Here is a 50634-nt window from a genome sequence, read left to right on the forward strand (position 1 = left end):
ATCTTTGATCACTAATCGTTGCTGCGCATCCACTTCAAATTGAAAACGGCAAAGATGAGTGTTTTTATTCACAAAACCATACATATCACACTGGCCAGATTTAATTTTCTTTTCAAATTCGTCACCGTCCACATACACCCAACGACTGTCCCCTTTTTCTTGTTCTGAGACTGACGGGTTATGTTGCAGCATCACCAATTTGATCATGCGGGGATTATGATTAACGTTGTAACGTGTTGCGGTTGAGAAATCGTATTTAAACCACTCCTTACGCATCATGGTTTCGCGTGTAAATGTAACGCAGAGATCCGTCTGAATTTCATCTTGAATGTCATTAATAATAACTTGGGCTTCATTGGCACTGACTTGCGCCGCTTCCTGATTGAACGCTTTTTGTGTGGAAAATTCCTGAATAATGGTTTGTATCACCTGTCGTGATTCAGGACTGTTCCACATACAATCGCGTAATAGTAATAAATCCAGCGGATTAATGGCATCACGGCCGTTATAAAAAGCACTGGCTTTCAGCAAACGTACCGATTTTTTCCAGCGTCGGTCGGAGATGTAGAGCTCACTGTCTTGTGCATCGATGTCATCCGCTTGCTCTGCGCGTGATTCAATCATGCTTTTGAGTTGATAAATCTTTTCGAAAATGCCATCAGAGAGCGTGACATTTTCAATGTGCAATTGCCAATTGGTGTACTCTTCATCCGTAATCGCCAAGCCTGGTTCAAGCTGTGCAATAGACGGTCCCTCTCCCATGAGCATCGCTTTGAAATTCTGTTTTTCCTGAATGCGATTAATAAACACGCGCACCAACATACGGTCATACAGCGCTTCTAATCCGCTGTCTTCATCTGGTAGCTCATTGGATGCAGTGATCAACAAACGCATGGGTACAGGCAATACCTCTTGCCCATTTTTAAACGTTTTTTCGTTAACCACGGTCAATAGTGTGTTCAAAATGGCAGGGCCGGCTTTCCAGATTTCATCCAAAAAAACCACTTGTGCAGTTGGCAGATAACCGTCAACCAAACGGACGTATTTACCGTTATCTTTGAGCTCTTGAATAGAAAGTGGGCCAAACACTTCTTCTGGCGTGGAAAAGCGGGTCATGAGGTAATCAAAGAATTGGCTGTTATCAAAAGCTTGAATGAGACGCTTTGCGATGAGACTTTTTGCGATACCGGGTGGCCCAAGCAAAAACACACTTTCCCCTGCCAGTGCGGCGAGCAAACACAGCTTAATGGTTTCTTCTCGCTCATAAACACCATTTGAAAGCGCTTTGATAAGCTTCTGAATCCTCTCGGAAACAAGCGCTTTATTGGGTTGAGCACTGCTTGCCATTTTTAGCATATTTCCGACCCCTTATGGTTGCGCATCCCTGTGTGCCACACTCTGTTTTAGAATAGACACAAACACCAGGATGTTACAATTCCGTTAACTGAAATAAATTGTTACAGTCTTTATATATCAAAGAGATCGCTATACCTCTAGGGCACAATCTTTGTTTTCACAAATGAGATCTAATTAACAGATTTTTCAATCGCCCTCTGATTATTGCGGACAGGCTGCCTATCGTCCTTAACAACTTCAGCTAAATGATCACGATCACTGACCCGTCAATCATGTAAAAAACGTGATAAACACTGCATGTTTTTTATGAAATACAATGCATTGCATTTATCAGATGAAGGAATATATCAAAATGCAACCACTGCTATTTACCAAGGAGTCACTATCAACTCAAACTTGGGCATTGCTAACATAGATAACCGACTAACGCGTTATTTTTTAACAAAAAATTGTAAACACATTGTGTGCTATTTAGGGGTTTGCCATCATAGCGCCAATTTAGAATATGAGTACTCCTCCGACCATGAATTCCCTGTCTCAACTGCCGACCCGTTTGATTATCGTCATCTGCCTAGGCGTGCTGCTGTCCGCCTTGGTGCCATCAAATGGGCAGTTAGCTATCGTGGTTTCCATTCTGACACTGGTGCTGATCATCATGCTATTGCGTGAAGATTTCGGTAGCGATATGCGCTGTTGGATGATGCTGGCTTTGGGCACCTACTCCATTGGTGTGCTCGCCGATATTTTGGATGAAGTACCTGAATTGGATGAGCATTGGCTGATCCATTCAACCGACAATATTTTTATGCATATTGGTGTCTTTTTGATCTGTTTTTGTTTTATCAAAATGATGACGTCGCGCCGTGAAATCATCAGTAAACTGAATCACCAAATCCAAGTCGCCCACCAGCTAGAGGAAGTCCTCAGTCGATTGGCCCTTGAAGATGATCTCACTGGGCTGCAAAACCGCCGTGCTTTGTTTCGCTGTTTTGACCAAATGGCGTTTGACCATGAACGCGGGGTACTAGCATATCTCGACATTGATAATTTCAAGCAGGTCAATGACACGTTCAGCCACACCTGTGGGGATAAATTGCTGATCACTATCGCGAAAGTCTTATCGGACACGGCACCGGCAGGAAGCCATATTTATCGTATTGGCGGTGATGAATTTATCGTGTTACTTCCCTCGAAAGACACGGAAAACAGTCAATCGTGGCTGAACACGTTATATGATGCGACACAGGCAACACGTGATTACTACAATATCGACTTCAGCGTAGGCTTATCCCCTTACTATCCCGGGAATCTGAGCGATCCCGATGCCATTTTAGCCAAAGCCGATAAAGCCATGTATAAAGAAAAAATGGCCAAAAAGGCGCCTGTCACTCAATAAACCATTCAGTGCAGACTTTTCTGTACACGCTCTATTACGCCATACGCGCTCTGTTACATGGCTTTCTCCGCGACCCGTTTACATAACTGGTTCACGTTGCTTTTCGCATAACCTTTTCACATTATTGTCATAGTCCCGTAATAGCATTGGCGCCATCGTTATTCTGGTGTTTATTTGGAGAATGTCATGTTTACCAGAACCACTCTGTGCGTATTATTATCGGGCATGTCTTTCACGGTTGCTGCTGAAGAGACGGTGACCATCACCGGCTCAACCTCTGCCAGTCACATCGTCGAAGTCTTAGCGGAAACCTATCACGCACAAACGCCAAACACTGACATTAAAGTGCAAGGCATCGGCTCTTCGGCCGGTATTCAGGCGCTGAAGCAAGGTGTGGCAGATTTAGGAATGAGTTCCCGTTATCTCAATACCGATGAAATCAAACCCGATGTCGACACTGTGGTGATTGCCCACGATGGTATTGCTTTGGTGGTGCATAACAATAACCCCGTGGGCAACCTGACTAAACAGCAGGTTGAGCAAATTTATCACGGCAAGATCAGTAACTGGAAACAAGTCGGCGGGCCTGATTTAACCATGGCCGTTGTGAGCCGCGAAAATGCCTCCGGATCTCGCTTCTCGTTTGAAGATTATATGAACTTAACCCAGCAGATTGATGGCCAAACCGTCTCCGGTATTAATCCGCGCGTGTTGGTGGTGAACACCAATGGCACGGTGAAAAGCTTGGTGTCTCGCAATGAACACGCCATCGGCTACATTTCTTTGGGTTCAATTGACGACTCAGTCAAAGCCCTTTCTTTTGACGGCATCCACCCGACGTTGACTAACCTTGAATCCGGTGAGTACAAAATTTCACGCCCCTTTTTGATGCTGTATAAAGACAAAAAAGTGCCTAAATCAGCCAAGGCCTTTGTCGATTACGTGGTATCACCCTCGGGTCAGGCARTTGTCGAGCAATATAACTACATGCCTGCCCGTCAGTAATTGCCCTTTATGCTGAGCTAAACAAGCCGATACACGTCCAACGCAAATAGGTGGATGTATATCGGCTTTTTGTGCCTTCTGCCCAGCGAAAACACCTGTCGTCCTGATCACTTAAAATCAGATCGCGTTATTCCACAGGGTATCGATACTCGCTGCCCCATTCCGTCCATGAGCCGTCATACACGGTCAAGTGCTTGCGTCCAGCAATATCGGCTGCCAGCGCCAAAATACACGCCGTTACCCCCGACCCACAGCTAAAGATCAATTGCTGTTCAGGGTCGCTCAATGCATCAAAACGTTGCTGTAACTGTTCGACAGGTAACAAATGCCCTTTCTCAAGCAGCTGGCTAAAAGGCAAGCTATTGGCATACGGCATATGACCGCTGCGCACACCTTCACGAGGTTCAGGCGCCAAACCATAAAAACGCTCCGCTGGTCTGGCATCAAAAATCTGGTTTTGCGGATCGCTCAATGCCTGATGCAGCGTATCACTGTCAATCACCCATGTTGGATCATAATGCGGAACAAAATCGGTTTCTGTCACCGTCTCTGGCGTCTTTGTTTCCAATGCATAACCCGCTTGTCGCCATGCTGGCAAACCGCCATCAAGCACCGCAACCTGTGAATGCCCCATTGCCCTAAACATCCACCAAACACGGGGCGATGAAAAAATCCCTTGGCTGTCGTACACCACCACCACACTGTCATTGCTGATACCCAATACACCCACTTCACGCGCAAACACGTCGGGTGATGGCAGCATATGCGGCAATGCAGCATTCGTATCCGCGATTTTCTTATCAAAGTCGAAATATTGCGCATGAGGAATACGCTGTTGTTGCCATTCAGCATACCCATCACGTGCCGCCCCAGGCATAAACCAACTGGCATCCAGCACAACGAGCTGCGGATGATCGATATTTTCAGCTAGCCACTTGGCTGACACCCTCGACGAGGGAAGAATTAACGCTGACATTGCTTATTCCTTAGCACAAAGAGAACCATCATCACAAAGCTGCCCCACATAAGGCGAATAAGTAGCGATGAAACAGTAGAATTAGATATGATAAACCCAATCAAGGTGGCGCCAGCAATATACCGTATAGAAATACAATATTTCGATGCACTCTGCTTCGAGGCATGAAGCTTCGAGGCGCGAGGCGTCGATGTATTCAACTTTACGGCATTTACTTTTACCACCCCATCGTGAAGACGCCTTCATGTTGTATCAAAGGATTGTCAATGACACAATTTTCTCGCGCAATGTTTGCTTGCTGTGTACTCATCGCTCCCCCAGTATCAGCGTTTAGTGCTAGCAGCGTCTCATTTTCGATGGATAACGACGGAATCGTCGGTACAGACCAAAACTATACCAACGGCGTGTTTTTAGAATTCAATGCCTCGCCTACGTCTTCGTTATCCGCACATGCACCTACGCCAATTCGTCAAGTCGCTACACTATTCCCCCTTAATGATGATGCACAGCAAGGCTGGAGCGTGCGCCTTGGGCAACAAATGTGGACACCTGAAGACATTGAAACCACAGAGCCCGTCGCCAATGATCGTCCTTACGCCGGCATCCTATTCTTGGAAAGTGGCATTTATCAGTATGCTTCCACCTACGCAGATAAGTTTGATGTCATGCTGGGTGTCATTGGTCCCAATGCGTTTGCTGAACAAAGTCAGAAGTTTATTCATGAGATCATCGGCTCTGACGATCCCATGGGGTGGGATCACCAAATTGAACACGACATACTGCTCAATCTCGGTTACCAAGGTCATCGCCTGCTAACCCGTCAACCCGCTTGGGGGATGGAGAGCTATGAGCTCAGTGCAGTGGGTCGCGTAAATGCGGGTAATTATCAAAGTGAAGCCGCGATTGGCGGTGTGCTTCGCTGGGGCAATCACTTAACCGATAATTTTGGTACGACGGGGTTCAATCCGGGTAAATGGGTCGATGTCGGTATGTTATCTTCCAGCGCATCGGGCTATTTTTTCTTTGCTGGCATAGAAGGCCGTTACCGTTTCAATGACATCACCATTGAAGGTGACAGGCCAGATAATGTGCCTGATACCCATATCGAACACTGGCAAGCAACGGCGGTTTTGGGCGGCGTGTATTACCAACCGAGATGGGGCGCGAGTTTGAGCTTTGCGACAAATTCACCCGAGTTCAAAGAAGATGAAAGAAGTTCGACCTCAATGGGGTCTTTAGAAGTGTTTTGGCGATTTTAAGCCGTCAGTAGGTTCCACTGAAAATACACCCTGTGAAGCACAGGGTGTGATTCAAGGCTTATTTACGCCACTGACTGTACAAGAGCAGAGATCCCGGCTGCCTCCAACGTTCCCGTTGCAGCACGTTCAGCAACCTCTTCAGGGGTAAACTGTGCACCATCGTACACAACCACAATGCTGGTATCACCAGACTTCAAAAACGTGGTTTCGCCGTATTCTGTATAACGGGTGGCACCAATACTGATAATCGCTTGTGTCGGGTAACCCGCATTGGCCAAATGCATCGCGATATGTTCGGTTGGCCCCACGTCTTGCTGGTTGTTCATTCTATCGATGATCCAATCCAGCAGCTTTTCGTGGAAGTAGCTGTAGCCCAATACCGGACTGTCTTCGCCGTAACGGTGAATATCGCCATTACGCAGGTGGAAACTGGCGATACGGTACGCATCCAATTCGCCCCCTTCAGACAAGGATGATACCGGGATCAACTGCTTTGATAATCCTTTGGTATTCGCTCCCCAATTTTTCTTTTCACTGATTTTTTTCGCATCGGGCTTTCGAATGGAACAGTCGTTATACGCCGCGAAGTGCGTAGGCGTCAGAGCGACAACACGCTCCCCGTCGTAAACAATGTCACACAATAGCGCCACTTCTGGCTCAATTTGCAGATTATCCGCATCGTTCGGCGGCACGATGGTGCAATGTGACAACGGATATGTAGATAAGAAACCAGCTTTTTCCGATGGCACATAAAACGGAAAGATTGCTTTCGGCTGAATCGCCTCTTTCACTTTGACTGCAAGGAAGTCTTTGGCTTCACCCGCTTGCTCTAAATGACCCGCAAAATTACCCGCTACCCCAAAACCAATCACATGTTGATATGACATCCATTTATTCTCATGTTCAGCAAAATAGACGCCATTTTAGCGGCCTACTGCGTAGTAGCACGAGAAATAGCTCACAACACTGACGATTGCTTACCCTGCATTGTCATGCGAACACAAAGTTGTAAGCAATAATTAACCGTTATTTAACACGCGGTTGTTTTTCTGTATGCTTTTCATACAAAGAAACAGGATGTTTCTACAAAGAAAAGACAAGGAGTCTCAACGTTATGGAAAACCGCAATACAACGTTTCGTCCTCATTTACTGGCACTGTTAATTGCACTCCCCGCTATCGCACTGCCTGCACTTGCTTCGGCTGATTCCGTTACCGCAAACGCAACAGTCAGCCCTGAGCCGTTTAGCTCTGCTCTGCTCAATTCAGCACTGCAAACAAAAGTCATGAATGGTGAGGTGGCCAAAGATATCGCTAATGACCTGCTGCCTTGGCAAGCGGCCATTCAGACCAATGCATGGCATGCCAGTTATTACACCGGCTGTGGCGCGGTCATCATCAGTGACTACTGGGCAGTCACCGCTGCACATTGTCTTGAGGGGAGAGCTGATTTAAGTAATACACTGATTGCAGGGACGACCTATATTCCCAATTCACGGGGTGAAGCGAATAAGGTTGAAGCCCAATACCAATTCAACATCGTAGAAAGCATCCTCCACCCCAATTACAACGGTGTCTATGACATCAACAACGATATCGGTTTGATCAAAGTTGACCGTCCACTCACCAGCGTGGCAAAACCCATCAAGGTCGCCTCACCTCAAGAACAGCTTGAAGCCAATCAAGCTTTCAGTAATAGCTGGAATCCCACGGCCTATTCAACCGGTAATTTGATCGCCTCTGGTTGGGGCAATACAGAGCCTGCATTTTGGCAACCTGATGAATTAATGGTCGTAAAGCTGGCTGGGATCCCGATGGAACAATGTGATGCGGGACTCCCCCTAACGGCATCCTCTCACTTTGTTTGTGCTGACAGTAATACCCCTGAGATCAAAAAAGACGTGTGTGCGGGTGATTCCGGCGGCCCGTTGGTTTGGCAAAACCCAAACCATGCCAGTGATGCAGACTTCGGCTTGCGCGTGGTCGGCGTGACCAGCTTTGGTCCTTACTGTGAAGAAAAATACAATGGCAATCCATTTGCCCAAACAAACGGTTTGTACACGGAATTAGCGGCATACTATGACTGGATCATGAGCGAGACAGGCCTTGATTTGAATGGTCAGTCTCCATCCACATTCAGTCTTAACCCGTTTGAACATGTCCGTGACGATGCGCCAACCACTGATGGCGGCGATACTGGTGGCGGAGAAACGGGTGGAGAAAGCGGTGGTGGCGAAACAGGCGGCACGGATGAAGGTAAAGAAACAGAAACCAGCACCTCAACATCATCCGGTGGCGGTAGCATGCCTGCCACTTTCCTCGCCACGCTGTTGGCGCTGGCATACTGGCGTCGTAAAAACTGATTGAGTACCCATGTTGTGGCACCTCCCCCCTTGCCGTAATATGAGTCACTCAAGCTAACAAAAAAGCGCCCGAAGGCGCTTTTTTTATGTCTATCAAAACGTATAGCTCTACACATATGGATTTACATATACACCTGTCTACATACGCTTCTGATAGGTACTACTCATCATCCAGCTCAACCAGTTTGGTTGAACCACCGTGGAACTTCTCGCGCTGACGCTGTACCAAGGCAAAGAAGCCAGGGATCAGGAAGGTACCGGCCAGCAATACGCACAGCAAGCCCCCCGTCAGGGAAATACCCAAGGAGTTCTGGCTGATGTGACCCGCGCCGGAAGCGAAAACCAAGGGCAGAATACCCAAGATGAACGACCAAGACGTCATGTTCACCGCGCGGAAACGTAAGCGACCACCCCGTACAGCGGCTTGTTCGATATCCAACTCTTTCTCTTCACGTTCAATTTTGGCAAATTCAACAATCAAGATGGCATTCTTCGCCGCCATGGCAATCAGCAGGACTAAACCAATCTGTGCGTACAGGTTCAGTGGTGTACCCGTGAGGTTCAACGCAAGGAACGAGCCCAATGTCGCGACAGGTACCACCAAAATGATCGCCAGTGGAATACTCCAGCTTTCATACTGCGCCACCATGAACAAGTAGATAAAGATCAGTGCCAACGCAAAGGCGTAAATCGCTTGGTTACCTGCTTGTACTTCTTGGTAAGCCATGCCCGTCCACTCGTACTGATAACCCTGCGGCAACACTTCTGCAGCCACACGCTCCATCGCCGCAATAGCATCACCACTGGAGTAACCCGGTGCTGGCGAACCTTGGATCACCACAGAACGGTACATGTTGTAACGCCATGCCACATCCGGCTCAAACACTTGCTCCACTTTCGTCAGCGTGCTCAATGGGATCATGGTGCCATTAGCAGAACGCACATGGAAGCGCTCAAGGGCATCTAGGTTGTCACGGAAATCACTGTCGGCTTGTAGCGTCACACGGTAGTTTTTACCGTACATGGTGAAATCGTTCACATACATGGAACCTAGGTTACCCTGTAGCGTCTGGAAGATGTCGGTCAGTGGAATGCCCAACTGCTTGGCTTTCACACGGTCAATATCCACATAGTAATGCGGAACATTGGCACGGAAGGTACTGAAGGTATATTGGATCTCAGGTTGCGCGTTCGCCTTCTTGATCACCTCACCCATCACATTCGCCAAGTCAGTACGACTACGGCCTAGCGTATCTTCCAATACAAATTCAAAGCCAGATGCTGGTCCCATACCCGGTACCGCAGGGGCGCCCATCGCGAACACCACCGCTTCAGGTAAGTTCATCGCAGCACGAGCGTTAATACGGCCAGCGATAGCAAACGAAGAGTGATCCCCTTCCATCGCATTTCGCTCATCCCACTCTTTGAGTTTGATGAACAACGACGCACCGTTAGAAGCCGCGGCACCGGTCAAGAACGCAAAGCCATTCGCGACCGTGATCCCTTCAATTCCCGGCTCTGTCGCTAGCATATCTTGCAACTTCAACGTGGTCGCTTCCGTACGTGACAGAGAGGCGGAATCCGGCAACTGTACATTTACCAGCAAGATCCCTTTATCTTCCGTCGGTACAAATGCTGTCGAGGTCGTTTTCGATAAGTACGTTACCGCACCCACCGCAAGAGCAAAAAACGCCACCAACAACACAACCTTACGCACCAAGAAACCGGCGATTTCACCGTATTTCACGGTCACTTTATCAAGGCCACGGTTGAAGATTTCAAACCAGCGAGACGTATTGCCGCCGCCTTGTTTCAGCACCAAGGCACACAAAGCCGGTGACAAGGTCAATGCATTAATCGACGAAATCAATACAGAGATACAGATCGTCAATGCGAACTGGCGGTACATGATGCCGGTGATCCCAGGCAACATAGCCACAGGCAAGAACACCGCCAACAATACCAAGGTCGACGTGATGATCGGCCCTGTTACCTCTTTCATCGCCAACAGGGTCGCTTTACGCGGCGTCAGGCTTGGGTCACGTGCCATGTTGGTATCAACGTTTTCGATAACAAGAATGGCATCATCCACCACGATACCGATAGCCAGAATCAAACCAAACAGGGTCACGGTGTTAATGGTAAAGCCGGCTGCAAGCATCACGGCAAATGTACCGATCAACGACACAGGAATCGCCACGACCGGGATCAACGTTGAACGCATACTGCCCAAGAACAGATATGTCACGGCAATAACCAGCAAAATCGCTTCAATCAGGGTTTTAACGACCCCTTTGATTGACTCAGACACAAACAATGTCGTGTCATAGCTGGTTTCATACGCCAAGCCATCAGGGAAGTTTTTGCTCAAACGATCCAACATCGTCATCACGGCTTCACCACTTTCCAACGCATTGGCGTCAGATTGCAGGTTCAATGTCACAATCGATGCCGGCTTATTACGGAACTGACCGTTACCGTCATAGAACTTCTTACCCAGTTCAACACGTGCAACATCTTTCAGGTACACCATCGAACCATCGTTATTGGCTCGCAGTACCACGTTCTCAAACTCGTCAACGTTCTCAAGACGACCTTTGGTCACGAGGTTAAATTGCACGTCCTGTGCCGCACTGTAAGGGGCTGCACCCACTTTACCGGCCGCAACCTGTATGTTCTGCTCAGACAGCGATTTATGGACATCCGACGTGGTCAGGCCCAAGTTCGCCATTTTCTCTGGATCTAACCAGACACGCATGGCGTACTCGCCGCCGCCGATCACGTTCACTTCACTGATCCCTTTCACGCGCGCCAATTGGTCTTTCACGTTCAGGTTAATGTAGTTGACCAGGAATTTATCGTCGTACAGATCATCTGGCGAGTAAAAGTTCAACACCATCAACAAGTCAGGGGAACGCTTTTTCACCGTGACACCGACCATACGCACTTCTGCCGGTAGCTTCGATTCAATCTGCGCAACACGGTTTTGCACGTTCACCTGCGCCATGTCAGGATCGGTACCGATATCAAACGTCACGTTCAGGCTGTAAGAACCGTCATTGGCGCTTTTTGAAGACATGTAAATCATGTTTTCAACACCATTGATCGATGCCTCGATCGGATCGGCAATCGCCTCTTCAACGACCTCCGCACTGGCACCTGAATAGTACGCTTTCACGCCCACTGATGGCGGGCTGATTTTAGGGTATTCCGCCACAGGCAGATTCAGTGCAGCGATGGCACCCGCCAAGGTCAGAATGATTGAGATCACCAGCGCAAACTTAGGGCGCTGGATAAAAAAGCGACTTAACATGATTACCCTTTCGCCTCTTCATTTTCGAGTCGCACTGTCACACCGTTACGCACACGCTGCAGCCCTTTGGTGAGCACTTTGTCGTCTGCATTCATGCCCGATGCAATGATGATCCCATGTTCTGTTTGTGGACCTAACGTTACATTGCGGCGTTCTGCCACGTTGCCATCGGCCAATACCATGACAAAATCACCTTCCAGATCGCTTTGCACCGCACGACGTGGGATCACAATACGCTCAACCGGCGTTTTCTCACGCAGGAAAACTTGAACATGCTGACCCGGCAACAGTGCCTGATCGGCGTTATTGAAGCTGGCGCGCATCGCAATCGTACCGGTATTCAAATCAATACGGTTGCCGATGTAGTCCACCGTACCGAATTGATCATATTGCTCACCGTTTGAAAGCGTCAATACGACTTCCACATCGTTCGAGCCTTTGCCTGCACCGTCTAACGAGTCAATGCCTAAATCCAGACGCTGACGCTCACTGACGTTGAAAGAGGCCTGAATCGGGTCAAGGCTCACTAGCGTGGTTAACACGCCTGCGCTCGGCGACACCAAATCACCAATACTCACTTTACTGTCGCTAATGCGACCAGTGAACGGCGCCATAATGCGGGTATAAGAAAGGTCAACTTCTGCCGATTTTACTTGGGCTTTTGCGGCTTTTAACTGTGCTTCGGCATTCAGTCTTTCGGCCGTAAGGCGGTCATACTCAGACTGGCTGATGCTACCTTTCGGTAGCAGGTTTTCACCACGCTGCCAATCTAAGTTGGCACGCTTGAGCATGGCTTCTGCCTGAGACACAGACGCTTGTGCGCTGGCAAGACGCGCTTCATACGCGGCAGGTTCAATAACATACAGCAGCTGGCCTTTTTCGACCTGCTCACCTTCTTTAAACAAACGCGATTTCAGATAACCAGACACCTGTGCGGTAATGGCCACATCTTCCATCGCTTCCGTGCGTCCTACGAACTGTTTACCTTGTTGGTATTCAATCACGGAGACAGGTTGTGCTGCCACCAGCGGCATCATCGCGGCAGGTTGCCCTGTCGCCTTCTCTCCACACCCCACAAGCAGACTGGTACTTATGAGTGTTGCGAGCATCAGTTTTTTATTCATATTGCCGACCATCTAAATTTTTGTAATAAAAGCGCAAAAGGTTTGTTAACCTGTCATCATTTGCATTATTAAGAAACATGCCCCGTTACGCGTAAATGTGTAACATGTTGATCTATTTTGCTGAAAAATAGCATTAAGGCTTTAATAGAAGCTGAACAACGGCGGGGATAAGAGAAGATTTTCGCTTTAAATGTTTCAAAGTGTTTCACATTGCGTGTTTTTATGAATTTGAACAGTATGCGGATCATTTACTGCTTATAACTCATAATCTTATAACCGCAGCAATATATACCTAGGGCGCATATAAAATGGATTACCTACCGATATTTTTGTCATTAAAGGATCGAAAAGTCATCGTTATTGGCGGTGGGGAAGTCGCATGCCGAAAAATCGACTTATTAAGAAAGGCAGAAGCGGATATTACGGTCGTTTCCCCTGCTCTTCACCCCTATCTTGCGGGGTTGACAGACAAAGCAGAAATCACATGGATTAACAAATCCTATACACCTGATGATCTCGACGGCGCGCATCAGGTCTGGGCAACGACCAACCAGCGAGCACTGAATCATCAAGTTTACAATGATGCGCAAGCGCGCGGATTATGGACCAATGTGGTCGATGATAAAGATTACTGTGATTTCATTACCCCCTCGCTGATCGACCGCTCACCGATTCAAGTAGCGATATCCAGTGGTGGCGCCTCTCCGGTTTTGGTTCGCTTCTTGCGTGAAAAACTCGAAACGCAACTGCCGCATAACCTGAGTCTGTTGGCGGACTACGCAGGCCAGCAACGTGACCGTATTAAACAACACTTCAACACCGTGGATGAACGCCGTAAATTTTGGGAATTATTTTTCCGTCACCCCGGCGTGGAACAGGCTGACAGCATGGCGGCCTTAGAGCAGCATTTTCAGCAACTGCTCAACGACAATGCCGAGTCACTGGCAGGGCTGTATTTGATTGAAACAGGGAGCGATCCTGAAATGCTGAGTTTGAAAGCCTTGCGCCTCATGCAGCAGTCGGAGTTTGTGTTGTTTCCTGAAGGGGACAGCGATGGAATTTTTGTTGATTTATGTCGTCGGGATGCAGACCGTGCTCCCTACACGGTAAACACGCTGCCGGATCAGGTGCAGCAATACCTCAACGAAGGACTACGGGTTTGTGTGTTAGCAGACAAGGGATTAGCATCAACATTGTTTACCCCTTTGCTGCGTTATCGCCACGCGCAACACGTTCCCACAGTGTAACCCTGCGTACCACTTACTTAAACGGGTGTGTATCACTGACACTGAGCATACCCCTCTCTTCATGTATACCGACAGGCACCCAGCAATCCATACCCTCTGTATTCATACTCATACAGCGCGTTGCCGACTGTTCATTAAAATGAACACAACAAAATTCAAGTTAGCACACAAAATAAGTCACAAAATGCTAAAGTTGCTTAAAAGGTATTTCTTCTTTTATTAAAACAGGCAACATCGAAATGCATGATATCACAACACTTATTGTCACCGTGTTCATGGGCTTTTTTGCCATGATGAACCCCATTGCCAATACCGCCGTTTTTGTCGGGATGACAGGCAATCAAACACCACAACAACGCAGAAATACCGCCATTAAAGCTTTAGCGACCGCTTTTTTTATCATTGCAGCATTCTGCTTACTCGGGAAAGGGATATTTAATGTCTTCGGCATTACCCTGCCCGCTCTCCGACTGGCTGGCGGTATTCTGGTCTTTCTCGTGGGCTACCACATGTTACAAGGCAGCCCCTCGAAAATGCATTCCAGTCATACAGAAACATCAAACAAAGGGGAAAACAGTGATGCACAAGACGACGGCAAAGATATCGCCATATCGCCGCTCGCACTCCCTATTCTGGCCGGCCCAGGGACCATTGCGACAGCAATGAACTACTCGGCATCCGGTGATATTCTGCATATCGTGATCACCATCGCCGCATTTGCAACATTGTGTTTGATCACCTTTGTCTGCTTCTTATTCGGACCTAAGTTGGTGGATAAAATCGGCGAAAGCGGCATAAGCATTACAACCCGCTTGATGGGATTGATCTTAACCGTGATTGGCATGCAAATGCTTATTCAAGGCGTGCATGATGCGTATGCTTTATTCCAAACGGCGGGCTGACAATCATTAGCATGCTAATGATACATAAAGGAAAGCCTGCACTGTCAGGCTTCCTTCTCACCATAACGTCAAAAAACGATCACTTGTAATCGTTCACCGGCCCCGCATCCATGATCACATCCACCTCGCCTTGGGCGTTTCGCACAAGTTTCGGCCGATTTTCTGAACCGGAACGACTGTAATATTCGAGCGCTTTAATGATCACCCCTTCAGGGGTATTGATGATCATGCCCGGCACACACGTGAAAATCGAATCATCCCGATTGGCATTATCGGCAGGAATAACGATCTCTGTGCCTTGGTGGTTGTCAATCATCATAGACACTTTATAACGATGGAATGATCCCGACCCATTCGACTGTGCCGAATAAGCCACCGGTACGACGGCTTGAATGTCGTCATTAAGGCGAATCCGAATTTCTTCTTTGCTCGTGCTGGGTTTCGATTGAAAAAAGCCCCCTTTTGCCTGCTTCACATCACCACTGTGACAGACTGCGCCATTACCAAAATCTTTTAATGGCATGACACCTTGTGCGCCAAACATCGCCACATCGACTTGTGTGCCATTGGTTAAAAACACCAACGCATAGACGTCGTAATCTGTCCCACTATTCCATGAAATAGACGCGGTAATTTCGGGTGTTTTCTCAATCAAAACGGCCCTTCGCCCTTTCGACAGATCAACTTTTCCGCTGACTTTCTCCAAATTAATCGTTGGCGACGGCGTAGCACTTGTTACATGGGATGGCGGTGAGACCGATGGCGCAACAGGAGAAACGACAGAAGGTGCAGCTGGCGGCGCAGCATCAACGTCCACGCCATACAATTCGCATAGCCCCACCAGCCCACTGGTAAACCCTTGCCACACCGAGCGCAATTTACATTGGCCATTACGCAGATAGATCTCTGCGACTGTGATGCCTTTTTCGGTACTGAACGCCTCGGGTTTCAAGGTGATCACCGTGCCATTGCAATGTACTTCCGCAACAAGATCTAGCCCTGCAAACCCAACGCCATTCTCTTCCGTTAACGTAATCGCTATTTTGGCAATATGACCTGCGGCTTCATGCAATGAAAATTTAATCTGATGCACAGTCAGGTATTGTTGACTCAACGGTGAAATAAACGTCGCCACGTTATCGGGATCGCTCGGTTGATTGAAGAACACCATGCCTTCATCCCCACGGACTTTCCCCGTCTCATCCAATAAGAAAGCCGTAAGATTCACATCAATCTTCGCTGAGGTTGAATGCTTGATATACAGGGTGCCTTGTGACACGGGTAACGCACAATTACCACCTTTTTGTAATTCCATTTCGGTTCCTTCCCCATTGAGTCTGTGTTCAGTGTATTGATGGTCATCTGAATGCCATGACGACGCAACACGTACACACCAAAACCTCTTGTATGCCAATGAAATATTAGCCATTTCGGTCTAGCGGCTCATTGATTTGCAGTGTTTTATGACCGACTTAGCACTTCGCTCTCTTCTCGTCTGGTAGCCGTGTCATACTGCATTTTGAACAATGCTAATACCCACCATGTCACCTGTCAGAAACTTTTACACTCTTACCCAGTATCTACAAATGAATCAATATAACCCACTAAATTTATGAGGTTTTATATGTTGGCACTCGGTGTGCATAAAAAGAAAGTACAAGCATTATCCAATAACAATTAACGCAGACATGTTCATGACGGGAGAAGAAGAATGATAAAACAAATTGCCCTAACCGCATTGTGCGTCGGTTCTTTCGCCTTTGCAGGCTTAACACAGGCCGCCGTGATGTACGATGTTATTAATGCAACGTCGAAAAACTGCAAGGGTGGCCCACACGGTCTATGGACCAATAAACATAAATTCAGTGGCGGGAAGTGTGGCCAATACTTCGGTATTCAAAGTGGGAAGTTTACGTTTTATAACGATCACAGCGATCAAAACCAGTGGACAGCAACGTTAAATATGCTTGCGAAGAACCCTACGGGGGATTGGGCTGAAGTGAACATAAACTTTGAAGACTTCAGTCATAAAGAAGCCTATAAACGAGGCGGTGGAGGCAGAGACAACAGCCCCACTGATTTAAACACGACGCCCGAAGTAGGCAATGGTGATATCGACTTTTTCACCGGGATTGGCGCAGGAAGCTACATTAAAATCACGAAAAAAAATAGCGCTGTAAAAATGTTTGATTATCTCAGCCTATTTGGCACCAAAAAAGGCAAACCGCTCGTTTTCCAGTTTGGTGACGGAGCCAGTGATAAGCGTATGAATAATTCAGCCCCACTCGTCTTTGGTGGCGCAGCTTGGCTGTTACCGTACTACGGCGCTCCTGGTAAGAAACATTGGGATCTGAACTTACACTTTGTCGAACCGACCGTTTTTACTGTTCCCGCTCCTTCATCACTCGGCATGTTTGGTGCTGGTGCGTTGGCTCTTGCCTTTTGGCGTCGCCGTCAAACGCAATCGTAACCTGACGTATACATTCTCCTTAAAAAAACGGCGGTATCAGTCTTGCACTGACACCGCCGTTTCTCTGTTTTCTAAAACATTATGACTCGCGATTAAACCAATCCAACTTCTCATGCAAAGCCGTTACACTCCCCACCACAATCAGGGCTGGACTTTTCGCCTGCTTTGCGACGTTAGGTAGCGCATGTAAATCGCAACGAAACACGCGTTGTTCGCGACGTGTGCCGTTCTCAATAATGGCGCATGGCATGTCGTTGGCTAAGCCATGGGTTAACAGTTTATCCGCAATGTACCCGCTTTGTTTCAGGCCCATATAAAACACGAGGGTCGCGTTCGACTGTGCCACTGCCTGCCAATCGATCTCTTTGCCGTCTTTTTGCACATGGCCAGTAATAAACTGCACGGCTTGCGCGTGATCACGGTGGGTCAACGGAATGCCCGCATACGCCGTCGCCCCCGCCGCGGCTGTAATGCCCGGTACCACTTCAAAGTGAATGTTATGCTCAGCCAAGGTTTCCAGCTCTTCTCCGCCTCGCCCAAAGATGAAGGAATCACCGCCTTTCAGACGCACCACCCGCTTTCCTGCCAAGGCTTTATCCACCAACAACTGGTTAATCTGATCTTGCGGCACACAATGATAGTCCAATTGCTTGCCCACATAAATCATCTCTGCGTGTTCACTGGCTAATGCGAGAATATCCGCCGACACCAAGCGGTCATACACCACCACATCAGCCTGTTGGATCACATGGTACCCCTTTACCGTCAGCAGATCCGGATCGCCCGGCCCTGCCCCCACCAAAGAGACCAAGCCATGCTCTAAAGCGGTCATACGTGTAGTCATCACAACACCTGTCTATGCAAAATTGAGAATAAGAAGGCGCACTGTGGTGACAATGCCGCTTGTTATTATCACTGTATTATCAATCGATTATTGCGTATCGCCTCACACCTGCACAGCATAAGGCGACCGCATTTTATCTCACAGTATCTCGTGATTACTTGGTGGCCAACACGCCTTCAGCCTGTGTTTCTGTTTCCGTGCTGATCGCTGGCGCCGTTTTGGCGTGCGTCAGGTAAAGCGGAATGCAGGTAAACAGCAAGCCACCCACAATGTTACCCAGAATGGTCGGGATCAGGTTGAAGTTCAACCATGTTGCGATACCGAAGTCAGCACCCAGCATCATACCCAGTGGGAACAAGAACATGTTCACAACGGCATGCTCAAACACAAGGGCGAAGAAAATGAAAATGGGCAGCCACATCACTGCGATTTTGCCCGCTACCGTACGCGCTGTCATGTTACCAATCACGCCGAGACACACCATCAAGTTACACAAAATACCGCGTACAAAACAAGTGATCCAACCGTCCATGCCCAAATTTTCAAACCCGACGGTACGGGCTGTGGCAATTGCCATAAACTTCTGACCGACGGCGTTCGGTTCTACACTGAAATTCATTGTCAGAGACAAAGCAATCAGACCCGCGACAAGCAGTGAGCCAATCAGGTTACCTAACCCAACCAATCCCCAGCAACGTAAAATACGTCCCCATGTGATACCGGGACGATTTTCAAATTTGGCTAAGGGAGCTAAACCAAAGACACCCGTGACCAAGTCATACCCCATCAAACTTAAAATACAAAAACCGACCGGGAAAACGAGTGCCCCGACAATACCGATCCCTGTTTGTGTGATGGTAGTAATCGCCACGACAACCGCCAGTGACAAAATGATCCCCGCCATCATGCCACGCAGGATCAGATCTCGCGTGCCTGTGCGTACTTTTGCTTCGCCCGTGTCAATCATTGTCTGGACGAACTCTACCGGTTTTAAGTAAGACATCATGTCTCTCCAATAAGTTGAAATTAAARTAAAATTGAATAGTAAAAGGTTGCCTGTTTCTGTCTTATCCCTGTTGAATAAGCAGGAACAAGCAGCCTTTGAGCTATTGAATCTTCACCGCATTGTCGTGTTTACTCGCTATGCAGCAATTTCAACGTTACCCTTTATCACACGGGCTTTATAGGCCTTCACACTAAAGCGAGCGTCTTCCATGCACACCCCAGTTGTGAGGTTAAAACGCTGTTTTTTCAGCGGGCTTGCCACCCATAACTCGCCTTGGTGTTCACAAATCAAGCCACGAGATAGCACATTAGATTGAAAGAATGGGTCAGTATTGCTGATAGCCAACACGGCTTCGGCATCCGTCGGACGAAAAACAGCAACTTGCTGGCCATTCACTAACGCACACACACCCGTTCCTGGAACGATATCGCTGATAACGCAAATTTTTTCAAATGACATAATCAACCTCGCCTTATGCTTCAGTCAGAGACGGTTCAGTCAGCGTCACATGTAAAATGTCGCCTTTCGCGTCAGGGTGTTTTTCAGTAAATGTGGCGGGGCGGTGCTGTTCACGCTCTGGAGTAAATACCACATTGTCATCACGCTTATCGGCATTAATGAAATGCGCAAAACGCGTTAGCTGTGACGGGTCATTAATGGTCGCTGTCCACTCACACTCGAACGCATCCACCAGCTTGGCAACATCAACCTCTAACTGTGCATTGATGCCCAGCTTGTCGTTAACGATGACGTCTCGCAGGTAGTCCACACCGCCTTCCATGTTTTCCATCCACACCGAGGTGCGCTGCAGTGGCGCCGCGGTACGAATATAAAACATCATAAAGCGGTCGATGTATTGAATCAGGGTGGCTTGATCGAGATCGCTGGCTAGCAAATCCGCATGACGCGGTTTCATCCCGCCGTTGCCGCACACGTACATATTCCAGCCCGCATCCGTCGCGATAATGCCGAGATCTTTCCCCTGTGCTTCCGCACATTCACGGGTACAACCTGACACACCAAACTTCATTTTGTGGGGAGTACGGATGCCTTTGTAACGGTTTTCGATGAAAGACCCTAAGCCAACAGAGTCTTGCACGCCATAACGGCACCATGTTGAACCTACGCAGGTTTTCGCCATGCGCAAGGCTTTGGCATAGGCTTGACCGGTTTCAAAACCCGCATCAATCAACTTGCCCCAAATCGCGGGCAGATCGTCTTTTTGCGCGCCAAATAAACCAATACGCTGCGCACCGGTCACTTTGGTGTAGAGCTGGTATTCTTCGGCCACTTTCGCCAGTGCGCCCAAGGCTTGTGGTGTCACTTCCCCCCCCGCCATACGCGGGATGACGGAATACGTACCGTCTTTTTGAATGTTGCCGAGGAAGTTGTCATTGGTGTCATGCAGCTTCACCAACTGTGGCTTGAGGATATGTTCGCCCCAGCATGACGCCAGAATCGAACCCGCCAACGGTTTACACACTTCACAGCCGTAACCTTGGCCATATTTAGCCAGTAACTCATCAAACGTTTTGATTTCATCAATGCGGATCAAATGGAACAATTCTTGGCGAGAATACGCAAAGTGCGCACACACATCGTTCTTCACTTCGATGCCAGATTTTGCTAATTCCGCATTCAGCACRGACGTCACCAGAGGAATACAGCCCCCACAGCCCGTACCCGCCCCTGTTACGGCTTTAATATCACCAATGGTGTGATGGCCCTGTGCAACTGCTTGAGCGATTTTGCCTTTGGTGACATCAAAACACGAACAAATCACGGCAGATTCAGGCAACGAATCCGCGCCTAATGTCGGCTTTTCAGCTCCAGCATGTGCCGGTAAAATCAACGCATCTGGGTGTTCTGGCAGGTCAATCTCATTGAGCATCAATTGAAGGAGATCGCCATAATCGGCGGTATCCCCGACCATGACCGCGCCAAGCAGCTTTTTATTGTCTTGTGACACAATCAAGCGCTTGTACACTTCTTGTTCTTCGTTTTGGTAAACGTAGCTCTTACAACCTGGCGTGCGACCATTGGCATCCCCAATGGAGCCCACTTTCACACCCAATAGTTTCAATTTGGCCGACATGTCAGCGCCTTCGAAAGTGCTGTCAGTGTTACCCAATAAATGGTCAACCGCCACCGTCGCCATTTTGTAACCCGGAGCGACTAAGCCGTAAAACGTGCCATTCCATGAAGCACATTCACCAATGGCGTAGATATTCTCGTCAGAAGTTTGGCAATGGTCGTTAATAGCAATGCCACCACGCGGGGCGATATCCAGTTCCATTTGACGCGCCAGTTTGTCTTGCGGACGAATACCGGCCGAGAACACAATGAAGTCGGTTTCGAGTTCAGTGCCATCCACAAAACGCATTACGTTACGTGCGGTCTTACCTTCAGGGGCGATTTCTGCGGTATTTTTGCTGGTATGCACGTTAACGCCCATACGCTCAATTTTCTGACGAAGCTGATTGCCCCCCGCCAAGTCCAGCTGCTCTGCCATTAGCTTTGGCGCAAATTCCACCACGTGGGTGTCCATGCCCAGCGCCTTCAGGGCACCCGCCGCTTCGAGTCCAAGCAAGCCACCACCAATCACAACGCCGCTTTTGCTGTTTTTGGCACAGGCTTCGATTTGCTTGAGATCTTCAATGGTGCGGTAAACGAAGCAATCTTTGCTTTCATTACCTTTAATCGGCGGTACAAAGGGGAAGGAGCCCGTGGCAAGAATCAGTTTGTCGTACTGAATTTCACGACCGGTTGATGAGTAAACAATGCGGTTTTGGCGATGAATATTGATCGCGCGTTCGCCGAGCAGTACTTGAATACCGTGTTTTTCGTAGAAGCCTTCTTTAACTAAAGACAACTCTTGTGCAGTGTGATGGGAGAAATAAGAAGAAAGGTGAACACGGTCGTAAGCGACACGGGGTTCTTCACAGAAAACGGTAATCTCTAGGTTTGAGACATCCGTTTTCTCAACCAGATCTTCGAGATAGCGATGGCCCACCATGCCATTGCCGACGACCACCAGTTTGAGCTTGCTCATAATCAGTTCCAGCCATTATCTGTAATACTGACCTGATTGTGAGTTATGAACAAAAATGAACATATGATGTAAATCAATTACCGTTTTAAACTACCCTAAAGGGGTAGGTATGACGACAGTGGTGAAATTATCAACAAGATACCGCCAGGGAATGTAGTAAAGTTTCATTATTTGTCATTTTAAAGCAGCCAAAATAGGCAATTCCACAGGCACACTGTGGTGTATCTCTCACTAAAAAAACACACTGCCTAAATTATTAGACAGTACGATTTGATCGACTTAAACCCGCTGTTACGGCTCATCATAGCGTAGGCTGAAGTACTTTCCCCATGACCCATTCATCCACATAGCAACCACCGACATTCATTGCTTCTTGCTTTACCCCTTCTTTCACAAAGCCAAACGCATGGTATAAACCGATGGCTTGCGCATTGTGGGCCATCACAGTCAATTCAAGCCGATGAATTAAACGCGCCCTTGCCTCTGTTTCCAACGCGGTAAACAACTGACGGCCGATACCCTGCCCGCAATAGGACTGCTTAATGCCAATCACACAGCGCATAACGTGCTTCACTCGAGATAACCCCGTCACTAACCCTGCTATATAGCCGACAATCTCACCGGAGACATCATCAACCGCCACCAGCATGACGCCCTCTGCCCCATCACTCAATTGTTGTAATCGAGTTGCTTTCTGTGCCAGCGTGGTCGTACGTTCGTCTGGTTCATACAGCATAAATGCGGTTTCATTGTCTAACTGTTGATCTAATGCGAGCATCTGTTGCGCGTCATCTATCGTCACTTCCCTGACAATCATCATTGGGCTCCTTTCTCTGTTTTGTTGTGTGCGAATGCTAGGTTTTGTCTTTAAATAACAGCACTTAGCTTTTAACGTAAACCTGTCAACTTACCCGCCAAGCCTCTGTACGACCAGTCACACACACCGCTTCTGAACGCCATATCACGCAAACACACCTTGCGGTGTTTCACATTTCATCACGCACAACCTCATGTATACTGGCAAGCAGTACGCTTAATGCCACAAACAGCAAAGATATAAAGGTATAAATGTGAAAAAACAGTCGGCAAACACCGTCATCGTATTGGACTTTGAAACCACCGGCCTCTCACCGAATATGGGCGATCGCGCCATTGAAATTGGTGCAGTAAAAATCCAAGATGGCCAAGTCATCGATCAATTTCAGCAACTGATGAATCCCGGTTTTCGTGTCAGTAGTTTTATTGAAAGCTATACAGGGATCAGTAACCCCATGCTGGCCGATGCACAGCCGTGTGAGACGGTAATGGATGACTTTGCTGATTTCATTCAGGGCTACAATTTGATTGCTCATAATGCGTCATTCGATCAGCGTTTTTTAGATGCTGAACTACAACGCATTGGTCGTACCTACCCCGGTGAATTTGCCTGTTCAATGTTGATTGCACGCCGGCTGTACCCACACTCATCCAATCATAAATTGGGGACCTTGGTGCACACATTGGATATCGACAACGACGGCACGTTTCACCGTGCATTAGCCGATGCCGAAATGACAGCCAAGCTGTGGCTGCGTATGCTGGATGATATTCAGCACCAATATCGCATTCCTGCACTGACATTTGAAGGGATGCACAAGCTTAGCAAAACCAGTAAAACGGCAGTACCGACCTATTTACGCAAGCTGGCTTAAATTAAGTTAGATTAAATTAGCTGCATTCAACGGCGACAGCCAGTATTCACACAATAACCGCAACGCGACAGCATTCGCTTGGTGGGTTATCTATGATGATGAGGAGTAACACGCATGGGATTATTCAGTGCTTTGATCGGCAACGCCGGTGAAATGGATCAAGATGAAGCGTATGAAGAGTTGTCGACCATTTTAGGTAACGGTGAAGCCATTGAACTGGCATACAAACTGGTTCGAGACATGATTGTACTCACCAATCGCCGCCTGATTTTAATCGACAAGCAAGGGCTAACGGGGAAGAAGATTGAATACCGTTCAGTACCCTACAAGTCGGTGACCATGTTTACGGTAGAAACCACCGGGCATTTCGATTTAGATGCCGAGTTGAAGATTTGGGTATCAAGTCAATCCGAGCCACTTAGCTTTGAATTTAGTGGTAAAACCAACATTTACACCCTGCAAGCGCTGCTTGCGGAAAAAGTGGCGGGATAAACCGCCACGCTCGTTACTGCGCGCAATGACAGATGCACAATGACCAATGCAATGCCATCGCTATACAGACAAGATATGTCGGATCCACGCTGACATATCTGTAATTTGCGGGTAACACACTTGGTGTTCCATATTGTATTCACGCCAGTTGGGTGACAACCCTAACTGTTGCAATGCCGTGTAGGCCGATTTGGCTAAGGGTAAATACACCACGGGATCAAAGCGACCGTGCATGATCTCGATCGGCAAAGCGTGGTTTGCGGCGCTGACCGTCATGCCATCCGCTGTCGGGAAATAGGTCGATAACGCCAGTAAACCCGCTAAGGGATGCGGATAGGTTAACGCGGTGTGATAGGCCACCGCGCCCCCCTGCGAAAAGCCCACCAACAAGATGCGATCACTGGCGATCCCTTTCTCTCTTTCCTGATCAATCAATGCAGCCACTTGATCTGAAGAGGCCAGCAATTGCACTTCATTAATCGTACGTCCTGCCCCCATGGATAAAATATCGTACCACGCAGGCATAACCATACCGCCATTGATGGTCACCGGTATGGATGGAGAATGCGGGAAAATAAAACGAATCGGGGCGTCTTCCGGTAAGCCAAGTTCAGGCAACAACGCTTCAAAATCATGCCCGTTGGATCCTAACCCGTGCAACCAAATCACAGAGGCTGTAGGCGTCACATTGGGCTCAACCACCACTGCTGATAATTGCTTCATCGTGTTTCTCTTTCTCTAAATTGAATGAAACCATCTTTATCACGTTGGCGGGACACAAACAATAATGCCGCGACAAATGCTGCGGCATTACAGGTTTACACCATGACGTTTATTCAGGCATCACACGCGCGGTTCTGCCATCCACATTCACGCGGACTCGCTGCCCGACGGTAAACATCATATTCGGGTTGGCCTCTTGCACAATCGCAATGGTCTCACCGGTATCATCCATTTTTATGGTCAGGTTAACCCCGTTGCGGCGCGTCACCCCTTCCGCGGCTTTGGTCCCCGCGTAGCCACCGAGTAAACCGCCCCCAATGGCAGCAATGTCAGACCCTGAACCCCCACCGACTTTAGATCCTAAAATCCCCCCAACGGCAGCCCCTGCCAGTGCGCCTATCGCTTGCCCTTCCCCCTCAATATTGACGGGTTCGGTTTTCACAATGGTGCCATACCGCACTTGCTGTATGCTCCGCGTATCGGCCACACCATAAGAATCCCCATAAGGATTACTTGAGCACCCTACCAGTCCTAAACCGGACCCCAACAATAAGCAGCACGCCATTAACATGGCATACATTCGCTTCAGAAAAAGCGGTTTCTTCATTCTGGATGGCATTGCATTCGTCACTAAATAAGAGCGCTTCACATCACACCTGCCTGCATACGGTTATTTATCTTCATCAAGTATAGCAAGGGCTGTTTTATCGCCATCAGTTAATAACTTGAACAATAAGCGAGCAAGCGCACAAAAAATGCGCGCTGAAGCGAACGAAAATATTGCATTTTTTCACTCAACAGTTACTTTACTTTGCCCCCGCTCAATAATGATAAGCAGGTGGCCTTGAGCGGTCGTAATCATCCCCTTTGATGCAGAACAGGCAATGAAAAAACACCTCACATTACAGCCTATGCTTTTCATGCTGTTTGGCTTATCGCTTGTTGCGCTGATCGCCAGTTGTCGTCATTTTTTATTGCCCGGCACCGCCTCTGGTCAACCGCTCACTTGGATCAACGAGCTGATTGAAACCCGTCGTCAAGACGATGATCTCGATGATCGCGCCACGGCGCTCGCCCAATCAACACAAACTGCACGTCCAGAGCATACGCACAGCGCTTCGGTATACGGTACCCATTTCACCCACACCTCACACTACTCTTTGGCAGTGCATCGCACCTTGCCAGCGGAAAGCCGCCGCCTAAAAATTCAGCGCTGGGTTCGCACGGCCATGGTTGTCGCCATTGTGCCCACGCCTTCTTACCATTTAACCCATGATCTTCACCGCCTCGGCGGCTGGAAAGACGCCAATCGGCAATATCGCGCCATGGCTGAACGCCCCTTTATCTCTGCTTTCTCACCGTTAACCGCTTAAGGCGGTGACCTAAACGATGGTGCGTATGACACCGCGTATTGGGATTTTTTCCTGCTCATGTTTGCTCGCAACATGAAGATCTCTTTTCGTTATTTTGTTGAAACACAGTGATGTTGAATTTCAGACCCCGAATTGATTACCCGTTACTCTTTGCCATTATCTTGCTAATTTTACTTGGCTCTCTCACGGTATGGAGTGCCAGTGGTTTTAGTGAACCCATGCTGGAACGCCACCTTGTTCGTGCCTTGATCGCCATTAGCTGTATCTTGTTCATGTCGGCGATTTCACCACTGAAATACCAACTGGCGGCACCCTACCTCTACGGGTTAGCGGTCGTGCTGCTATTGGGCGTTATTGTGATGGGTGACAGTACCAACGGCTCTCAACGTTGGTTAGCTTTGGGACCTATCCGCTTTCAGCCTTCTGAGTTGGTAAAAGTCGCCGTCCCCTTAATGGTCGCTTGGCTACTGGTGGTGGATGCTGGCCGACCGGATCTGAAAAAGATCGCCGTATGCTTATTGGTCACAGGCGTGCCGGCAGGGTTGATTTTCATTCAGCCTGATTTGGATGGTGCCATCTTTACGGTGATCTATGCGCTATTCGTGCTGTTCTTTGCCGGCATGAGCTGGAAGATCATCGGCTCCTTCTTGGGGGGGATCGCAACGGCGGTGCCGCTGCTGTGGTTCTTTGTCATGGAAGCCTACCAGAAAAAACGTGTCACCCAATTTCTGGATCCGGAATCTGACCCACTCGGTGCGGGCTATCAAATCATTCAATCATTGATTGCGATTGGTTCCGGCGGTTTGCGCGGTAAAGGCTGGATGAACGCGACCCAAGGCCATCTGGGTTTCATTCCAGAAAGCCACACCGACTTCATCTTCTCTACCTACGCTGAAGAATGGGGCTTTTTCGGCAGCGCGCTGCTATTAGGTTTATACCTGTTCATTGCTGCTCGCGTGATCTGGCTGGCTTGTCAGTGTGAAAATCCATTCAACCGGTTGGTAAGCGGTACGTTCGCCCTGAGTTTCTTCCTGTATGCCTTCATCAACATGGGCATGGTCAGCGGCGTATTGCCCGTAATGGGTAGCCCACTGCCGTTCTTCAGTTACGGCGGTACGGCGATGATTACCCAAGGCGTCTGTTTCGGTATTGTGATGTCGCTGTGTTTATACAAGCCTTATAAGCCCAAGTAATCACACCACTTTCATTCCATTTTTCAGCTATCAAGCGCGGCATTTTTGCCGCGCTTTTTTGTTGTTGGCGTTTTGATGCTGCTTTTCATCAAATGCGACTTTCTGGTAGCGCGTGAAATCGAATAGTGCGCAAGATCAAATTCTTTTGCTGATTTATCAGTAAAGTGATGGTTGCTTTGCTATACACCCAAGTAACCCTTTTCTGTCTATGTCTCGATTCAAGGATGACGAATGAAAGACGAAACGCTCTCGATCCACTTTGGTTATGAAACCGACCCGACGACCAAATCAGTTGCTACCCCTATTTATCAAACGGTTGCGTATGAATTTGATAATGCGCAACACGGGGCGGACTTATTCAATCTAGAAGTCCCAGGTAATATTTACACCCGCATCATGAACCCGACCAACGATGTACTTGAAAAGCGGATGGCTGCGTTGGAAGGCGGTATTGCAGGGCTTGTTGTCAGTGCAGGCAGCGCCGCTATTAACTATGCCATTTTGACCCTCGCCCAAGCGGGTGACAACATTGTATCTACCCCACAATTGTATGGTGGCACGTACACACTGTTTGCCCACATGCTGCCAAGACAAGGCATTGAAGTGCGGTTTGCCGCCGATGACAAACCGGAAAGCCTTGCCGCTTTAATCGATGAAAACACCAAAGCAGTGTACTGTGAAAGTATCGGCAATCCCGCAGGTAACATCGTGGACATCGAGCGCATTGCCACCCTCGCCCACGCACAAGGTGTGCCCGTGGTGGTCGATAACACGGTAGCGACACCGGTGTTGTGCAAGCCTATCGAATTTGGTGCCGACATTGTGGTGCATTCTTTAACCAAGTATGTCGGTGGCCACGGCACCACCTTGGGGGGCGTCATCGTCGATGGCGGTAAATTCCCATGGGCGGATCACAAAGATCGCTTCCCGAACATGAATGAACCCGAGCCGTCTTACCACGGCGTGGTGTACACCGAAGCCTTTGGCGATGCTGCCTTCATTGGTCGTGCCCGTACCGTACCGTTACGCAATACCGGCGCTGCACTCTCACCGATGAATGCCTTTATGCTGCTGCAAGGGCTAGAAACCTTGTCACTGCGCATGGAAAGACACACTGAAAATGCATTGAAAGTCGCGGAATACCTGCAAGCACATGACAAAGTCAGCTGGGTCAGTTATGCCGGATTACCGACATCGCCGTTCTTCCCGTTGGCCGAAAAATACATGGGTGGCAAACCGTCTGCCATTTTGTCGTTTGGCTTGAAAGACGGCTATGACGCCGGTGTGCGTTTCTATGACGCGCTGAAAATCTTCAAACGTTTGGTGAACATTGGGGATGCGAAATCCTTAGCCTGTCATCCGGCGTCTACCACGCATCGCCAATTGAATGAACAAGAGCAAAAGCAAGCCGGTGTCAGCCCCGAGATGATCCGCTTGTCGGTAGGGATAGAACACATTGATGATATTTTGGCGGACTTGGAACAAGCGCTAAACGCGTAATGCCAGCCCCACCTAAGACACAGGCCTGATAATGATTCAGGCCTTTTTTTTTGTTACACTTAAACCATCGATACATTACTGATAAATCAATTAGTAATGAGATAATTCGCCGACTTTTTGGCATAATCACCCACACTCTTTATTAGCCACCGATACCTCACCCATACATCATGACAAAACTCAGCCCACCGTCTGTACTGCGCACCCAAAAACTCACGCATGCATTGCAAAATACGCTTATCGCTACATCTTTGTTAGCCTCCTCTTTTTTGGCGAGCAGCACGGTCAATGCCAGCAACTTTAGCTACAACTACGTCGAAGCGCGCGTGCCGATGAATCCCGGTGGTATTGGTGCGGCGGCCAGCCTTCAGCTCCACCCCAATGCCTACGCCATTGTTGAAGTCGAAAGTAACTTTGATGATGTTTGGCAACTCAAAGGCGGCTTAGGGTTCAATGCGCCGATCAGTCCCTACGCAGACATTACCGGTCAAATTAAACTGCTGTCAGTCAAAAATGAGGACTACGACAAGACACTCGGTCGCAGTGGTTCGGAACTCAATATTGGTTTGTCAGGCTGGGTACTGCCACAAATCCAAGCGGGCGGCACTGTCGGTGTCATTGATTTAAACAAAGACTTCACCCTTGTGAGTATGTTTGCACGTTTTCACGCCAGCAACGCGTTCTCGTTCGGGGCCGAATGGCGAATAAAAGACATTGATGATCACGGTGTGATGCTGTCGGCACGCTACCCTTTTTAGTCTCTCTTTTAACGAGAGAATCCACATTCGCATCAGGGTTAGCCCACATACATCTATTGGCTAATCCGTTCGTGACACTCGGCGATTAATCGATTCATCTTGGCGCCATAGAATAATTCACACCTTGGCCTGAACACGTCTATTCTTGAGTGACGTCTCACCATCATGCTTTAGGTGCCATGTCTGAAATCCCCCAACCGGCAGAAAAACCTCAATATACGATTGCCATTTTATTGTATGAAGGGGTCGATCTGCTCACCACCAGCACGGCCATCACCACCTTTAAGCAGCATCCTGATGTGTTTGAGGTTCAACTGTTATCCGAACAAGGTCTCGCAATATGCAGTCAGCAAGGGGTATCCCTCGCGGCCGACAAAGACTGCTTGACGGCGACATCGTATGACATATTGATTGTACCGGGCGGGCAAGGCGTACAAGCGGCACTCGACAGCGCTGTTTTGATGGCGTGGTTACGTCAGCAAACCTATCCCTTACGCTATGTCTGCGGATTGGGGACTGGTGCGGCATTATTGGCACAAGCAGGGCTATTAACCGACTATGCGGCGACGACCGATAAACGGCATTTTCATTGGGTAAGCGGGTTTGGCGAAGGGATAAACTGGTGCCCAGTGGCACGCTGGGTGCAAGATGAACACCGTTTTACCGCATCGGGGGGCATGGCAACATTGGACATGTGCTTGGCGTTAATCGCCCATTTTATGAATGAAGATACAGCGCGCAAAACCGCCATTGCATTGGAGTATATCTGGATAAATGACCCCGATGATGATCCGTTTGCGCCACTGCATATTGTCAATTAGACAACATCCTCGCTATTCCCAGAGGATGAAACACTCGGCCTCTTGTGCGGACTTCAACATCGCAATTAACGGAATCGCACGGGTATGCAAGCTCACAACGGGCTCCACATCCATCGCGTTCACCTGTTCATCATCCAACACATTGCCGTCTAGCCCTTGTTGAGCGAGTTCGGCATGTTGTTCATCGTAATGCAATTTTTCTGTCGCCAAAGCGAGCTTGGCTAACGCCATTGGGATATCTTCTGGTTCCATAGCGCCGGGTACATGGTCAGAATGGCCCATCATGCGCAACATTTGCTGCGCTACATCACCGAACATCACAATATCGGCACACGTTTTACATTTAAAGGTAACGAGCATATTCTCACCTGTTGATTTGTTTACTGTTTAAGCGCCTGTTGACGCTTATCACGTCGAGCGTAAATGTAACCAAAAAGCCCACCCGACAGCGCCCCAAACAAATGACTCTCAAAACTGATCCACTCATTCAGCGGCAATACGCCCCACACCATGGAGCCGTAAAAGAACATCACGACCACGGCAATCACAATGGATTTAACACTGCGATACATGAATGCGTAGACCAATAAGTAAGCCCATAAGCCGTATATCACACCACTTAAACCAATGTGATAATTCATACGACCAAAGAGCCAAACACCGATGCCGCTGCCTAGCCAGCAAATCAGAAAGACCGCGATCAAACGCGCGGCACCTGAACGTGAAACTAAAAACGCCAGCACAGAAAACGACAGCATATTGCTGATCAAGTGACCCCACGATCCGTGTAAAAACGGGTAAGACACTATACTGGGCAAATTTGCAATGTGGCGGGGTAAAATCCCATACCCCGATAACCCACCGCCAGTGACAACATTAACGACATGCACCACCACACAAATGCCCACGACAACGGCAATCATACTGATAGCATCGCTCGTTTTCTTTTCCACACCTCACCTCCTTGTGATGTTATTGTCTGTCATCTCACGCTCTTTGCCCTGTCACGTTACGCCCAATACAGAGAAGGATCAATGCCTTCGCCAAATACACGGCGAAACCAGACCGAGCCCGCTACGTTACTCCAGTGTATTTTTCGCTCCGTTCTTTATCGGTTTTTCACTTTTTTTGTCCGCATTTTTGTCAAAACCCAGCGCTTCCGCGCTTAACATCCATTCACTGGTACTGGGTGACGAGATAGGTTCCAGCGTATAAATAACGGTCGTCGGATCCCCCCCTGTACACGTTGTACCGGTTTGCTCAATCGCTGCGCTGAACAATGGCCGTTGATGATTGATCGACATGCACCATTCCCCCCGCATTTCACCACTGCGTAAGCGGCAAATCCGCTCAATTAACGCCTGAAACTCTTCGACCGAGCCTTTCTCTGTGTCTAAACACCACAGGCGTTCATAGTGAATGTACCCATCATTGGGGTGATACACTTTGGCGGGGATCACCGCGGTGAAATCCAACAAACCACCACGGGTGGCTTTGACGTACTCTTCCGAGATCGTTGAAATATCTTTCCCCAACTCAGGATCCGGTTTGGAATAAAAGCTGCTGATACAGGCCACCAGCAATGTGCATATCATCACTATCACCCAATGTCGGCTCATGACTACCTACCGTGCCGTTGCTATCTTAATCTCTGATCTTAAGCATAGTGGGTTCACTTATTGCAGATGTCTTAATCCGTATATTTCACATAGGCAAATCCCTGCGCGATCAACTACCTTTTAGTAAGCAGCGTCTTTTACTCATACGGTAGATTATGTCTTTCCCCCCAAACGAACGTGTACTTATTGCCGATACTGCCCCCATTCTCGAGGCTTTTCTCGATAACGGGTTGCACCTCGATTTTGCAATTTACTGCCAGTTCCCAGGGTGTGAAGCGCTACTGCAAAAGGCCGAACAAGCCCACCCCCTGTCGATAGAGTTTAACGATGGCGCCATTGTTGCCCATCCGCAAACTTAACGGCACGTGGTGTGACAAGGACACTTCCCATGCGCATACCTGTTTCTCTGATCGCCGTAAGTAGCGTGTTGATGGCATGCACCTCCGATGTCGCTACCGATTACAATCAAGCCGCCAATTATAGCCTGTTCAAAACCTATCAATTCGCACCGTTTAAAAGTGACAATGTCACTACATTGGATGGGGGTCGCGTACAAGATGCGATTGCCAGCGAGTTGTATCAAAAAGGGCTAACCAAAGTGCCGTCCGGTGCTGATTTAACGGTACGTCACGCAATTATCGAGCAAAGCGATTACAAATCGTATGGCACATCGTTTGGTTTCGGTTATGGCTACCAGAATTGGGGATTAGCGTACAGCGCCCCTACTGATTTTAAAGAATACCGATACGGCAAATTAGTCGTGGAACTGATTGATAATGCCAATAAGCAGATTGTATGGCGGGCTATTTCCAATAAAAAACTCACTGAATCCATGTCGCCTACAGCGCGTCGACAATTCATTGATGGGCAGGTGCATGAAATGTTCAAAGACTATCCGCCCGGTCAAGTCAGTACGAACAACAACAACAGTGGCTATTAACACCACATCAAAAGCCCGATAAAAACTATGCCGATAAAATCAACGGTGATCAAAACAACCGCGATCAAAAAAACCTGACAGTGTCAGGCTTTTGTTTCATCATGCTTCACGCATAAACGCGAGGAACAAATCTCACCAAGGCAACTACGCGTTTTCGCGGCGCTTTTTCACATCACTCGCTAACTGACGCAGTACCGTTTCGGTGTCTGACCAGCCAATACACGCATCAGTAATACTCTGGCCATAGGTCGGGGTTTGTCCTTCCACGATGTCCTGACGTCCTTCCACTAAATGACTTTCAATCATCACGCCGAAGATAGCTTTGTTGCCAGAGGCAATCTGCTGACCCACATCTTCCGATACCAACAACTGACGCTGGTACTGTTTCAGGCTATTAGCGTGGCTAAAGTCGACCATCACTTTCTGGCGTAAACCCGCACTGGCTAACTGATCGGTAATCGCGGTGACATGCTCTTGGCTGTAGTTCGGCGCTTTACCGCCACGCAAAATGATATGGCAATCTTCATTGCCTGCCGTCGAGACAATCGCAGAGTGGCCATATTTGGTCACGGAAAGGAAATGGTGAGGCGCACTGGCTGAGCCAATCGCGTCGGTCGCGATTTTGATGTTGCCATCGGTGCCGTTTTTGAAGCCCACCGGACACGACAGGCCTGAAGCCAATTCACGGTGTACTTGAGATTCCGTGGTACGTGCACCGATCGCGCCCCAACTGATCAAATCACCCATGTACTGTGGTGTGATCATATCAAGGAATTCACCGGCCGTCGGTACGCCTGCATCCGTAATATCAAGCAAGAGTTTACGGCCAATGCGCAGGCCATCATTCAGTTGGAAGCTGTTGTCCATGTACGGGTCGTTGATCAACCCTTTCCAGCCGACGGTCGTACGCGGTTTTTCAAAATAAACACGCATCACCACTTCCAGCTCGCCACTCAGTTCATCACGTAGCGTTTTGAGCTTTTTACCGTATTCCAGCGCCGCTTGAGGATCGTGAATCGAACATGGGCCGACAATCACAAGCAGACGATCATCTTCGTCATTCAAGATTCGGTGAATAGCTTGGCGGGATTGATATACCGTTTCAGAGGCAACTTCTGTTGCAGGGAAACGCTCGAGTACTGCTACGGGCGGGAGGAGTTCTTTAATTTCGCGAATACGAACATCATCGGTCTTATACATGTTTACTTCCTGAATCAACGCTGCCAAGTGTAACGCAATATTTACGCCGTTGGTTGACAATAAATTTCACATCTCGTTGACTTTAACTTATCTTCATTCTACTGGCAGTGCAAACATTAATTAGCCGAATGTCACAAATTTTCATTTCGCACACAAAATAGCCGATTTAATCATTAACTGTCGACGTAATCATGCCATACACTGATATTTGGAACATTACTTTGAAATCTTTCTTTCAAAGCAATAACATAAGTTCAATAATTTATAGTGATACCAAGGTTGATTACATGGCTGAAGATGCGGTCATTGCATTTAGCAATATTGATAAATGGTATGGAAATTTCCATGCATTAAAGAATATTAACCTCACAATCACACGTGGTGAAAAATTGGTGGTTTGCGGACCATCAGGTTCCGGCAAGTCCACGTTGATTCGCTGTATCAACGGATTGGAAAAATTCGACCAAGGCACACTCACGGTTGCTGGCCACCCTTTGGATCAGCGTCATTTACACCGCATTCGTGGTAACGTAGGCATGGTGTTTCAACACTTTCATCTTTTTCCACATATGACGGTACTGGAAAACCTCACCCTCGCCCCACGCCGTACACTCAAACTCAGCAAAAAAAACGCCGATGCGCTGGCGATGGAATACCTTGAGCGCGTACACATTGCACATCAGGCTGATAAATACCCCGCACAGCTTTCTGGGGGCCAGCAGCAACGCGTCGCGATTGCCCGTTCACTGTGTATGAAGCCCGATATTTTACTGTTTGATGAACCCACGTCGGCGTTGGATCCAGAAATGATCCGTGAAGTATTGGATGTGATGAAAAACTTGGCCCATGAGGGCATGACTATGGTGTGTGTCACGCATGAAATGGGGTTTGCACGCAAAGTGGCTGATCGGGTTGTGTTTATGGATGAAGGGGAAATCATTGAAGTGGCACCACCCGCAACGTTGTTTGATGCGCCTTCACACCCGCGCACACAGCAATTTTTGCAACAAATTCTCAGTTACTAGTGGGTAAATCGATGCCAAATTCCCACACATCCTCATCAACCCGTTTTCACACTGTACTGCGTATCGTGCAACCGGTGCTATCTGGCCTACTGCAAATCGGTTTAGTGCTTGGCGCGCTGTATTGGCTGCTTCAAAGTGGCGCAGAAGCCATGAACTACCGCTGGCAATGGTACCGCATCCCGCAATACCTCTGGTTTGTGGAGGACGGCGAATGGTTCCCAGCCGAACTCTTGGAAGGCTTGCGCGTCACCCTTGAAATTTCAGCCGTCAGCCTTGTCTTTACGTTACTGATTGGTCTTGTCACCGCCATGTTGCGGCTGTCTGATTCCATTGTCGGACGCACATTGGCACGCGGGTATATTGAACTGATCCGAAATACCCCGCTGCTGGTGCAAATATACCTGCTGTATTTTGTCTTTGGCCCCATGCTGGGCTTGGAACGCTTCACCACTGCCGTACTGGCGCTGTCCTTATTCCAAGGCGCCTATACCGCTGAAATTTTCCGTTCTGGCTTAACCAATATCGATCGGGGGCAATTTGAAGCCTGTGACAGCCTTGGACTCAACACGTTCGACAAATACCGCTTTGTGATCTTGCCGCAGGTCATTCGACGTATTTTACCGCCATTGACCAATGAAGCGGTGTCACTGGTGAAAAACTCATCAATCGTCAGCATCATGGCAATTTTTGATCTGACAACCGAAGGCCGCAATATCGTTGCCGATACCGCGATGCCCTTTGAAGTGTGGTTTACCGTAGCGGGTATTTACCTGTGCGTCACACTGGCACTGTCAGCGTTTGCCGCGTGGTTAGCCCATCGGTTTAACGCACAGCACTGATACAAAACGACAAATACAAACTCGAACTACGCACTACCTATCTTTTTTGGCCACCACCGCGATAACCGCCAGTGGCCCCTATTCACTACAGGAGAATGGAAGCATGAAACGTCTCTTTTCTGCATTTTTAGCCATGGCTATCCTCGCCACCGCCTCAATCGCACAAGCGGCTGAAAAATCCGCCCTGACCGAGATTAAAGAACGCGGCACACTGCGTGTCGGTTTATCCACCTTTGTACCTTGGGCCATGCGTGATAAGCAAGGAGAACTCGTCGGTTTTGAAGTGGATGTTGCCCGCCGTTTAGCCAGTGATGCTGGTTTAAACGTGGAATTCATCCCTACCGCATGGGATGGCATCATTCCCGCTCTGCTCGCGGGTAAATTTGATGTGATCATCGGTGGCTTATCCATCACACCCGAGCGTAACCTGAGTGTCTTGTTTACCGCCCCTTATGCCCATTCAGGAGTACAGCTTGCGGCGAATAAGGCCATGGCCGGTGATAAAGCCACCATCGCCGATTACAACAAGCGCAGCGTGACGCTGGCCGTGCGCCGTGGTGCATTTACGGTGCAGACAGCGAAGAAATACTTCCCAAAAGCCAAACTCCGCCAGTTTGATGATGAAGCCCAAGCGTTCCAAGAAGTGCTCAATGGCAATGCACATGCTGTATTGGCGTCATCCCCTAAACCCGAGCAAATGACCATTACCTATAAAGATAAACTGTATCTGCCTTTCTCTGAGCGTCTTAGCCGTGGCTCTGAGGCATTTGCGATCCGTCAGGGTGAATTTGATTTGCTGAACGTTTTCAACAACTGGATCCTGCTACGCACGGAAGACGGTTGGTTGAAAGAGCGTCATGACTATTGGTTCACGACACTCGATTGGCAAAACCAAGTGGCAGAAGGACAGTAAACCTTGTCGCAAACACACTTGGAACCTCACGAACACGCCCAGCCAATGTCGATAAAACGCAAACCGGCTTGGTTACGTCTTAACGCTCTCGACGGGGCCTTGCTGGCCCTTGTCGTTGCTTTTGGTGCCTGGCTGTATTACCGCTCAGCCGTTGGTATTCATTACCGGTGGGATTGGACAAGAGCCTTTGATCTGATCTTCAGCCAAGGCGCTAACGGAGAATTGCCCTACTTTTTCCAAGGCCTGATCGCCACCGTGCGGTTAAGTTTATGGGGCATGGTGTTTGCGGGGGGACTGGGCTTATGCTTGGCGCTCGCTCGACGCTCACCTTGGCAATTACTGCGGCTACCGGCACAAGCTTATATTCAGTTGGTGCGTAATATTCCCCCTCTGGTGTTTGTGTTTATCTTTTACTTTTTCATCTCAAGCCAGCTTATCCCTGCGCTCGGGTTGGAGAATGTTTTACGTAATCACAACGAGAGTATCAACCCTGTTCAAGCGTGGTTGTTTGGCCCAGCGAAGCTGTGGGAGAACCTCTTTTCAGGCGTACTCTGTGTCGGGCTGATTGCAGCGGCTTATATTGCCGAAGTGATCCGCGCGGGGATTGATGCCATTCCCAAAGGGCAATGGGAAGCGGCCGATTCACTGGGGTTGTCGCGTTGGGATCGTTTTCGTGATGTGATTTTCCCGCAAGCATTGAGCGGCATTGTGCCGCCCTTAGCGGGGCAGTTTATTTCGCTGGTGAAAGACTCATCCATTATTTCGCTGATTTCCATTCAAGAGTTAACCTTTGTCGGCAGTGAGATCGCAAACTCTTCAGGCTTAATCTTTGAAATATGGTTACTCGTCGGCGCCGGTTATCTTGTGCTGTGTTTGGTACTGTCTTTGTTGTTCAATCGATTGGAGAAACGCAGCCAGCGTCATACGGCACGGTAACCACTCCTCACCGATTAGCAGAACGACAAACGGGAGCGATTATCGCTCCCGCTTGATTTGAAAGATACACAGCTTACGGTTGTGCTGCTCACGGTCACCAATGTGCTCCATGCCGATTTTTTTCATGACCTGTCGGGCAGACATGTTTCGGGTGGCCGTGAAACCGATAATGCTCAGGAACCCCCCTTCTCGAAAACCGTACTCCACAATCGCTCTGCCGATTTCCGTTGCGTACCCTTGGTGCCAATGTTCCTCGCAAATTGTCCATTCAATTTCAGCTGTCGCATCATCATCACCGTAAGGGTTTAACCCTACTCGGCCAATCAAAGTGTTGCACCCTGTCAAAATTAATGGACAGTTAAAATAACCGGCTTTCCACTTCCAACCACTTTTGTTGGAATGAAACCAATCCAGCACCGCGCGGGCTTTATCTTCCGTCCAAGGTGCTTCTTCGGTGTAAGTATGCACCGATTGATTGGACATAATCTTATGTAAGCTAGGTAAATCACCTTCATGCCATGGTCGGACATAAAGACGAGGCGTACGAATACTTGGCGAAATATCTAGATCCATCATCATCCCTCTTTCAGCGAAACCTTGCGCGATGCCTTATCGCGCAAGGTTCAGTGTATTCACGACCGTGTGATACGATGCCAAGATGAACGTATCAATTTACCCAATGCTTAGCGGGTGAATTTATCCGCCCATTCTGGCCACAGTTTGGCTAAGTCCATGTGTGCTTCCAGCACATCCGCGACTTGATCAATGCCACGCTCTCTTATCGCATCAAAGTCAGGCGTTTGTGTCGCAGCCAATCCTGCCCATTGCAAGATAGCATCACACGCCGCTTGCTGCTCAAAAATGCCATGCAGGTAGGTACCAAAGACTTGACCGTCTACCCCCAGTTGACCATCTGGACCATCTGGCAGTGACACGGGTGCATCAGCCAACACGCCTTCTGTGACACCGGCATGAATTTCATACCCACGTACGGCCACGGTTGGCTGCTCTGGCAATGTCAGTGACCCGTTCACTCGTTTAAGCTGCTTATGCGGCGCCAATACCGTCGACGTCTGCAAGTAGCCCAGACCAGCACTGGTACCCGGTTCACCTTCAATGCCATCTGGGTCAGCAATCGACTCACCCAGCATTTGATAACCACCACAAATGCCCATCACCTTGCCGCCTAAGCGCAAATGACGGGCGATTTGTTGGTCCCAACCTTGCTCTTTCAAGTAGGCAAGATCGCTGCGAACACTCTTAGTGCCTGGAATAATAATAAGATCAGATGGCGGAATTTGCTTACCTTTCCCGACAAATTCTAGGTTAACTTGCGGGTGCATACGCAACGGGTCGAAGTCCGTGTGGTTGCTGACACGGGTTAATACGGGCACGGAGACACGTAACTGTTCACCTTCTGCGTCCACTTGCTGCGCATCAATCGCGTCTTCGGCTTCTAACATCAAACCGTGAATATACGGCAATACGCCAAACACAGGTTTGCCGGTTTTTTCTTCCAGCCAGTCTAGGCCAGACTCCAGCAACTTGATGTCCCCACGAAAACGGTTAATCACAAACCCTTTCACGCGATCCTGCTCAGATTCCGACAACAAGGCCAATGTGCCATACAGGTGGGCGAATACCCCACCGCGATCGATATCGGCCACAATGATCACGGGCACATCGGCGTTTTCGGCAAACCCCATATTAGCCACATCATTTTCACGCAGGTTAATTTCGGCGGGGCTGCCTGCCCCTTCAATAAGCACGGTTTCAAATTCTTGCTGGAGCAAACCGAATGACTCCATAATGGGCGTCATTACCACTTTCTTATAGTTGTGATAACCCACCGCATCCATATCCGCCAAGGCTTTACCTTGCACAATCACTTGTGCGCCGACATCCGTATTCGGCTTCAGCAGCACCGGATTCATGTGTACGGTTGGCTCTACGCGGCATGCTTGCGCCTGCACCGCTTGCGCACGGCCAATTTCACCACCGTCTTGCGTCACGGCACTGTTTAAGGCCATGTTTTGCGATTTAAACGGGGCGACCTTGATGCCACGTCGGGCTAATACACGGCACAGTCCCGCCGTTAGCACACTTTTCCCTGCGTCCGAGGTGGTGCCCTGTACCATCAGAGCCTTAATTGTAGGTTGCATTCATCACTCGCTTAAAATTGTTGTTCTACAGGCCACTGAATTTGCGGCCAGTGGGTACCATCTTGATCGGTAAATACAGTGACGCGGTAACGGGCGGCATACGGCAGATCGATGCGCTGTAAATACGCGGCATTCTCCGGCATGTCTAATACAATCCGCATCAGCTGTTTCATCACACCGGCATGCGTCACCAGCAGCACCTTCTTTCCGTGATAGGCGCGCAGCAAATCTTGCCACGCCTTCTGAATACGCGCATCAAATGCGGGTAAGGTTTCACCGTTATGTGGTGTGTTAATCCAAGGGTTTTGCCAATATTGCGTCAATACGTCCCCTTGTGCTTGCCATAGCGCGTCATGTCGTTGGCCATCCCACTCACCGAAATCCATTTCCATCCATTCAGTCGCCGTGTGTTGAGGTAAGGCATAACGGGCGGCGTACTGCTCTGCAAACACACTGCAGCGCTGCAAGGGTGAGCTAACCACATGTTCGATGTCTTCAATATCCGCAACGGCACGGGCCATTTGGGTTAATCCCTGCGGGGTAATAGCAAAGTCGGTATGTCCACGTAAACAACCATGCCCTTCCGGCAAGCCATGACGAAGAATATCGATACGTGTTACCACTCCGTAATCCATACAGCCTCTTTATCGTTGATTGTCTTTCAATACTTGAGGAAGACCGGCAGTGACAAACGTCACACGATCAACCTGTCGGGCGATATCTTGATGCAACCATCCACTTTCATCGACAAACAGGCGTGACATTTCGCCCATTGGTACAATGCCTTGGCCCACTTCATTACTGACAAGCACCACGCGACCTTGTACGTGCTGAAGAGCGGCTAGCAGTGCGGATTTTTCCGCGGGCCAATCCGCATTCACATCACGATCAAACAAACAGTTGGTAAGCCACAAGGTTAAACAATCCACCAATAGGCAATGGTCCGGATGATCATGCGCACAAATGGCTTCCGCCAAGGCTATCGGTGTTTCCACCAACTGCCAATCAGCAGGACGATCTTGCTGATGACGCACAATACGCGATGCCATTTCGTCATCACCCGCTGTGGCCGTGGCAATATAAATGACGCGTTTGCCCGATTGGATCGCTTGTTGCTCGGCAAAACGGCTTTTTCCCGAACGGGCACCGCCCAGAATGAGTTCTGTATTCACTATCAATCCTGCACTTGAAAGGGCTTAGGGTTATTCCCTTTCATTCTAAAAAACTTTTCACTAACAACAACTGATTTATAACGATATTGATTGATTACGCAATGAATCACCCACACCGACCCCGCATTCACGGTGTAAACATGAACGCCAGCTGAATAACGCACTCAGAATAAATTCAGGTGAGACAGTGTTTAATAGCAATATCAAAACAAGGAGAGACACCATGATTAAGAAACTCGTTATCGCTATTGCCACTGCTGCTGTCCTGATCCCAACCGCGAGCTTTGCGGGTGAACGCCACAATGACAACGACAATGGCCGTACGGGCATTCAATACACAGGACCGGTTGAAACCGTGACTGTCGCACAACTGTTAGAAGACACGAGCATGTTTACCGAGAAGCAAGCCATTGTGGAAGGCCATCTGGTCAAACAACTCAATCACGATACCTTCATTTTCAGCGACGGCACTAAAGAGATTCAAGTTGAACTCGACGATGACATTCAGTGGCCAACGGCATCTGTGACACCGGCTGCAACAGGCACGGCAGCAGCCAACATCGATGCCACCACCAAGGTGCGCTTATTCGGTGAATATGAAGGCGGCAACACACCAGAGATCGAAGTCGACCGTATTCAAGTGCTATAAGATGGCGTGACATCATCAGCATAATCACGGCATACCTATATCATCAATAGCCAGTCTGGCGAAAAGTTGTACACCAACAACGCAGACAGACTGGCTAGCTCCCTGTCTTTCTTTCTCATTTCAACATCAATGTTAGATTTTCATCACACTCTGACAATCAATCCGACAAGTAATACCATCTTTCCTCACGGTTATCTGATATCAATAGCATTCGCCATTAACACGCACTCATACACCTGCACTGAGTATGTGTTTTCGTCATGCTACACTTCGTCTAGCGATTCCTATTGAGTACCTTCATGTCTGATGCATTGCTGTACCACAAAACGTTTCCACACCCAACCAGTCAAGAATGGGTGGTTTTCGTCCACGGTGCGGGTGGAAGTTCGTCCATTTGGTTTAAACAAATCAAAGCCTATAAGCAGCACTTCAATTTATTACTGTTAGATCTGCGAGGCCATGGCCGTTCCAATAACATGTTTCAGGACATGATCAAAAATCCCTACACGTTTAAAACAGTCACCACCGATATTGTGCAGGTGTTGAACCACTTGAAAATCCAGTCAGCCCACTTTGTCGGCATTTCTCTGGGAACCATCATTATTCGTAGTCTTGCCGAGTTGGCACCAGAGCGCGTCAAAACCATGGTGCTGGGCGGAGCGGTGACACGCTTGGATGCGCGCTCTCAACTCTTGGTGAAAGCGGGTAACTTGTGTAAGCACTTCTTGCCGTATATGTGGTTATATGGCCTGTTTGCCTACATTGTGATGCCACAAAAAACACAAAAAGAATCACGGTTGATGTTCATCAATGACGCCAAAAAGCTCTGCCAGAAAGAGTTTAAGCGGTGGTTTAAATTGGCCGCAGACGTGAACCCGATCATGAAGTACTTCAAGGAAAAAGAACTGCCGATCCCTACTCTCTATTTAATGGGGGGCAATGATTATATGTTCATCAAACCCGTCAAAGAGATGGTCAAAAAACATAAGAATAGCTTTTTGACCGAGTTTGAAAACTGTGGGCATGTGTGCAATGTTGAAAGACCGGATGAATTCAATCAGCACTCCATCGCGTTTATTCAACGCCATCAAACCTTAGCGGCGTAAACGTCACCGCTTAGCGACACCCGATTAGCAATACCCTCTAGACAAACAAAAGGCAGCCCAATGGCTGCCTTTCTTCATTCCTATTCAACACAGAGCAACGCATTAAGCCAGCAAGTGCTTATTCAAAAACGCCGACAAATGGGCGTTGACGATCTCTGGTTGCTCAAGGTTGATCATGTGACCCGCACCCGGCAATACCAATAATTCACTGCCCGTAATACCGTCATGCATGAGATAAGATTCCAATACCGGACGCATTTTGTCTTCCGCGCCCACCATAATCAACGTTGGCAAGGCAAAGGCTTCTGCGTCTTCAAACATATCACGACGGCCGTACACCATGCGTCCCATGCCTGCAACAGCACACGCCTGCGCGGGATCCAATCCCAACAAACGGGCTTTAAAATCCGCTAACCACTCGCTGTCCGCTGACTGCGTAGACGCATGCAGCGGTGCGATGAAATCAACCACTTCTGGCGTAAAGGCTTTCTCTCGCTCAACGGTTTCAATCATGTTGAAGTACTTTGCGTGCGCAACTTGCGGCTCGTAGGCCACAAAGGTGTCCATTAACACGAGTGCCTTCACGCGTGATGGCGCTTGGATCGTGATTTCGGTTGCCCACATGCCCCCTGATGACAAGCCCACCAGTGAGAATGTCTCAATGGATAGCGAATCAAGCAGCGCCAGCACATCGTTCGCGTAATCTGCGAGGTTACGCGTAGCTGACGGCGCAATCGCCGACTGACCGTGTCCCCAGCAATCAGGCACGATACAACGGTATGACTGACTTAACATGGCAACTTGTGCCGCCCACATCGTGTGATCCCACAAATAGCTGTGACCAAACACCAGAACGGGGCCTTCCCCGATATCTTGATAATGCATTGTGTGTGATGCCACACTGAATGTATTCACGCGCAACGTTTCCTTTTTTTTACCAACACTCACCCTTGTTGGGTGCGTTGAGTGTATCAATAAATCAAGCCATTATCATGACTTAGCATACCGTTGCTCGACAGTTCGCACGCCCTGCTGATACAACACCCATGCCACAATACCGGCAAACGTATTACCCACAAGCATTCCCATGAACAAGCCTTGAATGCCCGCCCACTGCGCGCCCAACCAAATGGCCGGTAAAAAGCAAACAAACAGGCGCAGCGCAGAAATCAACAACGCACGCATAGGCAAGGTAATGGCATTACAAATCGACACCATGAGCATGCACACGCCCAAGGGGCCTAAGCTGATCGGCACCCACAATAAATGGATGGATAATATATCTGCCACTTTCGCTTCACTGGTCAACAGTTGGGTTAAGACTGGCGAGAGCAAGAACAACAGCACGGCTATCGCACATTGCCATACCAACACAAATTTCACCGCAATGCGGATCAACGCTTTGACCGTATCAATCTCTCCCCGCCCTAGCAGACGCCCAACCATCGGTGGCATCGACATCGTCAACGCCAGCACCACTACAATAGAGAAAAATTCTAATCGCGAACCCAGCGCCCAGGCCGCCACCGTTGCCGCACCAAAACTAGCCAGCAATTTGGTCGCGAGCATGGAAGATAATGGCGGCAACAACTGACTTAACATGGCAGGCGCCATGATATTCGCCAACTCTTTCATTGAAGCGACAATATTTAGATCGTGCCAATCAAAGCTCATCCAGTGACGTTGTAACACCTTCGGGTAAACCACCAGCATCCCAATGCCAAAGGCAATAATCGTTGCCCATGCCGCCCCGTTTAACCCCATGTCGAACGTGAAAATCAACAACGGATCAAGGATCATATTCAGCACACTGGTCACCACCATCATGATCCCGGGTAACATGGTGTTACCGTTCGCCCGGCATAAACTGTACGCAAAATACAGCATCGCCCCCGCCCATGAACTGGCTAGCCACACCGGCCAGTAACTGTCGATCACAGGGTAGACCGTGTCTGGCGCACTGAGCAGCAGCAAAATACCGTCTCGACACAGCCAAATGACACCAGCGAGCAACAGCACACTGATCGCCCCCGTGAGGACCACGAGCCCACCCAATTGTTTGGCACGGCGTTCATCCCCCGCACCGAGCACACGGGAGATCAGCGAGGTGGTGGCAATACCCAGACCCACCTGTAAACCAATCACCACCATCTGCATGGGCAGTGTGAAACCTTGCGCGGCCAACGGCAGAATACCCAATTGACCAATGAACGCACTGTCCACTAACTGGAAGCTCATTAACGATAAGACACCGAATAACATCGGCCAGGTCATATCAAACAGCTGACGGGCTAAAGATTGAGAAACCATAATTGATCACATCTTGATAGATTTGTGGATTGATGAATTGGGGCTATAAAAAAGCCCGATTCATCATCGGGCTCTTCATTGACGCGAGGTGGCTTTATGCCGTCACGATTTTGACTAAATCGGCTGGGCGGTAATAGATAGACTTCAATACCTTACCCTGGCGCACCAATTTGCCGCCAAGGTCGACATCTTTGCCACACTTAGCAATGATGTACTGGCCTTTCTGACTACCGACAATTTCAACACCTTGCGTGGCATAATGCGCTTGCGTTTCCGCAAACTCTTGCTCATTACGGCACACTTTACTCATGTTGCTTGAATGCACTTCGTCCCAACAGGTCACGAAGTCAAAACCCAGACGCTTGGCAATTTGCAGCAACAGATCAATGAGGTAGCTGATCCCAATATTGGCTTCAACGGTTGCATCACCAAGATGTACAAGACGCCCCATTAATACATACACGGAATCGACAATCGCATCGGCTTGTTCAACCAACGAATCAGCTTCGGCCAATTCGGTTAATTCTTCCACCGCCAATGAGGTGTGCAGAGCGTCCGCCTGATCATTCAACGTTGCAGGTGATTCACTATCCAAATCGAAAGTATCGCGAAATTCACGAATATCACGGTATAGGTGATCGAATAACGCTTGATCCAATACAGCCAGCTTCATGCAAATGTCCTTTGTCATCATCATGTCTGAGACGGGTGAAATGATACCCATCAGATTTTATAAAATACCACTTCATGCGCAGATGAAATATCGTGCGCTGATCGCTTATTTTAACGCCAGCCTACCCCGTCCCTAAATCAAACGCGCACCGAGTAGGCTGAAAAAAGCGAAATTAGAACGCTTGAGGCGCGAAACCCGTCACTTCTTTGATGCCCATTTCACGGCCAAGTGCTGTCATTGGGTGTACAACGACCAAGCCTTTCACAGACTTTTTCAGCTTACCCATGTCGGCTTGTTCCGCTTTGGTCAGAGCGCGTTTAAACGCCATTGACTTCACATCACCGCTTTCTTTATACACTTGGCGTTGCTTTTGGCTTTTCACGCTATTGATTTTTTTTGTAATCGCTTCAATCTCTTGCGTTGCTTGGCCGGCGATCGCCCTATCGCCACGCTCTTTTGCTCCAGCGAGCTTACGACGAAGCTTATCCAAACGGTTATTCAGTTGCTGAAGCTCTTGCTTTAAATTCATGTAGTTACCTTAATTTTCTACGACAACGCCTTAAGATACCTATCTTAAGAAATATTGTTGAACAGGAGATTATATATCAACTCCTCAACTTTGGGTCAGATTTTATTATTTTCAATTTTATCAGTAACAATTAATGCGAGGAGAACGACGATATGCAATCAGAGGCACTTACGTCAATTTGATAATGTGACTTCTATCAACAAACACGTCAGAAAGTCATTTATACTCCGTCAAATAAATGACGAACAAAGGACTAACTCGTTATGTGTCAACAATGTGGAAAATCTGCCTTCTCTCGTGTTAAACGCCGTTTTATCGAAAAACACATTACCTACAAGCAGAGTCAAAAATTCCGTTGTCATACTTGTCGGAGTATTTATTTCGTTGCGATTGGCGATCCCGTTGCGCCTTTCCTGACCTCGTAAAGAGAAGGCCGGTACACATAGCATGCAATAACAAGATCCATTATGATAATCACCGTTTGATTTCTTCAAGGCGTTAACATCATTATGATTATTGCAGGACACCGCGGTGCGGCAGCTTTAGCCCCTGAGAATACCCTCTCAGGGTTTAACGTTGCCGCTCAAACTGACGCAACAGGCATTGAAATAGACACCCAGCTCAGTGCTGATGGTATTCCTGTTGTTTTTCACGATAAAACCGTCAGACGCTGCACAAACGGTAAAGGCARCGTATCCTCCCATACCTTCGCCGAACTACAACGCTTGGATGCCGGCTCGTGGTTTGCCCCTCGATTTGCAACTGAAACCATTCCAAGTTTAGAGCAAGCGATGCACCATTGTTTAGTGTTAGATCTCACACTGAACGTGGAGCTTAAAATCCACCATGTCGACGAAGCGATTCCGCTGGTTGACGCTGTGGCTGCCCTCATCCGTCACATCGACTTTCCTGCCGATAAACTCATTCTCTCCAGCTTTGAAATAGCCGCGATTCAACACTGCCAACACGTTTTACCGCATATTCGACGAGGCTATATTTGTGAAACATGGCCTGCAGAGCAATTAAGCCACTTAGCACCGTTATCTTTATTCAGTGTGCACATGGATCACCACATCCTCACGCCGGCGATTGCGGCAAGCATTAAACAGGCAGGGCTGCAATTGCAAATCTGGACCATGAACGATCCCACCCAAGCCCAACGTTTTTCCGATATGGGGGTTGATGTGATTATCACAGACTGCCCGGATCAGTTTTCAACGCGTACGTAATCACCCACGTCAATGCGATGATCATAAAGGCAGAATGCGCCGACCGCAGGCTAATTCTGCTTTTATATTCATGTTATTCATGACCTCACCGAGAATTCTGCCCTTTTTTACTTGCAATTTGGCGCTAACTGAGCAAATTCCCCGCATTTCACTGAAAATAGTCCCCACAGCCATCTATTATTCATCTATAATCACCGACCATAATTTTGTCAGGCTAAGCCGTCTGCTTTAGGAAATAAGAATGTCATTTGCATCACAAAACTTTTCTCAGGACATTGTCCGCGCCCTTACTGAGTGCGGCTACGAGAAATTAACGCCAATCCAACAGCAAGCGATCCCGCTCGCTCGTCGAGGAAACGATATTCTTGCCAACGCACAAACAGGCACTGGCAAAACTGCAGCGTTTTCTCTTCCCATTATTCAGAAAATTCTGGATATGCCTAAGCCACGTAGTCGCTTTAATGTGCGTGCATTGATCCTTGCACCGACACGTGAACTGGCCGCCCAGATTGCAAAGAACATCGAAGACTACACCAAGTACACCGACATCAAAGTGGCTGCGATTTACGGCGGTACTAAAATGTCATCGCAAGAGCGTGTACTGGAGCAAGGTCTTGATATTCTTGTTGCGACACCAGGCCGCTTGATGGAGCACATGGATCTGAAAAAGGTCCTATTGGCAAACCTTGAATTCCTTGTCTTCGATGAAGCTGACCGTATGCTGGACATGGGCTTTGTGTCTTCCATCCGCACCATCATGTCTGAAATCCGTAATCACCCTCAGACCATGATGTTCTCTGCGACATCGTCAAGCCAAATGAACGTATTGGCTGGCGACCTGCTGCGCAAACCTCAGCGTATTTCTGTGAGCCCAGAAAATGCCACGGCCGATACTATCGCCCACGTGGTATACCCTGTCGAAGAAGATCGTAAGCGTGAGCTGTTGTCTGAACTGATCGGCAAGAAAAACTGGCAACAAGTGTTGGTTTTCGTTAACTACAAAGAAACCGCGAATGAGCTTGTAAAAGAGCTTAAAATGGACGGTATCAAAGCGGTTCTTTGCCACGGTGATAAAGCACAAAGTGCGCGCCGCCGTGCATTGGATGAGTTTAAAGAAGGTAAAGCACGCGTCATGGTAGCGACAGAAGTTGCTGCTCGTGGTTTGGACATTCAAGGTCTGCCACATGTTGTGAACTACGACATGCCATTCTTGGCAGAAGACTATGTACACCGTATTGGTCGTACAGGTCGTGCCGGTCAGAAGGGCCACGCCGTCTCTTTCGTGAGCCGCGAAGAAGAATTGACCCTTGTGCAGGTAGAAACGTTGATCAAACAGCGTATCCGCCGTGTTGAGCTAGAAGGCTACGAGCCAAAGAGCCGTGATGCACTGCTTGACAAAATGCACACCAAACCGGCTTTCCGTGACCGTCGTGGCCGTACTAACAACCCGACCGAACAACAGTCTGATGCAGAGCGTCGTGCGCGTTTGCGTCGTGCTGTGCTGAACAAATCAAAAGTCAGCAAGCTGGGTAAATAATTCCCCGCGATGTAAACGCTGAAAGACAAAGCAATAAAAAGGGTTAGCCACTGGCTAACCCTTTTTTCATTCTGTTGCTTACGCATGACTGCCTATAAACACTTAACGCTATGGCGTAATACTCTCAATGAATAAATAGATTAACGCTGTTCGATATATTGCTTAAACGCCTTGCCCGGAATGGAACTGGATGTTTCGACCGCAAACGCCGCCCATTTCGCCCCCGTTTCCATCGCCAACTGAATCGAGTACCCCGCGAGTAGCGCGTGGATCACGCCAGCCGCAAAGGCATCTCCTGCCCCCGTCGTATCGACAACCTCTGCGGGCACCGCTGACACCGTTTCAACCCCGTGTGAAGAATAGGCCATCGCCCCTTTTTCACCCTCTGTTACGATGAAATAGCGTAAACGTTCACCACCGACTGATTGACCATATGCCCATATCGCTTCACTGCTGACATCTACCGCCGTACTGACCTCTATTGCCGAACGAGGATCGTGCGGGTGACAAGGTTGTTGATGACACTGACGATGTGCCGCCAAATCAGACGCAGAGGTGATCAACACATGGCAAGGGCGCCGTTCATCACCTTTAGGTAACTGAGCAACCACCAAAACATCATTGGCTACGCACGTCACAGCCGCTTTGGCCCAAGCCTCAACCCCCTCCGCAGAGGTATTTACATACATGGCATCCCAACGGGATAAATCCGGCGCCGCATTCAACACAAAGCGGGGGCGTGCAGGACGAATAATGGTGCGTTCGCCATCAGGCGTCATCAGTAGCATCAACTCCGGCGTGGCAATATCATTACGGTGTAACAAAGCACAATTCAGCCCTTGCAGGCTTGCTTCGGCCAATAACCAATCAGCCGTGTCATCGCGGCCAATTTGACTGACCAAAGCGACATGGTGACCCGCCCACACTAAGCC

The 50634-nt window shown here is 48.7% G+C and carries 50 protein-coding genes (1 of these 50 cut by a window edge); 24 read left to right on the forward strand and 26 right to left on the reverse strand.

Features of this window, described 5'->3' with window-relative positions:
- Positions 1-1356 carry the 5' portion of an ATPase RavA domain-containing protein gene (locus tag L4C36_RS08670; protein WP_428477405.1) on the reverse strand. Its footprint begins 300 nt before the window's first position, so the window shows 1356 of its 1656 coding nt (coding positions 1-1356); it begins with the start codon at positions 1354-1356; its stop codon lies off the left edge, out of view.
- A gap of 523 nt (positions 1357-1879) precedes the next feature.
- Between L4C36_RS08670 and L4C36_RS08675 the strand changes: the two genes are divergently transcribed.
- Complete coding sequence (locus L4C36_RS08675; RefSeq protein WP_428477406.1) at positions 1880-2752, forward strand: GGDEF domain-containing protein; 873 nt, start codon at positions 1880-1882, stop codon at positions 2750-2752.
- A 186-nt stretch (positions 2753-2938) separates the two neighbouring features.
- A complete protein-coding gene (locus tag L4C36_RS08680; RefSeq protein WP_428477407.1) occupies positions 2939-3757 on the forward strand; it encodes a phosphate ABC transporter substrate-binding protein in 819 nt (272 codons plus the stop codon).
- Positions 3758-3884: 127 nt separating this feature from the next.
- On the opposite strand, the gene L4C36_RS08685 is transcribed toward L4C36_RS08680, so the two are convergent.
- Positions 3885-4733 (reverse strand): sulfurtransferase, encoded by an 849-nt coding sequence (locus tag L4C36_RS08685; protein WP_428477408.1) that lies wholly within the window; start codon positions 4731-4733, stop codon positions 3885-3887.
- Positions 4734-4999: 266 nt separating this feature from the next.
- Between L4C36_RS08685 and L4C36_RS08690 the strand changes: the two genes are divergently transcribed.
- Positions 5000-5992, forward strand: coding sequence for a lipid A deacylase LpxR family protein (locus tag L4C36_RS08690; RefSeq protein ID WP_428477409.1), 993 nt, complete (start codon positions 5000-5002; stop codon positions 5990-5992).
- Positions 5993-6054: 62 nt separating this feature from the next.
- Here L4C36_RS08690 and L4C36_RS08695 read toward each other — a convergent pair whose 3' ends face one another.
- Positions 6055-6879 (reverse strand): DUF5718 family protein, encoded by an 825-nt coding sequence (locus L4C36_RS08695; RefSeq protein ID WP_428477410.1) that lies wholly within the window; start codon positions 6877-6879, stop codon positions 6055-6057.
- 227 nt (positions 6880-7106) lie between these two features.
- Between L4C36_RS08695 and L4C36_RS08700 the strand changes: the two genes are divergently transcribed.
- Positions 7107-8354: a serine protease gene (locus tag L4C36_RS08700; RefSeq protein WP_428477411.1), complete on the forward strand. Its 1248-nt coding sequence runs from the start codon at positions 7107-7109 to the stop codon at positions 8352-8354.
- 160 nt (positions 8355-8514) lie between these two features.
- Here the strand turns inward: L4C36_RS08700 and L4C36_RS08705 are convergent, their stop codons facing one another.
- Positions 8515-11667 (reverse strand): efflux RND transporter permease subunit, encoded by a 3153-nt coding sequence (locus tag L4C36_RS08705; protein WP_428477412.1) that lies wholly within the window; start codon positions 11665-11667, stop codon positions 8515-8517.
- Positions 11668-11669: 2 nt separating this feature from the next.
- Positions 11670-12791, reverse strand: coding sequence for an efflux RND transporter periplasmic adaptor subunit (locus L4C36_RS08710; RefSeq protein WP_428477413.1), 1122 nt, complete (start codon positions 12789-12791; stop codon positions 11670-11672).
- A 308-nt stretch (positions 12792-13099) separates the two neighbouring features.
- Here L4C36_RS08710 and L4C36_RS08715 point away from each other — a divergent pair, with 308 nt between their 5' ends.
- Together L4C36_RS08715 and L4C36_RS08720 are read left to right on the forward strand one after the other, a co-directional pair.
- Complete coding sequence (locus L4C36_RS08715; RefSeq protein WP_428477414.1) at positions 13100-14038, forward strand: precorrin-2 dehydrogenase/sirohydrochlorin ferrochelatase family protein; 939 nt, start codon at positions 13100-13102, stop codon at positions 14036-14038.
- 239 nt (positions 14039-14277) lie between these two features.
- Positions 14278-14940 carry a MarC family protein gene (locus L4C36_RS08720; RefSeq protein WP_428477415.1) on the forward strand — a complete coding sequence of 221 codons (663 nt, stop codon included), beginning with the start codon at positions 14278-14280 and terminating at the stop codon, positions 14938-14940.
- Positions 14941-15019: 79 nt separating this feature from the next.
- On the opposite strand, the gene L4C36_RS08725 is transcribed toward L4C36_RS08720, so the two are convergent.
- On the reverse strand, positions 15020-16255 hold the full coding sequence (locus tag L4C36_RS08725; RefSeq protein ID WP_428477416.1) for a TerD family protein: 1236 nt from the start codon (positions 16253-16255) through the stop codon (positions 15020-15022).
- A gap of 396 nt (positions 16256-16651) precedes the next feature.
- Here L4C36_RS08725 and L4C36_RS08730 point away from each other — a divergent pair, with 396 nt between their 5' ends.
- Positions 16652-17410 (forward strand): PEP-CTERM sorting domain-containing protein, encoded by a 759-nt coding sequence (locus tag L4C36_RS08730; protein WP_428477417.1) that lies wholly within the window; start codon positions 16652-16654, stop codon positions 17408-17410.
- A 79-nt stretch (positions 17411-17489) separates the two neighbouring features.
- On the opposite strand, the gene cobA is transcribed toward L4C36_RS08730, so the two are convergent.
- The 5 genes from cobA to L4C36_RS08755 form a co-directional block, all read right to left on the reverse strand.
- The gene (cobA, locus tag L4C36_RS08735; RefSeq protein WP_428477418.1) at positions 17490-18254 is read right to left on the reverse strand and encodes a uroporphyrinogen-III C-methyltransferase; all 765 of its coding nucleotides are present in this window, start codon (positions 18252-18254) and stop codon (positions 17490-17492) included.
- Between the two features lie 154 nt (positions 18255-18408).
- The gene (locus tag L4C36_RS08740) at positions 18409-19257 is read right to left on the reverse strand and encodes a formate/nitrite transporter family protein (RefSeq protein ID WP_428477450.1); all 849 of its coding nucleotides are present in this window, start codon (positions 19255-19257) and stop codon (positions 18409-18411) included.
- Between the two features lie 138 nt (positions 19258-19395).
- Positions 19396-19719 carry a nitrite reductase small subunit NirD gene (nirD, locus tag L4C36_RS08745; RefSeq protein WP_428477419.1) on the reverse strand — a complete coding sequence of 108 codons (324 nt, stop codon included), beginning with the start codon at positions 19717-19719 and terminating at the stop codon, positions 19396-19398.
- A gap of 13 nt (positions 19720-19732) precedes the next feature.
- A complete protein-coding gene (nirB, locus tag L4C36_RS08750; protein ID WP_428477420.1) occupies positions 19733-22312 on the reverse strand; it encodes a nitrite reductase large subunit NirB in 2580 nt (859 codons plus the stop codon).
- A gap of 301 nt (positions 22313-22613) precedes the next feature.
- Complete coding sequence (locus L4C36_RS08755) at positions 22614-23132, reverse strand: GNAT family N-acetyltransferase (RefSeq protein ID WP_428477421.1); 519 nt, start codon at positions 23130-23132, stop codon at positions 22614-22616.
- A gap of 250 nt (positions 23133-23382) precedes the next feature.
- On the opposite strand from L4C36_RS08755, the gene L4C36_RS08760 reads away from it, so the two are divergent.
- The gene (locus L4C36_RS08760) at positions 23383-24003 is read left to right on the forward strand and encodes a 3'-5' exonuclease (protein ID WP_428477422.1); all 621 of its coding nucleotides are present in this window, start codon (positions 23383-23385) and stop codon (positions 24001-24003) included.
- A gap of 114 nt (positions 24004-24117) precedes the next feature.
- The gene (locus L4C36_RS08765) at positions 24118-24495 is read left to right on the forward strand and encodes a PH domain-containing protein (RefSeq protein ID WP_428477423.1); all 378 of its coding nucleotides are present in this window, start codon (positions 24118-24120) and stop codon (positions 24493-24495) included.
- Between the two features lie 60 nt (positions 24496-24555).
- Here the strand turns inward: L4C36_RS08765 and L4C36_RS08770 are convergent, their stop codons facing one another.
- Together L4C36_RS08770 and L4C36_RS08775 are read right to left on the reverse strand one after the other, a co-directional pair.
- Positions 24556-25218, reverse strand: a complete 663-nt coding sequence (locus tag L4C36_RS08770; RefSeq protein WP_428477424.1) for an alpha/beta hydrolase — start codon at positions 25216-25218, stop codon at positions 24556-24558.
- 109 nt (positions 25219-25327) lie between these two features.
- Positions 25328-25798 carry a glycine zipper 2TM domain-containing protein gene (locus tag L4C36_RS08775; RefSeq protein ID WP_428477451.1) on the reverse strand — a complete coding sequence of 157 codons (471 nt, stop codon included), beginning with the start codon at positions 25796-25798 and terminating at the stop codon, positions 25328-25330.
- A 304-nt stretch (positions 25799-26102) separates the two neighbouring features.
- Between L4C36_RS08775 and L4C36_RS08780 the strand changes: the two genes are divergently transcribed.
- The 5 genes from L4C36_RS08780 (at position 26103) to L4C36_RS08800 (ending at position 30863) form a co-directional block, all read left to right on the forward strand.
- Positions 26103-26591 (forward strand): hypothetical protein, encoded by a 489-nt coding sequence (locus L4C36_RS08780; RefSeq protein WP_428477425.1) that lies wholly within the window; start codon positions 26103-26105, stop codon positions 26589-26591.
- Between the two features lie 110 nt (positions 26592-26701).
- Positions 26702-27784 carry a rod shape-determining protein RodA gene (gene rodA / locus L4C36_RS08785; RefSeq protein WP_428477426.1) on the forward strand — a complete coding sequence of 361 codons (1083 nt, stop codon included), beginning with the start codon at positions 26702-26704 and terminating at the stop codon, positions 27782-27784.
- Positions 27785-28015: 231 nt separating this feature from the next.
- Complete coding sequence (locus L4C36_RS08790) at positions 28016-29284, forward strand: O-acetylhomoserine aminocarboxypropyltransferase/cysteine synthase family protein (RefSeq protein ID WP_428477427.1); 1269 nt, start codon at positions 28016-28018, stop codon at positions 29282-29284.
- 170 nt (positions 29285-29454) lie between these two features.
- Positions 29455-30042 carry a hypothetical protein gene (locus L4C36_RS08795; protein WP_428477428.1) on the forward strand — a complete coding sequence of 196 codons (588 nt, stop codon included), beginning with the start codon at positions 29455-29457 and terminating at the stop codon, positions 30040-30042.
- Between the two features lie 179 nt (positions 30043-30221).
- Entirely contained in the window at positions 30222-30863 is a 642-nt protein-coding gene (locus L4C36_RS08800; RefSeq protein ID WP_428477429.1) for a DJ-1/PfpI family protein, read from the forward strand.
- A gap of 12 nt (positions 30864-30875) precedes the next feature.
- On the opposite strand, the gene L4C36_RS08805 is transcribed toward L4C36_RS08800, so the two are convergent.
- From L4C36_RS08805 to L4C36_RS08815, 3 genes are all read right to left on the reverse strand, one after another.
- Complete coding sequence (locus L4C36_RS08805) at positions 30876-31223, reverse strand: DUF1840 domain-containing protein (RefSeq protein WP_428477430.1); 348 nt, start codon at positions 31221-31223, stop codon at positions 30876-30878.
- Between the two features lie 20 nt (positions 31224-31243).
- Positions 31244-31816: a rhomboid family intramembrane serine protease gene (locus L4C36_RS08810; RefSeq protein WP_428477431.1), complete on the reverse strand. Its 573-nt coding sequence runs from the start codon at positions 31814-31816 to the stop codon at positions 31244-31246.
- A gap of 126 nt (positions 31817-31942) precedes the next feature.
- Positions 31943-32482 (reverse strand): hypothetical protein, encoded by a 540-nt coding sequence (locus tag L4C36_RS08815; RefSeq protein ID WP_428477432.1) that lies wholly within the window; start codon positions 32480-32482, stop codon positions 31943-31945.
- Between the two features lie 155 nt (positions 32483-32637).
- Between L4C36_RS08815 and L4C36_RS08820 the strand changes: the two genes are divergently transcribed.
- Together L4C36_RS08820 and L4C36_RS08825 are read left to right on the forward strand one after the other, a co-directional pair.
- Positions 32638-32841 carry a hypothetical protein gene (locus tag L4C36_RS08820; RefSeq protein WP_428477433.1) on the forward strand — a complete coding sequence of 68 codons (204 nt, stop codon included), beginning with the start codon at positions 32638-32640 and terminating at the stop codon, positions 32839-32841.
- A 29-nt stretch (positions 32842-32870) separates the two neighbouring features.
- Entirely contained in the window at positions 32871-33422 is a 552-nt protein-coding gene (locus L4C36_RS08825) for a DUF4136 domain-containing protein (RefSeq protein ID WP_428477434.1), read from the forward strand.
- A 144-nt stretch (positions 33423-33566) separates the two neighbouring features.
- On the opposite strand, the gene aroG is transcribed toward L4C36_RS08825, so the two are convergent.
- Positions 33567-34622 carry a 3-deoxy-7-phosphoheptulonate synthase AroG gene (gene aroG, locus L4C36_RS08830; RefSeq protein ID WP_428477435.1) on the reverse strand — a complete coding sequence of 352 codons (1056 nt, stop codon included), beginning with the start codon at positions 34620-34622 and terminating at the stop codon, positions 33567-33569.
- A 287-nt stretch (positions 34623-34909) separates the two neighbouring features.
- Between aroG and L4C36_RS08835 the strand changes: the two genes are divergently transcribed.
- The 4 genes from L4C36_RS08835 (at position 34910) to L4C36_RS08850 (ending at position 38335) form a co-directional block, all read left to right on the forward strand.
- Positions 34910-35647: an amino acid ABC transporter ATP-binding protein gene (locus L4C36_RS08835; RefSeq protein ID WP_428477436.1), complete on the forward strand. Its 738-nt coding sequence runs from the start codon at positions 34910-34912 to the stop codon at positions 35645-35647.
- Between the two features lie 11 nt (positions 35648-35658).
- Positions 35659-36486 carry an amino acid ABC transporter permease gene (locus L4C36_RS08840; protein WP_428477437.1) on the forward strand — a complete coding sequence of 276 codons (828 nt, stop codon included), beginning with the start codon at positions 35659-35661 and terminating at the stop codon, positions 36484-36486.
- A gap of 103 nt (positions 36487-36589) precedes the next feature.
- Positions 36590-37399 (forward strand): transporter substrate-binding domain-containing protein, encoded by an 810-nt coding sequence (locus L4C36_RS08845; RefSeq protein WP_428477438.1) that lies wholly within the window; start codon positions 36590-36592, stop codon positions 37397-37399.
- Between the two features lie 45 nt (positions 37400-37444).
- On the forward strand, positions 37445-38335 hold the full coding sequence (locus L4C36_RS08850) for an amino acid ABC transporter permease (RefSeq protein WP_428477452.1): 891 nt from the start codon (positions 37445-37447) through the stop codon (positions 38333-38335).
- A 39-nt stretch (positions 38336-38374) separates the two neighbouring features.
- On the opposite strand, the gene L4C36_RS08855 is transcribed toward L4C36_RS08850, so the two are convergent.
- The 4 genes from L4C36_RS08855 to cobU form a co-directional block, all read right to left on the reverse strand.
- Complete coding sequence (locus L4C36_RS08855; RefSeq protein ID WP_428477439.1) at positions 38375-38911, reverse strand: GNAT family N-acetyltransferase; 537 nt, start codon at positions 38909-38911, stop codon at positions 38375-38377.
- 107 nt (positions 38912-39018) lie between these two features.
- Positions 39019-40497, reverse strand: coding sequence for a cobyric acid synthase (locus L4C36_RS08860; protein ID WP_428477440.1), 1479 nt, complete (start codon positions 40495-40497; stop codon positions 39019-39021).
- 11 nt (positions 40498-40508) lie between these two features.
- Positions 40509-41132: a histidine phosphatase family protein gene (locus tag L4C36_RS08865; RefSeq protein ID WP_428477441.1), complete on the reverse strand. Its 624-nt coding sequence runs from the start codon at positions 41130-41132 to the stop codon at positions 40509-40511.
- Positions 41133-41141: 9 nt separating this feature from the next.
- The gene (cobU, locus tag L4C36_RS08870) at positions 41142-41669 is read right to left on the reverse strand and encodes a bifunctional adenosylcobinamide kinase/adenosylcobinamide-phosphate guanylyltransferase (protein WP_428477442.1); all 528 of its coding nucleotides are present in this window, start codon (positions 41667-41669) and stop codon (positions 41142-41144) included.
- A gap of 226 nt (positions 41670-41895) precedes the next feature.
- Here cobU and L4C36_RS08875 point away from each other — a divergent pair, with 226 nt between their 5' ends.
- Together L4C36_RS08875 and L4C36_RS08880 are read left to right on the forward strand one after the other, a co-directional pair.
- Positions 41896-42318: a YgiW/YdeI family stress tolerance OB fold protein gene (locus L4C36_RS08875; protein WP_428477453.1), complete on the forward strand. Its 423-nt coding sequence runs from the start codon at positions 41896-41898 to the stop codon at positions 42316-42318.
- A 299-nt stretch (positions 42319-42617) separates the two neighbouring features.
- Positions 42618-43424: an alpha/beta fold hydrolase gene (locus L4C36_RS08880; protein WP_428477443.1), complete on the forward strand. Its 807-nt coding sequence runs from the start codon at positions 42618-42620 to the stop codon at positions 43422-43424.
- Between the two features lie 102 nt (positions 43425-43526).
- On the opposite strand, the gene L4C36_RS08885 is transcribed toward L4C36_RS08880, so the two are convergent.
- From L4C36_RS08885 to L4C36_RS08900, 4 genes are all read right to left on the reverse strand, one after another.
- A complete protein-coding gene (locus L4C36_RS08885; protein WP_428477454.1) occupies positions 43527-44309 on the reverse strand; it encodes an alpha/beta fold hydrolase in 783 nt (260 codons plus the stop codon).
- A 105-nt stretch (positions 44310-44414) separates the two neighbouring features.
- Positions 44415-45734, reverse strand: a complete 1320-nt coding sequence (locus tag L4C36_RS08890; RefSeq protein ID WP_428477444.1) for an MATE family efflux transporter — start codon at positions 45732-45734, stop codon at positions 44415-44417.
- 94 nt (positions 45735-45828) lie between these two features.
- Positions 45829-46407, reverse strand: a complete 579-nt coding sequence (locus L4C36_RS08895; protein WP_428477445.1) for a nucleoside triphosphate pyrophosphohydrolase family protein — start codon at positions 46405-46407, stop codon at positions 45829-45831.
- A gap of 172 nt (positions 46408-46579) precedes the next feature.
- The gene (locus L4C36_RS08900; RefSeq protein ID WP_428477446.1) at positions 46580-46936 is read right to left on the reverse strand and encodes a YibL family ribosome-associated protein; all 357 of its coding nucleotides are present in this window, start codon (positions 46934-46936) and stop codon (positions 46580-46582) included.
- 512 nt (positions 46937-47448) lie between these two features.
- Here L4C36_RS08900 and L4C36_RS08905 point away from each other — a divergent pair.
- Complete coding sequence (locus tag L4C36_RS08905) at positions 47449-48165, forward strand: glycerophosphodiester phosphodiesterase family protein (protein ID WP_428477455.1); 717 nt, start codon at positions 47449-47451, stop codon at positions 48163-48165.
- A 241-nt stretch (positions 48166-48406) separates the two neighbouring features.
- The gene (locus L4C36_RS08910) at positions 48407-49702 is read left to right on the forward strand and encodes a DEAD/DEAH box helicase (protein WP_428477447.1); all 1296 of its coding nucleotides are present in this window, start codon (positions 48407-48409) and stop codon (positions 49700-49702) included.
- A 140-nt stretch (positions 49703-49842) separates the two neighbouring features.
- Here L4C36_RS08910 and L4C36_RS08915 read toward each other — a convergent pair.
- Positions 49843-50634 (reverse strand): PfkB family carbohydrate kinase (locus tag L4C36_RS08915; protein WP_428477448.1); only part of this gene is annotated, 792 nt, incomplete at its 5' end.

It is taken from the genome of Photobacterium japonica, from assembly GCF_050337005.1.
Lineage (GTDB): Bacteria > Pseudomonadota > Gammaproteobacteria > Enterobacterales > Vibrionaceae > Photobacterium > Photobacterium japonica.

Coding starts and splice junctions, on each gene's coding strand:
- L4C36_RS08675 (WP_428477406.1), top strand. CDS start 1,880: ATGAATTCCCTGTCTCAACTGCCGACCCGTTTGATTATCGTCATCTGC.
- L4C36_RS08685 (WP_428477408.1), bottom strand. CDS start 4,733: ATGTCAGCGTTAATTCTTCCCTCGTCGAGGGTGTCAGCCAAGTGGCTA.
- L4C36_RS08690 (WP_428477409.1), top strand. CDS start 5,000: ATGACACAATTTTCTCGCGCAATGTTTGCTTGCTGTGTACTCATCGCT.
- L4C36_RS08695 (WP_428477410.1), bottom strand. CDS start 6,879: ATGTCATATCAACATGTGATTGGTTTTGGGGTAGCGGGTAATTTTGCG.
- L4C36_RS08700 (WP_428477411.1), top strand. CDS start 7,107: ATGGAAAACCGCAATACAACGTTTCGTCCTCATTTACTGGCACTGTTA.
- L4C36_RS08705 (WP_428477412.1), bottom strand. CDS start 11,667: ATGTTAAGTCGCTTTTTTATCCAGCGCCCTAAGTTTGCGCTGGTGATC.
- L4C36_RS08710 (WP_428477413.1), bottom strand. CDS start 12,791: ATGAATAAAAAACTGATGCTCGCAACACTCATAAGTACCAGTCTGCTT.
- L4C36_RS08715 (WP_428477414.1), top strand. CDS start 13,100: ATGGATTACCTACCGATATTTTTGTCATTAAAGGATCGAAAAGTCATC.
- L4C36_RS08720 (WP_428477415.1), top strand. CDS start 14,278: ATGCATGATATCACAACACTTATTGTCACCGTGTTCATGGGCTTTTTT.
- L4C36_RS08725 (WP_428477416.1), bottom strand. CDS start 16,255: ATGGAATTACAAAAAGGTGGTAATTGTGCGTTACCCGTGTCACAAGGC.
- L4C36_RS08730 (WP_428477417.1), top strand. CDS start 16,652: ATGATAAAACAAATTGCCCTAACCGCATTGTGCGTCGGTTCTTTCGCC.
- cobA (WP_428477418.1), bottom strand. CDS start 18,254: ATGACTACACGTATGACCGCTTTAGAGCATGGCTTGGTCTCTTTGGTG.
- L4C36_RS08740 (WP_428477450.1), bottom strand. CDS start 19,257: ATGTCTTACTTAAAACCGGTAGAGTTCGTCCAGACAATGATTGACACG.
- nirD (WP_428477419.1), bottom strand. CDS start 19,719: ATGTCATTTGAAAAAATTTGCGTTATCAGCGATATCGTTCCAGGAACG.
- L4C36_RS08755 (WP_428477421.1), bottom strand. CDS start 23,132: ATGATGATTGTCAGGGAAGTGACGATAGATGACGCGCAACAGATGCTC.
- L4C36_RS08765 (WP_428477423.1), top strand. CDS start 24,118: ATGGGATTATTCAGTGCTTTGATCGGCAACGCCGGTGAAATGGATCAA.
- L4C36_RS08770 (WP_428477424.1), bottom strand. CDS start 25,218: ATGAAGCAATTATCAGCAGTGGTGGTTGAGCCCAATGTGACGCCTACA.
- L4C36_RS08775 (WP_428477451.1), bottom strand. CDS start 25,798: ATGTATGCCATGTTAATGGCGTGCTGCTTATTGTTGGGGTCCGGTTTA.
- L4C36_RS08780 (WP_428477425.1), top strand. CDS start 26,103: ATGAAAAAACACCTCACATTACAGCCTATGCTTTTCATGCTGTTTGGC.
- rodA (WP_428477426.1), top strand. CDS start 26,702: ATGTTGAATTTCAGACCCCGAATTGATTACCCGTTACTCTTTGCCATT.
- L4C36_RS08790 (WP_428477427.1), top strand. CDS start 28,016: ATGAAAGACGAAACGCTCTCGATCCACTTTGGTTATGAAACCGACCCG.
- L4C36_RS08795 (WP_428477428.1), top strand. CDS start 29,455: ATGACAAAACTCAGCCCACCGTCTGTACTGCGCACCCAAAAACTCACG.
- L4C36_RS08800 (WP_428477429.1), top strand. CDS start 30,222: ATGTCTGAAATCCCCCAACCGGCAGAAAAACCTCAATATACGATTGCC.
- L4C36_RS08805 (WP_428477430.1), bottom strand. CDS start 31,223: ATGCTCGTTACCTTTAAATGTAAAACGTGTGCCGATATTGTGATGTTC.
- L4C36_RS08815 (WP_428477432.1), bottom strand. CDS start 32,482: ATGAGCCGACATTGGGTGATAGTGATGATATGCACATTGCTGGTGGCC.
- L4C36_RS08820 (WP_428477433.1), top strand. CDS start 32,638: ATGTCTTTCCCCCCAAACGAACGTGTACTTATTGCCGATACTGCCCCC.
- L4C36_RS08825 (WP_428477434.1), top strand. CDS start 32,871: ATGCGCATACCTGTTTCTCTGATCGCCGTAAGTAGCGTGTTGATGGCA.
- aroG (WP_428477435.1), bottom strand. CDS start 34,622: ATGTATAAGACCGATGATGTTCGTATTCGCGAAATTAAAGAACTCCTC.
- L4C36_RS08835 (WP_428477436.1), top strand. CDS start 34,910: ATGGCTGAAGATGCGGTCATTGCATTTAGCAATATTGATAAATGGTAT.
- L4C36_RS08840 (WP_428477437.1), top strand. CDS start 35,659: ATGCCAAATTCCCACACATCCTCATCAACCCGTTTTCACACTGTACTG.
- L4C36_RS08845 (WP_428477438.1), top strand. CDS start 36,590: ATGAAACGTCTCTTTTCTGCATTTTTAGCCATGGCTATCCTCGCCACC.
- L4C36_RS08850 (WP_428477452.1), top strand. CDS start 37,445: ATGTCGATAAAACGCAAACCGGCTTGGTTACGTCTTAACGCTCTCGAC.
- L4C36_RS08855 (WP_428477439.1), bottom strand. CDS start 38,911: ATGATGGATCTAGATATTTCGCCAAGTATTCGTACGCCTCGTCTTTAT.
- L4C36_RS08860 (WP_428477440.1), bottom strand. CDS start 40,497: ATGCAACCTACAATTAAGGCTCTGATGGTACAGGGCACCACCTCGGAC.
- L4C36_RS08865 (WP_428477441.1), bottom strand. CDS start 41,132: ATGGATTACGGAGTGGTAACACGTATCGATATTCTTCGTCATGGCTTG.
- L4C36_RS08880 (WP_428477443.1), top strand. CDS start 42,618: ATGTCTGATGCATTGCTGTACCACAAAACGTTTCCACACCCAACCAGT.
- L4C36_RS08885 (WP_428477454.1), bottom strand. CDS start 44,309: ATGCATTATCAAGATATCGGGGAAGGCCCCGTTCTGGTGTTTGGTCAC.
- L4C36_RS08890 (WP_428477444.1), bottom strand. CDS start 45,734: ATGGTTTCTCAATCTTTAGCCCGTCAGCTGTTTGATATGACCTGGCCG.
- L4C36_RS08895 (WP_428477445.1), bottom strand. CDS start 46,407: ATGAAGCTGGCTGTATTGGATCAAGCGTTATTCGATCACCTATACCGT.
- L4C36_RS08900 (WP_428477446.1), bottom strand. CDS start 46,936: ATGAATTTAAAGCAAGAGCTTCAGCAACTGAATAACCGTTTGGATAAG.
- L4C36_RS08910 (WP_428477447.1), top strand. CDS start 48,407: ATGTCATTTGCATCACAAAACTTTTCTCAGGACATTGTCCGCGCCCTT.